Raw genomic sequence first — 57,671 nt, forward strand, 5'->3', positions numbered from 1 at the left:
TAGTTGCTTGATTCTTTTTCAAAACTATTCATCAACAGGATTTGACAAACAGCCCTTTTTTTGTATAAAATGCGTAATGCAAACTAAGATTATAAAGATGATCCCTGCACTTATCATTGGAATACGGTAATTTGGAAAAATTAGTAATACAATAATCATCGAAATAAAGAAAAGCAATACTGCTAGATCAGATAAAGGATAAAGTGGCATTTTAAATGAAGAGAGCTCCAGTTTAGGCGTTTTCTTTCTATATGTCATATGGGTAATAATCATTATCGACCAAATTACTAAGAACATACTTGTTGCTGTTGCAGAAATGAATGTGAAAGCGTCTTTTAAAAAGAAATTTAATAATGGAGCTAATGCAATTAAAATTGTTGAAAATATTAAAGCGTTTTTAGGTAATTGACGATGGTTTAATTTCCCTAAATGCTTACTTATCTTATTCTTACTCTTATAGTTTATTGAAAATAATAAGCGGCCAGCGCTATAGATAAAACTATTAGTTGATGAAATAGCAGCACTTATTACCACGAAATTAATAATGGAACCTGCATTTTTAATTCCGGTTGCACCTAATGCTTGAACAAATGGTGAACTGGATGTTGAAACTTTATCCCAAGGTATAGCCAATAAAATACTAAGAATTGCTAGAACATAGAATAAAATAATTCTAACTGGTAATTGATCGATTGCACGAGTAATAGTTTTTTTAGGTTCTTTAGCTTCAGCCGCAGTTAATCCAATCAATTCAACACCAATGAAACTAAAAATTACCATTTGAAATCCTAATAAGAAACCTTTTGGTCCCTTTGCAAACATACCTCCATCGACTACCATATTTTGCCAACTTACATGACCGTACTTGGTTGTTCCATTTGTAATCAAGAGATAGAACACAAGAATAACGAATGCAATGATAGTAACAATTTTTATAATTGCAAAACTAAATTCGAGATTTCCAAAAACACGGGCTGAGATAAGATTAATTGCTAGTAAAACCAATAAAGTAATTAATCCCGGAATCCAACTTTGTAGGTGTGGCCACCAATACTGAAAATAAATTCCTAAAGCAGTAATTTCTGCCATGGCCAATGTCAGCCAACTGAACCAATATAAATATCCAGTTGTAGTTCCAATACTTTTTCCAAGATACTCGCTAATAAAATCAATATAAGTATTTTTATTAATATCCGAGAGTATCAATTCTCCTAATGCTCTCATTAAAAGAAAGAGAAAAAAACCTACTAGACAGTAAATAAAAATTACAGCAGGACCTGCTAATTCAATACTGTTGCCGACACCTAGAAAAAGCCCAGTTCCAATTGTCCCTCCCAACGCAATTAGTTGAATATGGGCATTCGTTAAACTACGTTTCATAGTTTTAACCTCAGATGATTCTGAGCTATTTTTTGACATTAAAATATAAAACTCCTTTCATAGTTTATTAAAATTTTAACATAAAAATCTATGATAACTGCTAAATTGTATAGTTTTTAATATTTTTTATAGGATTTGAGTTAAGAAATTAGTTGTGAAATATTTTTCAATATTAGTAAAAATGAAATCGTTAACATTACTGAAAATAGTTATTTCTTACTTTTAATCATATTGTGAATTTGTAAAAAAGTGCACAAAGTCATTTACAAACGTTCAAGAGAGGCGCTATACTGTGATTGTTCATAAAAAATGCCTAGATTTCCGAGTAGGAGGCCCAATAGATGGTGCAAGATAAAAAGGCTGAAAAAGAAAATAAAGCAATCGATGTAAATAAAATGATTGATAGCTATGTTGAAAAGGCACATAATGCCTTGGATGAAATGGCTAATTTTAATCAAGAACAAGTTGATAAAATTTGTGAGGCTATTGCAAGTGCTGGTGAACAAAACAGTTATTTGTTAGCTAAGATGGCAGTTGAAGAAACTGGCCGTGGAGTAGTGGAAGATAAGACTATAAAAAATATGTTTGCTAGCGAAAATATTTGGAACAGTCTTCGTCATGAAAAAACGGTTGGCGTGATTGAAGAAGATAAAGAAAAGCAATTAATTAAAATTGCAGAACCAAAGGGTGTTATAGCTGGTGTAACACCTGTTACTAACCCAACTTCAACTGTAATTTTTAAGGCTATGCTTGCATTAAAGACTAGAAATGCTATTATTTTTGGTTTTCACCCACAAGCACAAAAGAGTTGTGTTAAAACTGGTGAAATTATTCGTGAAGCCGCAATTAAAGCCGGTGCTCCTAAGGATGCTATTCAATGGATTGAATATCCTAGCCTTGAAGCAACTAGTACGTTAATGAACCATCCAAACGTTCAAACTATTTTGGCTACTGGTGGTCCTGGAATGGTTAAGGCTGCTTATTCATCAGGAAAACCTGCTATTGGTGTGGGTCCTGGTAATGGTCCATCATATATTGAAAAGACTGCAAATATTCCGGAGTCTGTATATGATATTGTTTTATCTAAGACTTTTGATAATGGAATGATTTGTTCTTCTGAAAACTCTGTTGTAGTAGATGAAGATATTTACAATAAGGTAAAGGAAGAATTCAAGTCTTGGAATTGTTACTTCTTGAAGCCAGATGAAATTAAGAAGTTTGAAGAGAAATTCATTGATCCTAAGAGAGGAACAGTTGCTGGTCCTGTTGCAGGTCGTTCTGCTTATCAAATTGCAAAATTATGTGGTGTAGATGTACCAGAAGATACTAAAGTAATTATCGCTGAATATAAGGGAGTGGGTAAAAAGTATCCTTTATCTGCTGAAAAACTTTCTCCAGTATTTACTATGTATAAAGCTAAGGATCACGAAGATGCTTACAAGATTTGTACTGATCTTCTAAACTATGGCGGTCGTGGTCATACTGCTGGTGTTCATTCTCAAGATGAAAAAGTAATTGATGACTTTTCAATGAAGATGGATGCATGTCGTATTTTGGTAAATTCTCCGGCTTCAGTTGGTGGTGTTGGTGATCTTTACAATAATATGCTTCCTTCACTTACTTTAGGAACTGGATCTTATGGTGCAAACACATTCTCACATAATATTGGTGCTAGAGACTTGCTAAACATTAAGACAGTTGCAAAACGTCGTGACAATATGCAATGGATTAAGGTACCGAAGAAAACTTATTTCGAACATAATGCGGCAAATTATCTAAAGCATATGCCAGATGTTGAAAGATTTTTCATTGTTACTGATGAAGGCGTAGCAAGTAAATATATTAATAAAATTACTGATATCATTAGTCAACGTCGTGGTAAAAAGAGCTATGAAGTTTTTCAAGCAGTAACTAAAGATCCAGATACCGATATCATTGCTGATGGGGTCCATAGAATGAATATCTTTAAGCCTGATGTAGTTATTGCTGTTGGTGGTGGCTCAGTAATGGATGCTGCCAAGGCAATGCGTTTATTTTATGAAAATCCAGATATGAGTTTTGAAGATGCTTATTCAAAATTTCTAGATATTAGAAAAAGAACAGTAAGATTTCCAAAATATAATGCCATTCAATTAGTATGTATTCCAACTACTTCGGGTACTGGTTCAGAAGTATCTCCATTTTCAATTATTAAAGATACTAAAACGGGTATTAAACATACTCTTTGTGATTATTCTTTAAATCCAGATGTTGCAATTGTTGATGACCAATTTGTAGAAACTATGCCTAAAGAATTGATTGCTCGTTCAGGGTTTGAAGCATTAGCTCATGCAGTTGAAAGTTACGTTTCAACAATGGCCACTGACTTTACTCGTGGTTGGTCAATGGAAGCTATTAAATTGATTTTTGAAAACTTAGAGAAGTCATATAATGGTGATCAAAGTGCAAGAAGTAGAATGCACAATGCTGCTACCCTAGCTGGTATGGCATATGCAAATGCATTCTTAGGAGTAGGTCATGCAATTGCTCATACTGAATCATCTGAATTTGGTGTTCCAAGTGGCTTAAGTGATGCAATTGCAATGCCATATGTAATTAAATTTAATTCTAAGAAGCCTAGAAAACTTGCTATGCGTCCGCACTATTCAACTTTTAGAGCAGATAAAGATTATGCAGAAATTGCACGTAGTTTAGGTTTAAAGGGAGACACTACTCAAGAATTAGTTGATGCCTTAATTAAGAAGGTTGTTGAACTAGGGCATGGCGTAGGAATGAAGTTAAGTCTTAAAGCTAATGGAGTTAATGAAACAGATTTCAATAATAAGATTGAAAATATGGCTATTGAAGCTTATGGTGATCAAAATGTTGTAACTAATCCTTCTGCTTTATTAATTGGTGAAATTAAGGAATTAATGAAAGAAACTTATGCAGGAAAGGGAATTGAAGCTTAACTCTTTTTCTCATACCTCATTTGAAATATTAATATGAATTCGCACATAAAATGTGTCTGGGAAAAAACTAACTCCTAGACCATAAAAAAGAACGATGATTTCCATTTGGATTTCATCGTTCTTTTTCTATACTTTTAGTTTCTTCCTTGATATCATTAAATCACCACAAAATAAAAACAAAAAGGTGGAAACTAATATGTACAAAAGTTATAACACAGGTCAAACTGCTTTAACACTCAATTTGGATTTTGCTATTCTCAGCAATCACTTAGCTAATGCTATCAGCTGATTTGTGGATTCAATTCTAGAAGAGTATTTTCAGGCAGAAAGATTGAGCTGATGCTAGAGGAAAATCTGCCCATGATGCTTTTGACTGACCAGCAAAAGATTTCATATCATACTATCAATAACTTCAGATCCAGCAGCCATGCCAATGAATTGGTTAAAAAAACTTTATCTACTTTACCAATCTATTGGTGGATGAGGGGCTAATCAATGAAGAGACTATTTTTATTGATTACACTAAAATTGAAGCGGATGCCAATCGCTATACTTTTGTCTGGTGCAAGGCAGTTGAAAAGTTTCATGATAAGCTTAAGGGACAGGCAGTTGAGGCTTACGATGAGCTGATAGCTCAAGAAGTAGTCAAGGAAATGAACAAAGAAAAAGTTCAAACCAGCCAAGGACTAGTAGAGCTTGCTCAAGAAACTGAAGCTGAAATTGAAAAGCTGACTAAAGAAATTGAGTAAGAGCCTCAAGCCATTCCTGGAGGCTCGTCCAGAAAAGCAAGAAGACGCGGACTTAAAAAGCTGCTCCATAAACTAAGAAAAGACTATGTTCCTCGAATGAAGAAATATGAAAAAGCAGAAAAAACATTTGCTGGTCGCAACAGCTATTCTAAAACAGACCATGATGCGACTTTTATGCATATGTGCGACTTTTATGCATATGAAGGAAGACTACATGAAAAATGGTCAGCTTAAGCTTGGCTACAATATCCAAGTAGCTACTACAGATCAATATGTAGTCGATTACGCTTTGTCCCCTAATCCAACAGATTTCAAAACTTTAGAGCCGTTTTTAGATCAAATGACCATGTTGGATAAATTCCGATAAGATCGTATCCGATACTGGCTGCGGCAACGAATATAATTGCTCAATGCTGGAAGAAGAATATCTAGATAAGAAGTATTTTATTCTCTACACTATGTATAAAAAAGAACAAGGCAGAAAGTATAAAAATGATCCATCCAAGCTGAGCAATTGGTACTACAATGAAAAAGATGATTATTACATTGATCATCTTGGCGTTAGATTCAACTTAAAATATTATAGCCAGCGTCCAGTACGCTATAATCCTAATTGGCAATATTTAAAAGAAAAAAAGAAGTTCTTCAAAGCGACAAACGCAAACCTATCTACGGTATGAGGAAATATGACGTAGAGCCAGTTTTTGGGCATTTGCGTACTTGGTATGCGTAGAACACATCTAAGAGGCAAAAAGAAAGTTGAAACAGATGTCGGAATAGCCTTCATGATGAATATAAACAAATTTTGGAACAGAAGATAGAAGACCGTTTTTGTTTAGTGCTAAAAGAAAAAAGGACAATCAAAACTCAATTGAGAATTTTGATTGTCCTTTTATTATGATCTAGGAGTTAGTTTTTTCCCAGACACTTTTCTTAATGTGTATGTAAATTAAATTAGTTTAACTTACCGGCTTTCTTCAAGATGTCTTGAGCCTTTTCAAGATAGTGATGTTCAGCTCTAAAGGCATCAATGTCACCACCGTTGAAGTCGTTTAATTTAGCAAGCTTGTCATCTAATTCTTCAAAGTCCTTCTTTAAATCGTTGATAACAGGTTCTTCTTCTTGTTCATAGACGTAGTGATTTTCGGTTGAATCTTTAGGACCTTCACCCTTGAATTGTTCGATCTTGTCTTCGTCTTTGTCGACTTTTCTTGCGTGCTTAAGAATTGATTTAATATCCTTAATTGTTTCGTGTTGAGCGGTGCGATGTTTCTTATCATCAATACTATCTTCAATCTTTGTTAAGTGACCTTCTGCATCTGAAATCTTCTTAGCGATTCTATCTAATGCCTTGAGTTCTCTTTTTGCATAATCTGTCATAACAATATACCTCCTAAAATCTTTCTATTAACTTAATCATCCTTATTATAAAATCTAATAAGTGTAGTTTCAAGAATAAGGCGTTATTTTATGAAATAACCGTATAGGTTTGAAATATCTAATAATATTATAAAATTAAATACAATTATTTAATTAAATGAAATTAGCTGATAGTATATGCGTTATTTTTATTTCATGCTTTAACTGTATATTTCTACATAAATATACAGTAATTTTCATTTGATGTGCTGTATTTATAAGAAAGAAGCGTGGAATTAATGTTTAGAGAAAATGCAAAAAATATTCATGAAAAACTTTTAAAAGAAAATGATCCAGATGTATGGGAAAGAATTAGTCATTTTACTTTTGAAGAAGTACAAGATGATGTTGACTTACCAAATAAAACAAAGTTACTTTCTAATTTAGTATGTTTATTGGGGATGCAAGGAGTAGAGAAATTTGCTTAATGCTTCCAGTTGCCTTGGCTAATGTTGTCAGCCCTATAGAAGCAAAGGAAGTTGTTTATCAAGCAATAGATTATTTAGGGTTAGGACGGGGAATGCCATTTTTTAAAGTAATGAATAATATATTACTTGAACGTGGCGTAAAATTATCTTTGTCAAGGCAAGCCACTACTACAATGGATAATCGTCTTGAAAAAGACGAAGAAACTCAAATGAGACTGTTTGGTCCACAAATGAAAGATTTTGCTAAAAAAGGAATTATTAATAGATGGTTAGTAGATAGCTGTTTTGGAGATTATTACACTAGAAAAGGGTTAGATGATAAAGAGCGCGAAATGATAACTTTGTTATTTAGCTGCTCAAGGCGGATGTGGACCACAATTATTGGCACATGCAAAAGCTAATGCAATTAATGTTATTAACCAAGTAAAATAGATTATTTATAGTTAAATAACTGCACTGAAATTTTAGAGATTTCAGTGCTTTTTATTATGGCTTAATGGCTAGGACGAAGAAAATATAGTAGAATATATGTTCGAAAGGAGATAGCGCCATGAATACCGATGAACTATTGAGCTACGCGATAAGACATTTTGGAAGAAATAGTATTAGTAAAGTTAATAATAACGCTAACATAATTGCTTTTAGTTCACCGATTACTAAAAAATGGTTTGCTATTTTAAATTTAGATCCTAAAAGTAAAAAATTAAATCTTAATTGTGGTGAATTTTCGGAAACAATTAAAGATCTGCCTGGGTTTTCAACTGCTTCTTTAGTGAAAGATGATAATTGGGTTGAAGTTAGTTTGCTTTTAAGCGAGCAAAAAATAAAGCAAGCGTTGGAATATGCTTTTAAAGTTGTATTAATGACAAATAAAAAGAATAATCCAGAAAAATTAATTTATATTCCTGATGCCAATCAAAATGATGAAAAAAATGTATATCATGAACAAAAATTAAATTTTAAGAATTGGAAAAAATCGTCACGTTTTGTTGAAGAAAAAAATAAATTTACTGAAGATAAAATTGATTTAAATTTTGAAGAAACTCAATCTGTACCTAAAGAAATTAAAGAAATGATTAAGTCGTATCAGTATTCATTAAATGGAGCTATTAGAAGAGAACAAAATTTTTATTCTCAGGGGAAATTAATGGCTGATTATGAAGATGACTATGATCGAAAGCAATCATTCTTAAGATATTATCCAACGTATCATGACTTAACTGTGGGCCAGGCTCGGACATACTTTACTTGGCGAACGAAAATAAGACACAATATTTATGAAAAAAATTCAGATTCATATGCTTATATATATTTATATGAACTACTGAATGGAATTGGAGTTAAAAATTCGCAAGAAGGATTAGAGAGGCTAATTAGTTTTAATAAAAATTATGCTCAAAAATTTTCTTCAGAAATGGGGGCTTATATTGAAAGATGGATTCGTGATTATCTTATTTTTTATAATATTGATTCGAAAACTTATGACTCATTTATTAAGGAACGCGATAAAGATAAAAAATATGAACAATTACTATATCCGCAAAATTTTTCTGAACATGAAGTTGTTACTAGTTTAATAAGGCTATCGAACTATAAAATTACTAATTGTCCTTTATATAAAAAGGATGAAGAAAAATTTGAACATTTATTGGCTTTAATTTGGCAGCGAATTTTAGATTTGAGACAAGATGGATTTGATTTTTTTACTAATTACATTGCGTATAAAAATCAAATGACAGTTCAGCTTTTTGCTGCTGCTGTTTTTAATCATAATTTGATTTCAAAAACGAATAGTTATGAAGTTGATCAAATTAGAAAGTATTTTTATGATGAAGAAAAGAAAACTTGATATTGTGAATCTTATTGGGGATTAGCTGGTCAAAAAAGTATTGTAGGAAATTTATTGCATGAAGTTGATCGTGAAGTAAGACAAAGTTTTCATTTAAGAAGAAACTTAAAGCCTAGAAAAATTGAAAAACATTATCTTCAGGCGATTAAAGATGGAATAAAAGAATATCAAATAGAAGAACAGAAGCTAAATCATCCTGAACTAGAAATTAATTTATCTCAATTATCTATGATTAGAGAAGATGCTGCAGATACCCGAGATAGCTTGTTGACCGAAGAAGAGCTTAAAGCTGAACAAGAAGAGAAGACTCAGGTTGAAGAAAATTCTGTAGATAATGTTAAAAAAGATTATGGCTTAAGTAAGGAAGAAGTAACCACAGTAATAATGCTTTTAAATGGAGAAGATCCAAAGAAGTATCTTAAAGAAAATCACTTAATGGCAGCAATTGTAATCAATAATATAAATGAGAAAATGTTTGATGAAATTGGAGACAATGTAGTTGAGTTTATAGATGATGCACCTATACTTATTGAAGATTATCGGGAAGAGTTAGAAGATATGTTTTTGAAAGGAAATAGTTAATAAAATGGCTAATCAAAAGAGAAAAGTGCCTAAAAGAATAGCTCAGACTATTTTAAACTCTTTAAAAGGAGGAGTAGTTCCAAGAATCGGCCTGCCATATATTACAGTAGGACGAAAAGCAGAAATTGAAGCTTTATTACATGATGTGGAATTGATTGGAGAAGGAGGAGCTTCTTTTAGATTTATCGTAGGGCGGTACGGTTCTGGTAAAAGTTTTTTACTTCAAACAATTAGAAATTATGTAATGGATAAGAATTTTGTTGTAGTTGACGGAGATTTATCACCAGAAAGACGTTTGCAAGGTGGAAAAGGACAAGGATTGGCTACTTATCAAGAATTGATTCAAAATCTTTCTACTAAAACTCGACCAGAAGGAGGAGCCTTAACTTTAATTCTTGATCGTTGGATTAATTCAATTCAAATGCAAGTTGTAGCAGACACAGACTTAAATGAAGGTAGTCCGGCCTTTGAAGAGGCTGTTAATAAAAAGATTTATGTGGTAATTTCAAGTTTGTCCGAATTAGTACATGGTTTTGATTTTGCTAAATTACTCGAGATGTATTATCAAGCTTATGTTAATGCTGATGAAGAAACTAAGGCTAAAGTTGTTAAATGGTTTAGAGGTGAATATGCTAATAAAACTCAAGCTAAAAAAGAATTAGGAGTAGATATTGTAATCTCGGATGATGATTGGTATGAATATTTGAAACTTTTTGCGTCATTCTTTAGACAAGCAGGATATACAGGTCTGATGATTATGATCGATGAATTAGTAAATATTTATAAGATTCCCAACAGCATTAGTCGTCAGTATAATTATGAGAAAATATTAACCATGTATAATGATGCTCTTCAAGGAAAAGCAAAGTATCTTGGCGTTATTATGTGCGGTACGCCGCAAGCTGTTGAAGATAAAAGAAGGGGAGTATATTCCTATGAGGCTTTACGTTCTCGTTTAGCTAGTGGGAAATTTTCTGAAGCTGGAAATCGTGATATGTATGCCCCAGTTATTAAACTTGATCCACTTACTCCAGAAGAAATGCTTGTTTTAACTGAAAAACTCGCGGATATGCATGCTAATTTATACGGATATGAAAAAGTAATCACCGAAAATGATTTAGAAAAATTTATTAAGATTGAATATTCACGTGTAGGTGCATCTTCTAACATTACACCACGTGAAATTATTCGTGATTTTATTGAACTATTAGATATTGTTTGGCAAAATCCTCCGACTGATATTGAGCAACTACTTAATTCAGATAAATTTTCTTATACTGGGTCAAATGTAGTTTCAGATGATAAATCTGATAATTTCGCTGAGTTTAGAATTTAAGTGAAAAATGGATATTTTTACACGTTTTGCTCCTTTTATTCAAGATTATATTTATGAACATGATTGGCAAAAATTACGTTCAATTCAAGTTGGAGCAGCAGAAGCTATTTTTAATAGTCAGGATAATGTATTATTGGCAGCTTCAACAGCTTCGGGGAAAACGGAAGCTGCTTTCTTTCCTATTCTGACTGAACTTTATGAAGATCCTTCTAAATCGGTTGGAGTGTTGTATATTTCGCCATTAAAAGCGTTGATCAATGACCAATATGAGCGTTTGAGCGACCTTTGCCAAGAGGTTGACATTCCAGTTTGGCGCTGGCATGGTGAGGTAGCTCAGACTCAAAAACGAAAATTGCTTAAGCATCCTTCTGGAATCTTACAAATTACTCCAGAATCTTTAGAGTCATTAATGATTAATAAGCATATGGATATCCCGAATTTATTTCATGATCTAAGATATGTAGTCATTGATGAATTACATTCTTTCTTAAGATCAGATCGTGGGGGACAAACTTTTTGTCTGATTGAACGCTTGTCTAAAATGGCGGGAGTTGATCCGAGACGTATTGGACTTTCGGCCACAATTGGAGATACGAAAGCAGCCGCAGAATTTTTAGGTGCTGGTTCAAGGCGTAAGACAATTGTTCCTAAGTCAGAAGGTGGCGGTCAAGTTTGGCGTCTATCAATGGAGCATTTTTATGATAATGGACCACAAGCTGATAGTAGTGACTTTGATCCAGCGCAACCAGTTTTAGATGAAAAAAGTGATCAAGCCCCTGAGATGGCTGATCCGTCAATGGCTTATATTTTTGAACACACACGTGGAAAGAAATGCCTAGTTTTTACCAACAGTAGAGAAGAATGTGAAGCTGTTTGTCAAATTTTAAGACAATATTGTGAAATAAGACATGAACCGGATCGTTTCCTAATTCACCATGGTAATTTGTCCGCAGCTTATCGCCAAACAGCAGAAGCTGAGATGAAGGATGAGGATTCATTTATGACTACTTGTGCTACTGCAACACTTGAGTTAGGAATCGATATTGGAAAACTAGAGCGAGCATTTCAAATTGATGCACCCTTTACTGTCTCTGGCTTTTTGCAGAGAATGGGTAGAACTGGCCGACGTGGAAATCCATCTGAAATGTGGTTTGTAATGCGTGAATCACATCCTGAATCTCGTGCCATGCTTCCAGAAATTATCCCTTGGTCCTTACTTCAAGGTATTGCCTTGGTTCAGCTTTATTTGGAAGAAAAATGGGTAGAGCCACCAGTGCCGAATAGATTACCATATAGTTTGCTTTATCATCAGACAATGTCTACTTTAGCGTCAAATGGAGAAATGACACCAGCAGAGTTAGCTTCTAGAGTATTGCCCCTTCGTTATTTTCATAATGTTAGTCAAGATGACTATCGCATATTGCTCCGTCATCTAATAAAAGAAGATCATATTCAGCAAACAGAAAATGGTGGCTTAATTGTTGGTTTAGCTGGGGAAAAAGTAGTTAATAATTTCAAGTTTTATGCTGTTTTTCAGGAAAATGAAGAATATTCGGTTAAATCTGAGTCTGAAGAATTGGGTACTATTGTTAAACCACCGCCGGTAGGCGATAAAATTGCTATTGCTGGCCGTGTGTGGGTAGTAGAAGATGTTGATCGTAAAAGGCATCAAGTTTATTGCCATCCAGTTAAAGGGAGAATTCCTGCATATTTTGGTGATGTAGCAGGTGATATTCAACCTAAAATTTTACAGAGAATGAAAAAGATTTTAGGCGAAAAGATAAAATATCCGTATTTAATGGAGCATGCAGTAGCGCGTTTGAGAGAAGTACGAGATACCGCAAACACTTCCCGGATGCTAGAAAGTAATTTAATTAATTTAGGTGGAAAAATGTGGTGTCTTTTTCCTTGGACTGGAACCTATGCTTTCTTAGCATTAGAAAGATTAGTTAAGATTAAATGTGCTAAACGGGTAGGATTAAGAGGCTTTAATTCTAGTCGTCCATATTTTATGCAATTTGCAATGGATGTAAACAAGGATGAGTTTCTAGAAATTTTAAGAGAAGAAGCAAATAAAGACTTTGATCCTTTGGAGCTAGTTTATCCGAAAGAAGTTCCTGTTTTTGATAAGTATGATGAGTATTTACCAGATGAATTAGTAAGAAAGGAATTCGCACAAAGTATTTTAGATATTAAAGAAATGAAAAATTGTGTGAATAATTTAAGATAAAAAATAACCATTCAGTATCCGCTAACTGAATGGTTATTTACTTTATTATTTACTTATCTTCGTAACCTTTTGGGTGGGTCTTGTGCCAGTTCCAAGCAGTTGCGATAACGTCATCAACGTTTTCATGCTTTGGTTTCCAGCCTAAAATTTTACGAGCTTTGCTTGAGTCTGCAACTAAGGAATCAGGGTCTCCGCCTCTTCTTGGTCCAATAGTGTAAGGGATGTCAATACCAGTAACTTTCTTGGCAGCTTCAAGAATTTCTAAGTTAGAGTATCCTTGAGCAGTACCTAGGTTGAAGACATCAGACTTGTTGGTTTCCATTACATGCTTAAGAGCTAAGATGTGAGCGTCAATTAAATCTTCAACTTGAACATAGTCACGGACATTGGTACCGTCTTTAGTGTCGTAGTCGTCACCAAAGATAGTAAAGTTACCGTCACCAGAAATAGCACTCTTCAAGATGTTAGGAATTAGGTGAGTTTCAGGACCGTGATCTTCACCAATTGAACCGTCACTTGAAGCACCTGCTACGTTGAAGTAGCGAAGAGCGATTGACTTGATACCATCAGCTTTGTCGGCCCAGTGCATAATCTTTTCCATCATCATCTTAGTCTCACCGTATGGGTTGATTGGATCAAGTGGTGTATCTTCAGTAATTGGTAAAGTCTTTGGAATACCGTAAGTTGCAGCACTTGATGAGAAGACCAAATACTTAACTTTAGCGTCATCCATTGCTTGAAGTAATGAAATCATACCAGAAACATTGTTGTCATAGTACTTCAAAGGCTTTTTAACAGATTCAGGAACTAAAGAGTAAGCTGCAAAGTGCATTACAGCATCAATATTTTCATCACGTAAAATCTTGCTTACTAAGTTAGTATCTTCGATATCGCCTTGGTAAAATTTAGCCTTTTTATCAACAGCCTTTCTGTGGCCAGTGTAAAGAGAATCTAAAACGACAACATTGTTTCCTTCTTCAATTAACTTTCTAACAGCGTGAGAGCCGATATAGCCAGCTCCACCGATAACTAATACTCGCATTAACTAGTTACTCCTTTTTTATTAAATAATAACCGAATCAAATTAATTTTATCATAATAGATAGATTTAAAATTTCGATTTAAAAATTTTGAGCATAAATAGTGCAATTTAATAATATAGGTTTAAAATAATAAATAAGAAATTAAGCTTATAAAAAGTAAGAGGATAAAAAGATGCAAACAATAAAAAATATAATCATTGGATTCGGTAAGGGTGGAAAAACTTTAGCTAAATTTTTAGCACAAAAGGGTGAAGAGGTATTAGTCATTGAAAAATCTAATAAAATGTACGGTGGTACTTGCATTAATATTGCATGTCTTCCTTCAAAAAGATTGATTATTGAAGCAGCTAATGGTGTCAGCTATGTAGATGCAGTAAATGGTAAAAATGAAATGACAGCGCAATTGCGAGATAAGAATTATCACATGCTAGCAGATGAAAAGAGCGTAACAGTATTAGATGGAGAAGCGCATTTCATCGCAGATCATGAAGTTGAGGTGATTTTACCTAATGGTGAAAAGGCTAAATATAGGGGAGAGAGAATCTTCATTAATACTGGAGCCGTTCCAGTAATGTTACCTATTCCAGGTTTAAAAGAAAGTAAGTATGTTCTGAATTCTACTCAGGCAATGGATGAAAAAAAGATGCCAAAGAATTTAACAATTATTGGTGCTGGTTATATTGGCTTAGAGTTTGCTAGTATGTTCGCAAAATATGGTAGTAAAGTAACTGTACTTGACCATAGTAAAGAATTTTTAAGCCGTGAAGATGAGGATATTAGTCAATTAGTCAAAAAAGATCTAGAAGATGTCGGTGTACATTTTGAACTTGGCGTCGATATCGAAGAAATTTCTGATGGAGAAAATGAGGCAAAGGTTCGTTATCAGGTAGATGGTCAGGAAAAAGAGATTAGTACAGATCGAATCTTAGTGGCAACAGGAAGAAAACCAAATATTGAAAATTTAGGATTAGAAAATACTGCAATTGAAGTAACTGATCGTGGTGCGATTAAAGTAGATGATTTCTTAAGAACAACTGTAGATAATGTATGGGCAATTGGAGATGTTAAAGGTGGTCTTCAATTTACTTATATTTCACTAGACGATTTTAGAATCATTAAAGATCAATTATTTGGCACTGGCGCACGGATGATTAGTGATCGTAAAGTAGTACCTTATAGTGTATTTATTTCACCAGCTTTATCTCAAGTTGGCTTAAATGAAAAGCAAGCACAAAAACAGGACAAAAAATATAAATTGTTTAAATTACCAGTTGCTGCTATTCCTAAAGCTAAAGTGGCTAAAGATAGCAGAGGATTATTTAAAGCTCTAGTTGATCCTGAAACTGAAGAAATTTTAGGTGCAACCTTATATGGAATTGAGTCGTATGAATTAATTAATATGATTTCGTTGGCTATGAAAGCTCACTTATCTTATACGGTTTTAAGAGATCAGATTTATACTCATCCAACTATGTCAGAAGCCTTTAATGATTTATTTAAATAATTGGTATCATAAAGTTTTCATAACTTATTTTTATAATATAAAGTAATTTAAGAAATGAGGTAAATGAATGAAGTTTAATTCAATTGAAGACACTTATACATTGAATAACGGGGTGAAGATTCCGATTATTGGCTTTGGTACATGGCAAACTCCTGACGGGGATGTTGCAAAGCACGCAGTAGAATCTGCACTCAATGCAGGGTACCGCCATATTGACACTGCTGCAGCTTATGGCAATGAAGAAAGTGTCGGAGAAGGGATTAAGAGAAGTGGTGTAAATCGTCATGATTTATTTATTACTACTAAACTTTGGAATGCAGATCATGGTTATAAGCTGACTAAGGAAGCTATTGATAGAAGTCTGCAAAAACTAAAGGTAGATTATTTAGATTTATACTTAATTCATTGGCCTAATCCAGCTTCAATAAGAGATCACTGGGTAGAGGCTAATGCCGAAAGCTGGAGAGCAATGGAAGAAGCGGTGCAAGCCGGGAAAATTAGGGCAATTGGAGTCTCTAATTTTAGAAAACATCATTTAGATGAACTGCTTAAAACAGCAGAAATAAAGCCCACTGTTAACCAAATTATGCTTAATCCAAGTGATTTACAATCGGAGGTTGTTAAAACAAATAATGATTTAGGCTTGTTAAGTGAAGCTTATAGTCCTTTAGGTACAGGTGGCTTACTAGAAAATGAAGTTGTTAATGAAATAGCCAATGAAGTTGAAAAATCACCGGCTCAAGTTTTAATTCGTTGGTCTTTAAAACAAGGATTCTTACCGTTGCCTAAGGCAGTACACGATAAATATATTACAGCTAATATTGATGTATTTGATTTTGATTTAAATAATGAACAAATGGAAAAATTAGATGGTTTACATGGAGTTAGTGGCTTAGCTACTGATCCTGATAAAGCTAATTTTTAATGAAAAGTCGGAGTAGGATTACTTCGACCTTTTTGTTTGTAAAAAATCATAGATTCTTTACAGGAGAAGAAAATCTTTGTTATAATCTTAGTGTTAATGCTGAATTAGCTCAGTTGGTAGAGCGCTTCCCTCGTAAAGAAGAGGTCGCCAGTTCGATCCTGGCATTCAGCACTCAGGGTATTAACTAAAGAAGCTTTTCAAAGAGTTCAGTTGAGCTTAATTTGAAAGGCTTTTTTGTATATTTTATAAAAGATTTCGTACCTTTTTCGTAATAAAAAGTAGGACATAAATCTACTCCAGGCGAAAGAGGGATAAAATGAATAAACTATTTGAAAAGAAACTATGGCTTGGTTTTACGGAAGATAAAGTGTTCGGAGAAGTAATGTCAAATAAGGGATTTTGTAAACACGTTTTACAGGGAATTTTACCAGAACTGTCAATTGATGAAATTTATTTTCCGCATAAGCAAGAAGAAATTAACGATCCTGAATACTATAGTCAAAAAGATGTACGCTTAGACATTTTAGTTGAGGATTATAATCATAATCTTTATAACATTGAAGTTCAGACTACTAATACTGATGATATCGCTAGACGAATGCGGTATTATGCTGCAAAAGCAGATCAAAGATATACTTTGAAGAAGGGCAGTACATATCGAAACTTGAAGAATGTATATATAATTTTTCTTTGCACATTTACACGAACTGAAAAAAGACCAATTAGAAATAAATATTTAACTATAAATTCCAATGGAATTCCAAATGGTGACGAAACGAAAACTTTGCTTAATTTGGTGAAGTTGATGAAGAATTTACCTGTATCTGGCGATACATATTTTGATATAGCACAAAATAGAATTAAAGAAACTAATAGTGATGAGAATTGGAGGGATATGATTATGGATTATGAAACTAGATTGTTAGAGCGCGAGCAAGATTATGGGGATAGTTTCTCTAAAGAACAATTGAAGGAGTTTCTGAGAGAAAATTAATAATAGAAAAGAGAAAATAATGTCTTTAATCTATACTCGGTTTGCTGTTAATACAGATTTACCTAATATTATGCATATTATTAATGAAGCTAAATCTTTCTTAAAACAGAGTGGAAGTAGTCAGTGGCAAGGAGCATATCCTGCTGAAGAAACTATTGAAACTGACATAAAGAATAAATATGGACTAGTTTTAATAGTAGATAATCAAATTGCAGGATATGCAGCAAGCATAGTTGGTGAAGAACCAACATACAAAAAAATTGATGGCGCTTGGAAAAATAATATTGATCCCTATGCTACTTTTCATCGCTTAGCGATTAGTAGTAAATATCGAGGTGTGCACTTGGCTAGCTTTATGTTTTCAGATTTAATTTCAATTATGGCTAGCCAGAAAATCAGAAATTTTAGAATTGATACTTCACGAAAAAACGAAATTATGCAACATTTAGCTGTAAAACATAATTTTATTGAACGTGGCATTATTCAAGTTGATGAAGATCCAGAAGACCCAAGCCGGTTAGCTTATGAATTGAACATTTAATAAAGTTAGAAAAGAGGGCATCAATGTTTTTATTGCATTAATGCCCTTTGTTACTATAATTTTATATGTTTATTCAAAATAACAATTCCAATTATTAATAATAAAATTGAAACTGCATGAATTAAAATTTGCATTGGTTCTCCATGAGCAGTAATTAAATTTCTTAATAGAGCAGTAATACCTAAGCTCATTAAAAAATTTAGGCTTGTGTGTCCCATATGCTTTAAGGCAGCAACAATCATTACAGAGAATTCAAAGAATAGGAAAAAAGTAACAATTTCGTCTAGAATTTTGGTTGGTATGTTAGTTAAATTTTTTATGAACATCATTTGGCCAATCGTAAATAGTTGACTAAACATTAGAATAGTAATAAGTGTGCCTAGAATTCCTAGTGCAATGATGATAAAAAATCGAAGAAAGTTAGCATATTTACTAGCTGTTTTATTTAGTTTCTTCATTATATGTACCTTTCTAATTGTAGTTAAGAATATTTTTGCGCTTTTTAATAAGTTTTTCCAGAGGTCTTTTAAACCGTAGTTTGGCTAAAACCCTGATATCTTTAATATAGAGGAATTATCTAAATATTTATGAGGTAGTAAAGATGCTATTTACTTTTTCTGAGATTGTTGTGCTAGCGTATTTTTAGAGTATGTTTTTCATATGAAGCTTTGGGATTATTCGCACCTATGGGGAAATATTTAAGGAAGGGTTGCACCAATCATCTCTTTGTTTTGGAGAGTAGCAGTAGTATTTCTAGTAAAAATTATTCAGTCCTTTATCCAAAAAGTAGTTAATTGGGAAGAAGCAAAAACTCGTGGATACTTAGCCATAATTATCCTATTAGTAATGGGAACTGATTTGATTCTTACTACTATCAGTGTAGAAAGATTTCATATAGGTACTAAGCGATGGGATGAGAGACTAAATACACGAATCGGAATAGATGAAGGAAGATTCAATCAGCGTTTTGATAAATTAGTGGGATCCTTATCATGAAATTAAAAAAGATTTCTTACAAGTTTTCCACATCTTAAGTTTACAAATATAACTTATTTCAATAAAGTTAAGTACAGATGGATTAAGAAAAGAGTAAATAAGAGCTAGAATTTAGCTCTTATTTTTTATTTTTTACTACAGAAAAGTTACAACGTTACATTGTTGTAATCTAAGAGCCAAATATTACAGCAATGTTACAAGTTGAAATATATCTTTAATTTTATAGGAACTATTCTGCAATATTGGGCATGTATTATATAAGCTGTAAATCGAAATTGACGAAATAAATAATTCAAATCGAATTTTATCAAGGAGAGAATTTAATTTTGGATATGCTTAACAAAAATTTGAAATCTACTTTAACTAAAACTGCTGCAGCTGCTGCTCTTACTTTAGCAGGCGCTGCGATTGTAAATAATACTCAAAATACTGTAAAGGCTGCAGAAGTTACTGTTGGTCAACAAGAAAAAGTTGTTACAATTAACTACCTTCCACATCAAAGTATTGCAGTTTGGAATTCATACGGTCCTAACAAGCAAATGACTGGTCAATATTTACCACATGCAACTGCTTGGAAAGTTATTAAGGCTGCATATGATGATGCTGGTAACAAATGGTATGACCTTGGTGCAAACCAATGGGTAATGGCTAAGTATACTCGTCTAGGTAAAGATACTGTTGATCCTAACGTTGCTTCAGAATTGTTTACTTCACAAGTAAGCTCATACAATACTGTTGCACAAACTCAAACTACTCAAGGTTCATACTCAGCACCTAAGACTTCAGTAGGTTCATACTCTTCAGCAAAAAATACTCAACCTCAACAAGCACAAGCTCCAGTACAACGCCAAGCACAACCTGCACAATCAAGCTACACTTCAAACGTATCTGGTTCTGAAGCAGCAGCTAAGGCATGGATTGCAGGTCGTGAATCCGGTGGTTCATACTCAGCAAGAAATGGTCAATACATTGGTAAATACCAATTATCAGCATCATACCTTGGTGGAGACTACTCAGCAGCAAACCAAGAACGTGTAGCAGATAACTACGTAAAATCACGTTACGGTTCATGGAGTAATGCTCAAAGCTTCTGGCAAGCAAATGGCTGGTACTAAAATTAGCTAAATAATTAATAAAGAGACATCAATTGATGTCTCTTTTATTTTTGAAGAAATATTACAAGAAAGCGCCTTTAAATTACAAATATTACACAGTATGTAATATAAGGCTGTTTTATTTAATAATGTAGTAGCATTTATGTTATAGTTTTGAAATTTTAGGGCTGTATTATGTAACTTGTAAATTAAATGACTGACAAATATGAAAGGAAGAATTTTTCTTGAAATTTCAATCTATCTTAACTAAGTCACTTGCAGCTGCTGCCCTTACCGCAACTGGTTTGGTAGCCTTAAATTCACAAAATACTAATGACGCACAAGCTGCTACTATTGTTCAAAATGATACTAATGTTGTAACTATTAATAATGCAAATTCTACTGTTGCTGTTTGGGACGGTATTGAAAATGCCCACTTCACTGGTAAAGAATTAACCCATGGTACTACTTGGAAAGTAGTTAGAACTGCATATGATGCTATGGGTAACAAGTGGTACGATCTTGGTGCAAATCAATGGATCATGGCTAAGTACACTGTAGAAGGTGGAAATGCTGCTACTGCTAGTGTTGCTACTCAAGCACCAGCGCAAAGTGCTACTGCTGTACAACAAGCACAAACTACTCAAAGTGCACCAGTACAACAATCAGCAAAACACGTTACTCCAGCTGCTTCACAAAATGTTCAAGCACAAGCTTCAACTCAAACTAAGCAAGCTCCAGTAGCTCCAGTACAACACCAAGTACAAACTCAAACACCAGTACAACACCAAGTACAAACTCAAACTGTTGCACAAGCTCCTAAGACTAACTACAACTACAGTGCACAACGTACTTACTCAGCACCTGTACAACAAAGAACTTACAGCTACGCACCTGCACAAAAGCAAACTACTCAAGTAGCACAACCTGCACAATCAAACTACACTTCAAACGTATCTGGTTCTGAAGCTTCAGCTAAGGCATGGATTGCGGGTCGTGAATCAGGTGGTTCATACTCAGCAAGAAATGGTCAATACATTGGTAAATACCAATTATCAGCATCATACCTTGGTGGAGACTACTCAGCAGCAAACCAAGAACGTGTAGCAGATAACTACGTAAAATCACGTTACGGTTCATGGACTGGTGCTCAAAAGTTCTGGCAAGCAAATGGTTGGTACTAATATCAACTAATTAAATATATTTAAAGAATCGTCTTTTAGACGGTTCTTTTTTATTACAAAAATTTTCTGAATAAATTTATTGACAGTTATTTGTATTTATAATATGATATTAATCGTTGAGTGATTAAGTTCATTCAAATAGAGCCAACAAGTAAAAGGCTTGAAGGATGGGTTATAGCCAAGTGGTAAGGCAATGGTTTTTGGTACCATCATGCGCTGGTTCGAATCCAGCTAACCCAATTAATTTCGCCAGGTTTAACCTGGCTTTTTTTGTACCTAGAAATGAGGCTATCTTTCATGGAAACTAGACATGGACGCAATTCGTTTTTTGATGGTGGTTTATTATCTTTCATTGGCTGGCATCTTTTAGGAACAATGATCACTGTGTGTACCCTGGGTATTTGTTATCCTTGGGCGGTTTGTATGATTTATGGTTGGGAAATTAATCACACTGTAATTGAAGGGCATAGGATGAAGTTTGTTGGAAGTGCATTTGGTTTATTTGGTAATTGGATAAAGTGGCTGCTTTTGACGATAATTACACTGGGTATTTATGGTTTCTGGGTTGGTATAAAAATTAGAGACTGGAAAGCAAAAAATACAATTTTTATTAGTTAGAAAAAACTAGAGATCATCAATCGGATCTCTAGTTTTTTTGATATATGATTACTTTTCATCGAATGGATATTCATTTCCCATGATGTATAGACGCTGGTTAAAATATGGGCCACGTCTCTTGAAGTATCTAATTCACCATCGTCATGTACTTGATCAAAGTAGCGTTCCATATCGTGTACTTCGTCTTTTAATGCTTCAGAGCTTTTACCAGCGTTTAGTGTTTCATGTTTTTCTTCATGAGCACTGGCTGTATAAGTGATATGTGCTTCTGTTGCACGTGGGTAATTTGAAATTTCAACATAATCTTTGGTTCCAGAAATTACTCCTCGCTTCGGCAGTTTTGCGCGCATTTAAAGCTTTTTCGATGTAATCATAGTGAAAAGTGTGCGGGGTAGCAATATAAATAATATCAATATTAGGATCCTTGATCATTTCATTAGAATTTGTAAATAGGTGCTTAATATTTTTTTCAGTCCCAAATTTTTGTAGACTATCTTCATTTGGATTAGCTACTGCATTTACTTCATCTTTAACTTCTTGTAATACGTCAGCCATTTCATTTGCAATCCAACCTGTACCGATAATTCTCCAATTATATTTTTTCGTCATTATTATTACCCTTTCTTTATTTCAATTGCTTTATTATTATCTTCGGTAATGATACTCGTAGTGAGTTTTTCAAAATAAGAGCTATTTACAGCTCCATTTTGCTTTAAGAGAAAATTATTTATTTGTTTAATATTTGTCCAAGAATCATTTGGATAAGTATCAACTAAAAGATTGACTAAAGGAGACCGTGCAAATGATGCTACTGCCTTACCTAAACGAACTTCAGTCTTGTATTCTTGGGATACATTTTTATAGAGGTTTCTATGCAATTTGGAATAACTGCTATACACAAAGGAACGGCTGGATTAAGTACTTCCTTAAAATGTTCTTTTGGTAATAATAGAATATATTCTTTGCTATTTTCAGCAGCTATTTTTTCAAAAATATGAATTCCACCACCACTTTTTAAAGCATTGAAATTTTGATCAATGCTATGCAGCCATCAAAGGCTAGATAAAATTTTGGCATTGTATCATTTAAAGGTAAAACAGATAAACCTAACTTTTTACATTGCATTCTAGTAATTTCAGATGGTAAATAAAAATGCAGGTTAGGAATTTGAGCAGTACTCAAGTCCTTAGTAAGATTTAAAATGTTACTGCCACCACCAAGACTAATTGTCATATTTGGTTTTATTTTACTGAGTGCTTTTTTGCTAATTATCGGCATTAAAAGTCTTCGTTAATATATTTCATATTTTAAAATTTATGAAAACTATTTATATAATAGATGGTAATATCAAAAAAATTTAGTCAAACATTAAAACGTGAAAATTATTTTATAGTCATAATATAATTTTGATGAAATGGGGAAGAATATTGGAAAATATTATTGATAAAATTTATAGACAATTAAATAAGATGTTAGCTTCCGACCAGAAGATTGGGAAGACTATTATTGAAGACCCAGTAAAAGTCATGAATATTACAATTTCTCAATTAGCTAAAAGAGCAGAAGTAAGTGATGCTTCAATAACAAGATTTTGTAGAAATTTGTCTTTATCTGACTTTCATGAACTAAAAATTATGCTTGCGCAAAGTGTTGGTCGAAGAGAAAGTGAATCTTTAAAAAAATACCTAAGGATGATATGCAAGCTGCATTAGCGCAGATAGAGAAAAATAAAATAGATGAGCTTCATGCTACTTTAGGACAAATATCTACGGAAAAATTAGAAAAAATTCTTACAATTATTGAAAAAAGTAGAATTATTCAAATAAGCGCTGAAGGTGATACTTATCCTCTTGCAGCCGATGCAGTATATAAGTTTAACCAAATCGATTTATTGGCCTTTGCGTCTGGTGGAAATGTTGAAACTGTAGATGCTCAAACAATGAATTTGGAAATGAATAATTGTTTAATTGTAATTTCAAATTCAGGAGAATCAGCTCCTCTATTAAAAGAGGTTAAGTTAGCTAAGCAGAATAAAATTAAAGTTCTTACTATTACTAATAATCCAGACTCGCCTATTGCACTTGCAGGCGATTATCATTTGAAGACAGGAGTAAGACAAACTATTTTAGAGAATCAATATTATTTTTCAAGAGTGGCAGCATTTACGATTATCGAGGCTCTCTTTTTATTGCTCATTAAAAGAGATGAGAAGCGAATTGAAAAGATTAAACAACATGAAAAAATTGTTTCTAGTTAAAAAATATAAAAACAATTTAAAACTTATCTTAAGTGGATTATCCTTAAGGTGTAAGAAAATTTATAGAAAGTAGGAATTACAATGAGAAATGTAGCAGTAATTGGTATGGGACATGTTGGTGCAACAGTTGCATTTACTTTGTTTACTCATGGAATCGTCGATAATTTATATTTATTAGATAAGAATAAGGCCAAAGCAGAAGCTGAATACAACGATTTACGTGATACTTTAGCTAGAAATGACTATCATGTAAATGTTTTTCTTGGCGACTATAGCGATTTAAAAAATGTAGATGTTGTGGTAACTTCATTTGGCGATATTGCTGCAACAGTTAAGACCGGAGATAGATTTGGAGAATTTGAGATTAATGCCAAAAATGCTAAAGAAGTCGGAGAAAAAATTAAGGAATCTGGTTTCAATGGTATTTTGATTAATATTTCAAATCCATGTGATGCAATTTCAACTCTTCTACAAGAGACAACTGGTTTATCTAAAAAGCAAGTCTTTGGAACTGGAACGTTCTTAGATACAGCTAGAATGCAAAGAATTGTTGGTGAAGAGCTTGATGAAGATCCAAGAAACGTTGCCGGATTTGTTTTAGGTGAACATGGAGCATCCCAATTTACTGCTTGGTCAACAGTTTCTATCAATGGTAAATCTGCTAAGGAACTATTTACAAAAGAGCAAGAAGAAAAATTGAGTGCACAACCTAATAAGAATTCAATGAAGGTCGCTTTTGGTAAAGGATATACATCTTACGCAATTGCTACATGTGCAGTACGCTTAATTCAAGCGGTCTTTAGTGACGCACGTCTATTTGCACCAACTTCTGTTTATTTAGATGAAGTTGGCACATATATAGGTTATCCAGCAATTATTGGTAAAAATGGAGTAGAGAAGGTTATAGCTTTGGAATTGACTTCTGAAGAAGATGAAAAACTAAAAGAATCTGCTGAAATTATCAAAAAGCATATTGCTCAATTGAAGTAAATAAACATATAAAAAGAGTTGGAAAAAATCTAACTTTTTTTTATTTTTTACTTGCTTTTTGCTAGGTAGTCCGTTATTATAATTAAGTAACGTTTCGGAGGCCTAGCGAAGTGGCTAAACGCGGCGGTCTGTAAAACCGCTCTCTCTGAGTTCGGTGGTTCGAATCCACTGGCCTCCATTGCTGGATTTATTCCAGCTGGTTGCATTGAATAACAAGTAAAAGTTCAATCAAATGGGTTATAGCCAAGTGGTAAGGCAATGGTTTTTGGTACCATCATGCGCTGGTTCGAATCCAGCTAACCCAATAGTTCGAAAGAACACCCAACCCGAAAAAAGGTCATCATTGGATGACCTTTTTTGTTATATTATGTTTTTAAGTTAAGCTCTGTATTTTACCTTTCCAATTAAGGATGCCATCATTAATGCTAACTAAGTGTTTGTATCCTTTAGATTTTAAAATTTGGCATACATGGTTAGAAAGGTCCCCCGACCGACAAATAAAATAGTAGGTCTCATTTTTGGGGTCATTAAAGTATTTTAATTCTTCAAAAGGAAGATTGTGGCTATCAGGAATATGTCCTGATGCAAATTCAATTGGTGTTCGTAGATCATATAAATTAATAGTAGAATCTTTTTCTAAAATTTCTGCTAATTGATTTGTAGTAATGTTAATCATAGTTACCTCCATTGATGGTTATTATTTAAGCAAAATTAATTGAAAATAAAGAGAATAATTTGTGAACTTTTTATGCAGAAAGGATTAGCTAAAATGACACGTCTTGTTAAAGTTAGCGGTCGCGGAGACGGAATTGATTGGAAAAGTGCACTCAAAAATTTAGAGCCAGATGACGTATTGCTCCTAGCTCCCGGATTTTATGAGTTGGATCAAGGTTTAGAAGTAAATAATATTACAATCAAGGGAACAGGTAATACACCTGAAGAAACAGTAATTAATGGTTTTTTCGTTTTAGAGAGTAATTGCGACTTTTTTACCTTGGAAAATGTGAGTCTGCAAACAAAATCCGATCATAATACTATCTATGTTGAAGATGATGCTGACACGTATTTAACATTGCGTAACACAACTCTTTATGGTGATGAAAATGATATGGCCGCAATTGCGGTTAATGGAAAATGTACGCTTGAATTATTTTCAAGTAAAATTTTAAATTCAAGTATTTCCTTATTTGCACAAGCTGATTTTCGTTTAACGATGAGTGATTCTGTAGTTGATTATGATTCTAAAGATTATGCCGCTGTGGGGATTCAAGGAAAAGGAACTGCAATTATTTCTAATAGTATAATTCGTGGTAATTTAAGTACATATCCTAGTTCGAATGCAGAAGTGGATTTAAATAGTAGTTCTATTTCGTATGGTTTGATTCATGGCCAAACATGGGTCAATATGCTCAATTCAACTGTTGAGAAGAATGATGATTCTAGTTTTTATGTTTCTGATGATTCTTGGGTAAATATAGTCCAGTCTGAATTTAAGGGTGGTATTTTTCTTGATAAAAATACAAGAACTTTAATTCAAAATAGTAAAATTGATCGCTTAATTGCTTGTGACAGTGCTAAAGTAACGTTAAATAATTCAAGTATCGTTAGTCATGCAGATTTTCAGGATAATGCAAGTGGGGATGCAACAAGAGTTGCTTTTTCAGGGAGAGATGAATTTGAATACTTTTTGGCTTTAAATGGTCATGCTAGTTTAAGTGGGAGAGATTTAATTATTAATCCTAATGGTAGTACTTTAGCTGTTCAAGACGATGCTAAGATTAAATTAAACATTGTTTCAAGTAGTGATAAGGATCTCGAAGTAGAATGTAATAGTAGACCTAACGTAAATATTTTAGGAATGCGTTGGGAAGCAAAGAAGAACAATGACTAATGAGGCTGTTTAGGCTAAAATAAGCTTGAGAGGATAATGAAGCGAGGTTTTATCATGCAAGAACCAATGTATATTAAAATTCACAATCAAATAAAGCGTGATATTGAAAATAAAAAATATAAAGTTGGCGAGCGAATTCCTGCTGAACGGCAATTAGCCTTAAAATTTAACGTTTCTAGAATGACTTTGCGTCAGGCAATTAAAACATTGGAAGATGAAGGAATTTTAGAAAGACGCTTAGGTAGCGGGACATATGTTTCTAGTCAAAAAGTTCAAGAGAGAATGTCGGGAATTATGAGTTTTACCGATATTACGCGTGCTAATGGACAAGTTCCATCTAGTAAATTGATTTCATATCGAGTTACTAAACCTTCTTTATCAGAAAAAGAAAAGCTAAAATTAAAAGGTACTGACGATGTTTTAAGAATGGAACGTGTCCGTTCTGCGGATAATGTGCCAATCTGTTATGAAGTAGCTACAATTCCCTATAAGTTGGTCGATCGTTTTTCTAAAGAGGAAATTTCAAGCAGCTTATACCAAACCTTAGAAGAAAAGGGCGGTTATAAAATTGGTAGCGTAGTAGAAAATATTGGAGCTGCTGTTGCTAATGAAAATGAAGCTAGGTTATTATCTGTTAAAAAGGGTGAGCCATTAGTAACTAGACGGCAGGTAACAGAACTTAATGATCATTATCCTTTTGAGTATGTTCGTGCATCTTATGTTGCTGAAAGATTTGAATTTACTTTTGAAAAATAAAAATGCATAGTGCAGTTTAGCTTTTGATGTATTAAGCTGCATTATGCATTTTTTATTTTAAGTCTTCTTTGATTTGAGTTGTAGAAATTCCAGGTGTTCTTTCAAGATACTTAACATTGCAGTATGACTTTAGAAAATCAAATTTTCCTTCCCAATCATTTCCCATTACGAAAGTATCAATATCATATTTTTGAACATCATTGATTTTTTGATCCCAATTCTCTTCTGGAATAACTTGGTCAACATATCTTATTGCTTCAAGAATATATTTTCTTTCTGCATAGCTATTATAGGCTTGTTTATGCTTACTGAATTCATTAAATTTATCAGTTGATAAACCTACGATCAAATAGTCACCTAAAGCCCGAGCTCTTTTTAAGAGACGAATATGACCGTAATGCAATAGGTCAAATGTTCCATAGGTTATAATTTTTTTCATGGTAGATACTCCTTATATTAGTTTCTATTCTAGCAGAAGTAGAAAAAAGTGAAAATTTTCTACTATAAAAAGTTTAGAATGCTTTTTTGTTAGAATGGTAGATAGACAATTATTTCAGCTAGAAACGGTTAAAGACAAAATGAATAAAGTTAATATTTTAGGAATAGAATTTGATAATTATTCTCTGGAAGAATTTAAGGATAGATTAATTAATAGATTAAATAATAAGTTATCAACCATGGTTGTTACAGCCAACCCGGAAATTGTTATGGCTGCAAATAAAGATCCGAAATTTATGAAGATCATAAGGCAAGATGCTGATTTAGTTACGGCAGATGGGATTGGCATAGTCTTAGGTGGAAAAATGTTAAAAACGCCAATGAAAGAGCGAGTAACGGGTTATGATTTATTTACTTGGCTTCTTGAAGTAGCAAATTTAAGAAAATTACGTGTCTACTTAATTGGCGCAACGCCAGCAGTAATGAAAATTACTAAAGAAAAGGTAGCCGAGGTTTATCCAGGAGTAGAATTGGTTGGCGCTGAAGATGGCTATTTTAAAGATGATTTAACTACTGTTGCTAAGAGAATCGAAAAAGCAAAACCTGATATGATTTTTGCAGCAATTGGGTTTCCTAGACAAGAACAATTGATCTCTTTACTGCGTCAAAAACAAGTCCCAGCAATTATGATGGGAGTAGGTGGAAGCTTTGACGTCTTTTCAGGTGCAGTTAGACGAGCACCTGAAGTATTCCAAAAAACGCATCTTGAGTGGCTTTATCGCTTAATTACTAATCCCACTCGATTTAAGCGGATGTTAGCTTTACCAGAATTTGTTGTTGAAGTAGAAAAATCTAAGAAGCAAAAAAATAAAAAGTAATAGAAAGAATACAATTTAAATGAAAGTTTTACATATTAATGCTGGTCTAGAAAAAGGTGGGGGCTTGTCACATATTGTTAATCTTCTGACCGAGGCTAAAATTGAAAATGCAGATTTTGAATTATTGACATTAGCCGATGGTCCTGTTGCACAAACTGCTAAAAAAGCGGGCATTAAAACTACTATTTTAGGAGCACAAAGTCGTTATGATTTAAGTGTTTTAAAGCGCCTTACGAAATTTATTAATAGAGGAAACTTTGACATCGTTCACACTCATGGAGCACGCGCTAATTTATTTATTTCAATGATTAAAAAGCAAATTAGCGCGAAATGGATTATTACTGTTCATTCTGATCCTTTGAAAGATTTTGAAGGACGAGGGATGCTTGGAAACATTTTTACTAAATTTAATGTACTAGCTCTGAAAAAAGCTGATGGAATTTTTGCAATTACACAGAATTTTTCCGATCTTTTAGTGGAAAAAATAGGAATTCCTAAAACTAAAATTTGTGTAATTTATAATGGTATTTTCTTTCATAAAAATAGTGAACTACCTAAAAAATATGCTCATCCATATTTCAATATTATTAATGTCGGACGAACTGAAAAGGTTAAAGGTCAGGATTTGCTTCTAAAAGCAATCAAGAATCTTAATGATAAAAATGTTCATTTGCATATTGCTGGTGATGGTAGTGAATTTAATAATTTAAGAGCTCTTGCAAGAGATTTAGGGATTAGTTCACAGGTAACTTTTCATGGCTTTTTAACCCAAAAAGAAATTACTAAATTGTATCAGAAAATGGATTTAGCAGTTCTAACATCTTATTCAGAGAGTTTTCCACTTGTTTTGTTAGAAGCTAGCGATAACTTAGTGCCAATTTTATCCACAGACGTTGGTGATATCGAAAAAATGATTCCTGATGAAAAAAGTGGTTTTATTGCCCAAATAGGTAATCTAAATGATATTAGTAAAAAATTGAAATTAGCAGTTACAACTAATAAAGATGACCTTGAAGCAATGGCCGAACGTGAAAAAGAGTACTTGATGCATGCATTTTCTATGAAGAATCAATTAGTAGCAATTGAAAATTATTACAAACTTATTCTGGGTGAAAATAGTGGAAAATTATCATAAAAGTAATATCTTGGCAATTTTGGTTGGCTTTTTACCCTTAATTTACGAAATAAGTAGTAATATTTGGAATGGTGATAATGGCTTTTTTATTATTAGTGCAGCATACGGCTTAATTTTACTTTTGCTTGCTTTGTCTATTGATCTTGAAGATTTAGATCAATGGTTTACAGAAAAAGCGTTGAGCTATATGTCAGTTTTTTTAGCGTTAATATTGATTTTGAATAAGCTGGATATTTTACCCTTAGCCGAGATTGGAGCTTTATATCAATTAGCAATAATTGCTTATATGGGAATTTTGTATTTTTTGGATCGACATTTTAATACAAAAAATATAGTGTTACTCTTAATTAATTTAAATGTTTTAGCGAATTTGTCACTTAAGGGCGCTACTTTATTAATTTTAATTATTTCTGTTTTAGCTTTTGTGTTCTACTTAATTAGAGTAGCAATTACTTTTAGTGAACAATTACGACCCGTTTTATTATGCGTTTATTTGATTGTTCTACTTATTTCTTTAGTTTGGTATGTTCCGGAATTACCTGATTTTATTTTAAAAAATCTTTCCAGGAATATTGCAGCAGTTCTTTTATTGTTAGAAGTAATTGGTGCAATCCTTTATCTGAAAGTTAGAAGAAGATTATCGATAAACAGTCATTTGCTTGTAGGAATAATTATCTTTGGATTAGTTAATGAAATAAGTTTGATTGTTGCTGAATCAAATGTCATTAATACTAGCTATTTAGTTTTAATATTTATTTTGGCTTTATGTATCGTTAACGTTTTTGGAAATATTGAACTAGATAGAAAACAAAGAAAAATTTCAGTTTTAATTCCTGCTCATAATAGTGCCAATACTATTGTTGAGGCTTTAGAATCAATAAAAAATCAAACTTATCGCAAATGGGAGATTATTTTGATTAATGATGCTTCAACTGATGAAACGGAAGAAATTGTAAAACGTTATTTAGAAAATAATAAGCTGACGCTAGAATACGTTAGACAAAAAGAACATAATTATTTTAAAGCGATTAGACATGGTCTGAAGTACGCAAATGGGGAGATTATTTTCGTTTTAGATGCAGATAAAATTTTATTTAATCAGAACGTCTTCTACCGCGCTGTAAGCACTCTTTTTGGTGAAAAGTGCGATGGGATGTTTGTAGGCATTAGAGCCATGTATCAACGGCTAAAAGATGGAAAATTTCATTTAATTCGACCGTATTATCGAAATGAAGCCAGCTTAGTAAAAACTGCTCTTGGTTTTGGAACAAATATTTATGCTAATTATGCCTTTTGGCGTAGAGAAGTATTTGAAACTAGCGTGTATGAAAATTATTTAATTAATGGGATGCCAGCTTGGTATAATGCTAAACGTAATTTAGGATTAAGAGTAGTAAATGGAAATTTTGTTGGTTTAAGATATCGAATTTTTAAGAAAGAAAACTTAATCGGAGAAAGTTTTAGTGCAAATGATTCTAAGCGCTTATTAAAATTGTCAACAGAATTACGAACTTTGCACCATATTGTAAGTAGAATAAAAATTCCAGCCTATTCTACTCAGATAGCTGTGTATAGTGCAATTAATAAATTACATATTGCTTCTTTATGTCCGATAATTTTTAAGTGTGGTCAAACGTCCCTAAAAGAAGTAACACCATTAATTGCTGAAGATATTAAGAATTTAAAATTAGATAATTTATATTTAAAAACAATTATCGATTTTGGTAGTAATTTTTCCCCTCAAAAAAGTGAAAAAATTACTATTCCAAAAGGTACAAAAATATATTATGGAACAGAAATTGAAGAGTTTGATCGAAGGTTAGCTACAGGTACTTTGGATCAGTTCTACTATTATTTGATGAAAATAATTGGGTGTGGAACTACTATTTATAAAATAAGAAGGGCAGATAAGGAAAAGCTAGAGCGGATTTTAGAATTTTTCACAATTAAGGATTATGTAAAAATAATAAGTAAATAAAATATAAGTTTAGAAAAGAGGCATCAAATTTGATGTCTCTTTTTGATATCTCAGCTACTTTGATTATAATAAAATACAAGAAAAAAATTATTTATTTAGTGACGAGGAAGACAAAATGTTTTACCCACAAATTGATCAAGAAGATTCGTTAATTCTTCATACAGACTTGTATGAAATTAATATGATGTATACCTATTTTAAAAAGGGTGTAAGTGAAAGAAATTCAGTATTTGAAGTATTCTTCAGAAAAGAACCTTTTGGTAATGGTTATGCAGTTAATGCAGGCTTAAGTCACGTTATCCAATATTTGAATAACCTCCATTTCAAAGAAAGCGATTTGGAATACCTTAAAGAAACTTGTGGTTATGATGATGAATTTATTGATTATTTACATAATCTAAAATTAAAATTAACTATTCGTAGTGCTAGAGAGGGAGAACTAGTCTTTGCAAATGAGCCAATTATGCAGATTGAAGGACCTTTAGCTCAAGCACAATTAGTAGAAACTGCGATTTTAAATATTATTAACTTCCAGACCTTAATTGCAACTAAAGCAGCAAGAATTAAGGTGGCAGTAGGTAATGACGGTTTAATGGAATTTGGCTCACGTCGTGCTCAAGAAACTGATGCAGCTATTTGGGGAACTCGGGCAGCATACATTGGTGGTTTTGACGCTACTAGTAATGTTAGAGCAGGAAAGTTATTTAACATTCCTGTTGCAGGAACACATGCGCACTCTTTAGTTGAAGCATTTAATAATGAATATGACGCCTTTAAAGCATATGCGGAAACACATAAGGATTGTGTCTTTTTAGTTGATACTTATGACACTTTACGAAGCGGAGTTCCAACTGCAATTAAAGTTGCTAAAGAAATGGGTGACAAGATTAATTTCCAAGGGGTTCGAATTGATTCAGGAGATATGGCCTATATCTCTAAGAAAGTGCGTAAGCAATTAGATGATGCTGGTTTCCCTGATGCAAAAATTTATGCTTCAAATGATCTAGATGAAAAGACTATTCAGAACCTTAAGATGCAAGGTGCAAAAATTGATGTTTGGGGAATTGGTACTAAGTTAATTACAGCCTTTGATCAACCTGCCTTAGGTGGTGTATACAAGTTAGTAGCAATTGAAGATAAGGAGGGCAATATGCGCGATACTTTGAAAATTTCTTCGAATGCAGAAAAAGTATCTACTCCAGGTAAAAAGCAAGTTTGGAGAATTCAGGCTAACTCCGAAAAGAAAAATGAAGGTGACTGGGTTTCACGGTATGATGAAGACCCAAGAAAATTTGATGCACTCTTCATGTTCCACCCTCAATATACTTACATCAATAAGGTTGTTACTGACTATACAGCTCGTCCTTTGTTACATGAAATATTTCATGAAGGTAAGTTAGTTTATCAAGAACCAACTCTAAAGGAAACCAAAGAATTTACGGCTAATAACTTAGATGGATTATGGGATGAGTATAAGCGTAGCCTAAATCCACAAGATTACCCAGTTGATTTATCGCAAAAGTTATATGACAACAAGATGAACTTGATTAACGATATACGCAATCGAATTGTGAAAAGAGGATATTAGAATGCGCCCATTACAAGAAAAAATTATTGCTTATGAACATGTATTACCAAAAATTGATCCTAGAGAAGAAATTCGTAAATCAATTGATTTTCTAAAAGATTATTTAAAAGAAAATCCATTTTTAAAGAGCTATGTTTTAGGAATTTCTGGTGGTCAAGATTCAACCTTAACTGGGAAACTTTGCCAAATGGCAATTGAGGAAATGCGTGAAGAAACGGGTGATGATTCTTACCAATTTATCGCTGTTCGTCTCCCTTACGGTGTTCAAGCTGATGCAAGTGATGCGGCAGATGCAATTGCCTTTCAAAAGCCTGATCAAGATTTAATTGTAAATATTAAAGAACCTGTTGATGCCATGGTTAAAGTTGTTGAAGCAACTGGTCAAAAAATTACTGACTTCAATAAGGGTAATATTAAGGCACGTCAAAGAATGGTCGTTCAATATGCAATTGCTGGTGCAAATAATGGAGCAGTTGTAGGAACTGATCATGCAGCTGAAAACTTTTCTGGATTTTATACTAAGTATGGTGATGGTGCAGCAGACCTCACACCTCTTTTCCGCTTAGATAAACGTCAAGGAAAAGCAATGCTTAAAGAATTAGGTTGCCCAAAGCATTTATATGAAAAAGCACCAACTGCTGATTTGGAAGAAGAAAAGCCTGATTTACCAGATGAAGTAGCTTTAGGAGTTACTTATCAAGAAGTTGATGACTACTTAGAAGGTAAAGATGTAAGCGATAAGGCAGCTGAACAAATAGAAAAATTGTGGAAAAAGAGTGAGCATAAGCGTCACTTGCCAGTAACTATCTTTGATGATTTTTATAAGAAAAATTAATTAGTTTTTTCTTGGAGGAAATATGACCGTTTTTGTAGTTGGGCCAGATGATGCGGGCTTCTTTAAAAGAGAACGAACGACTTGGGAATTTGAAGATGCTTTAAATGCCGCTGAAGCTGGAGATAGAATAGAAATTCAGCGAAACTATAATTTTCCTGTACAAGAAAAAAATTATACTATTGAAAAGAATTTAACTATATATAGTGCCTCAAGCTTAACGCATTTAAATGGTGAAATTTTTATAAAAAATGGTGCTCATGTTAAATTAGAAAATTTTTCTATTATTAGCTGTCAAGATAAAAGTAATTGTCTTCAAGTACGTGAAGGCAGTAGTTTAGAAGCAACTAATCTTTCACTTACTAATATGGCAGATTCTGGTGAAAATTATCCCATAATTTATCTCGATGCAAGTTCTTATGCACAATTTGATAACTTAAGAGTTTCAGAAAATAAGATTGGTGATGGAAATCACCGAATTTATGTAGAAAATTCGACTTTAACTGTTACGAACAGTGAGTTGAATTGTAAATTATATGGTTCAAATTCTGAAATAAATTTTGAAAATACGTCTATTGATTATTCTTTTTCTAATACAATAAGTGTGTATGATCAAAGTAAGATTGCTTTTTCGCATGTCACTGTTACTGGTGGGAATGCAGAGAAAGACTATCCTGCTTTCTTTATTAAAAATTCAACAGCTGTTCTGACTTATTGCGTAATTGATCAAAATGATTACAGCGCTGCTTTATGTGAAAAAGAAAAATCAAACGTTACTTGTATTGGTTCAATTATAAGTTCTGTATCGCTTACCAGTAGTAAATTGATTCTAAAGGAAGATTGTCGAATTTTAGAATCAATTGTTTTGAGAAGTTCCAGTATCTTAAATGCAGATGATATTTTACTTGATGGTAAAGATAATGGAAAGATAAATCTTTTTGCGACTGATCATAGTACAATTTCTGCTTCATGGATTGGCTTCGCTTTTGAAAGTTCACCTAATATTAAATTAGAAGATAATGTGCAATTTAATGTAAATGAGTTGTGTATTTTAAAGTTTGATTCTGAAAATGACACTTTCGTTTTGAATGATAAAAATGAGTATCCTATTTTGCAGGAATGTTCAAAAGATAAAATTAAACGTTTTAGTAATCCTAAAAAAGAAGAAACGAATCAGCCAGCTGAGCCTAAAAATAAACCTAGACTATCTGGCATGCAGCAGTTGGATGAAATGATTGGGTTAGAAACGGTAAAACAACAGGTAAAAGAATTTATTGCCGTTGCGGTTTTGAATAAAAAGAGACAAGAAAAAGGTTTGAGTTCTACCTCCCAAACTTTACATTCTCTATTTTTAGGCAATCCTGGTACAGGAAAAACTACTGTTGCTCGCATTGTTGGACATATTTTGTATGAAAAGGGCGTAATTGCTGAAGATAAACTAATTGAAACTTCAAGAGCTGATTTAGTAGCAGGTTATGTTGGTCAAACAGCTGAAAAGACTAGAAAAGTTCTTGAATCAGCTTTAGGTGGAATTTTATTTGTGGATGAAGCTTATACATTGGCTAGCGGTGGACAAAATGATTTTGGTAAAGAAGCAATTGATGAAATTTTGAAATTTATGGAAGACCATCGCTCTAATATCATGATCATTTTTGCTGGATATACAGATAATATGGAAAAGTTTTTAGAAACTAATCCTGGTTTAAGAAGTAGAATTCCAAATAAATTTGATTTTGAAGATTATTCTGTTGAGGAAATGGTTCAAATTGGATTATTATCCTTAAGAAAACAACAATATAAAGTTGATCCAACAGATTATGCCGACCTGTTAAAGAATAATTTAAGTAAAGACAATGATAAGAGTAATGGTCGTTGGGTCAGAAATCTGAATGGTGAAATAATCAAGAAGCAAGCAGTTCGTGTAACTGCAAGTGAGAATTATTCTGATGCGGATTTAGTTAATATTACTAAATCTGATTTAGATGCTGTGAGACTTTAATGTGAAATTGAATAACTGAACTAAACTTGTATCGGACTTAATAGTTTAATATAATAAAAATGCATAAGGGAGTAACGGCAAGTTATTTGTGACAAGTTCAACAGCCGAGGTCATTGATCTCTAGACTTGTCTTAATTAGTGAGACTTATGACCGCGGATTTGGTCATAAGTCTTTTTTATTTATTGGAGGAAATTACTTTGAATACGAAGTATTATGCTCAAAATGTTTCTCAAATTGAGAGAGAACTTAAGACATCATTAGATAAGGGATTATCTAATGAAGAAGCTAAACAACGTTTAGCAAAAGATGGTCCTAACTCTTTGGCTTCAAAGAAAAACCGCAGCATGTTTATGCGTTTTATTGATCAGTTCAAAGATTTTATGATTATTGTTTTAATTGTAGCTGCTATTTTATCTGGTGTAGTTGCTAATGAATGGACTGATGCTGCAATTATTATGATTGTTGTTTTGTTGAATGCAATTTTAGGTGTAATTCAAGAAGCAAAATCTGAAGCTGCTATTGATGCATTGAAGGAAATGTCTACGCCAAATGCTCATGTTAGACGTAATGGAGCGATTTTAGAGATACCAAGTACAGAAATTGTTCCTGGGGATGTTGTTTTATTAGAAGCTGGAGATGTGGTTCCAGCCGATATGCGTTTAGCTAAAACTGCTAGTTTAAAAGTTGAAGAATCAGCCCTAACAGGTGAATCAGTTCCGGTTGAAAAAGATAATGAGGTTCTAAAAGCAGATGATGTTGCCTTAGGTGACCGTGTAAATATGGCTTATGCTAATACGAACGTTACTTATGGACGCGGAGAAGGTATTGTTGTTGGCACTGGTATGAATACTGAAGTAGGTAAGATTGCTACAATGCTTAACAATGCTGATGAAACAGCTACACCTTTAAAGGCTAACTTAAATCAACTTGGTAAGACTTTAACGATTATGATTTTGGCAATTTGTGTAATTGTCTTTGTCGTAGGAATGTTCACTAAGCAAGGTAGTGAACCAACTAACAAGTTAATTATTGACATGTTTTTAGTTGCTGTTTCATTAGCTGTGGCTGCAATTCCAGAAGGACTACCAGCAATTGTTACTATTATTTTGGCCTTAGGTACTCAAGCAATGGCTAAGCATAAAGCTATTGTAAGAAAATTGCCAGCTGTTGAAACTTTAGGTGCAACCGATATTATTTGTTCAGATAAAACAGGTACTTTAACTCAGAATCAAATGACTGTTGAAAAAGTTTATTATGATAATGAACTTCACAATGATGAGGAAACAATTAAAGCAGATAATCCAGCTATGATGGCCATGATTTTGGCTAACGATACTAAGATTGAAGATGGCGGAAGACTATTAGGAGATCCAACTGAAACAGCTTTAATTCAATATGCTTTTGATCAAAACATTAAAGTTGAAGATTTACTCAAGAAAGATGGCCGTGTTCAAGAAGTTCCTTTTGATTCAGAAAGAAAGTTAATGTCGACAGTTAACCATTATGGCGATAAATTCTTTGTTGCTGTAAAGGGTGCGCCTGATGAACTGTTAAAACGCGTAACTAAGATTGAAATTAATGGACAAGTAGCACCAATTTCAGCTAGTGAAAAAGAAACTATCTTAGCTTCAAACAAGAATATGGCTGAACAAGCTTTACGTGTTTTGGGACTTGCTTACAAAATTGTTGATAAACCTTATGATGATCCAACAACTAATAATGTTGAACAGGACTTGATTTTTGCTGGATTAGTTGGAATGATTGATCCAGAAAGACCAGAAGCTAAAGCTGCTGTTGCAGAAGCTAAGAGTGCTGGTATTAGAACAGTTATGATTACTGGTGACCACCAAATTACAGCTGCTGCGATTGCTTCTCGTTTGGGCATTTTAGAAGAAAGTCAAGACAAGGATAAAGCCGTAATTACAGGCGCTGAACTTGATAAGTTATCAGATGACTACTTTAACAAGCATGTTCAAGATTATAGTGTTTATGCTCGTGTATCTCCTGAAAATAAGGTTAGAATTGTTAAAGCATGGCAAGCTAATAACAAGATTGTCGCCATGACTGGGGACGGTGTTAATGATGCTCCTAGTTTAAAACAAGCTGATATTGGTATTGGTATGGGAATTACTGGTACTGAAGTATCAAAGGGTGCAGCCGATATGGTTTTAGCTGATGATAACTTTGCGACGATCGTTGAAGCAATCAAGCAAGGACGTAAGGTATTTGCTAATATTCAAAAGGCAATTCTTTATTTGATGAGTTGTAACGTTGGCGAAGTTTTAACAGTATTTATGATGACCATGCTTGGTTGGGATATCTTAATGCCAGTGCAATTGTTGTGGATTAACTTGGTTACTGATACTTTGCCAGCAATTGCTTTGGGTGTTGAACCAGTAGAGGCAGGAATTATGAAGAAGAAGCCACGTGGTAGAAAGTCAAACTTCTTCAGTGGGGGCGTTGCAAGCTCGATTATTTACCAAGGTATTTTAGAAGGTATTTTAGTTTTAGGTGCATATCAATTTGGCTTGCATGTCGGTCCTCATATTGGAAATGCAGCTATGCAGCATGCTGACGCCTTAACGATGGCCTTTCTTACTTTGGGATTAATCCAATTGTTCCATGCCTTTAACTCTAAATTTATTCATAAATCTATCTTTAGAGCACAGACATTTGAAAATAAATGGTTTAACGGAGCAATTCTTATTTCTGCTTTGATTATGGCTGCTGTAGAGATTCCATTTTTGACTAAGATTTTTGATGTGACCGAATTAGATGGAATACAATGGTTAGTTGTAATTATTGCAGGACTTTTGATGATTATCATTGTTGAAATTGTTAAATTCTTTGAAAGAAGAGCTGCTAGAAAATAATAAATATTATCTTCTAGAGGTAGAATAAAAATGCATGTAAAAAGGCAGCTAGTTTAAATTTTCTAGCTGTCTTTTTTACAAATTAAAATATACGTTCTAATTGCTTGTCGTGAAGGGCATAATGATGATTAAACATTTCCATAATTTTTGGTGGAATATGATGATCTATTTCAACCACAGTTAATGGCGAATTCAAGAACGTTTCATGTATCTGATTTGCGGTAGTAGGATCAAGTGAAGCTGTCCCCTCGTCAACAATTAAGAAATCTTTTTCATAGAGAAAAGCGCGTGCTAATTCTATTCGTTTCTTTTCACCACCAGATAAGTTCTTCCCATTTTCTTCTATCATCGCATTTAATCCATACCGCTTAACATATGGCAATAATCCGGCCTTTTTGATAGCCTCTGCAATTTTGGAATCACTAAACTTTTTACCTAAAGTTAGGTTGAAAAGCAAAGTATCATTAAATATTTGAGAAGTCTGTTGTACCTCACTAAATGTAAAACTTTTATTAGATAATCCATTGATAAGAATATTTCCGTTAGTAGGTTTTAGTTGACCAGTTAAAAGATTAAGGAGAGTAGACTTTCCCTGACCAGATTTACCGGTAAGTAATAGCTTATCGCCTTTTTTAATTTCTAAATTGACTTTGTCTAAAACTAATTCTTCTGCCTTATATCCAAAACTAATATTATTAAGTATTAGTGTATCTAGGTTAGAATTAGAAACATCTGTATTAAATTTTTCTGGTTTAAAGGAGTTCAGCTTATCTATCATGGGTTTTGCCGAAGACATTTGATTGCGGCAGCTATTAATACTGTAAAAACTGTTAATAATCCAAGTACTGGAATATTGAACTGCCACAAATGAGGCTAGAGTGAGCATCCCTTTGATGACCATAATTATTCCTATTCCAATAGGTAAAAAGCTAAAAGAATAAACGAATATATTAACCCAAAAATTACTTTTGGCAATTGTATTATCACGTAATCTTTTATTTTCAGTAGATTGAGTAATAACTTTTTGCCCTTTTTTAATAAAGGTATCCAATGCATTGTAATTTAAAACAGTCTTAATATTCTTTAGAAAATCGGACATAAATGTTATGTAAGTTCCTGTAGAATTACTCCAATTATTTGATTGTTGAGCTGTTTTCTTGCTAAAAAATTTAGGAATAATGCTTGAAAAAATAGCGAATGAAATAAAAACTAAAGTTAATAAAAAACTATTGCCAACTGCAACTATTGAAGTACCGACAATTGTTACAATCATTGAAATTAATTGAAAAAGTTGCTTAAAATAATTCTCTTCTATTAAGTTAAGATCATTTGATAGAAAAGAAATTTGTTTTGATACCTTATTTTCGCTGATTTCAATAAAGTTACTTTTCATTAGATATTCACGCACATTTTGACTAAAACAAGCAATATTTCTATTGAGCATCCTTGTATTTAAATATTTGATGACAACCAAAAAAACTTGAGCAGCAGTAATAATTGTTATCATCTTGATAGTATTAGGAATGTTTTTTTCGGTAATTAGAGCGAAAATCTCTGAATATGACCAAGTTCCGAAGGGTAACTCTAAGCCACTTAAGCATGCAAGCAAGATACTTAAGATAAAATATTTTTTGTTGATAAATTTCTTCATTGTTGATCCTCTTTTCATTTAAGATGAGATAAATGATAAAAGATGTACGTGATGAAGAGGCTTTTTTTGCATAATTGATTAGCAAGTTGCATATATGCAGTTTATTGAGGCAAGATATCTATTGTTTTACTTAGATTACTTTTCTTTAAAATAGTAATAATGGTCTTTAATTGTTCTTTTTGATTTGTAAAGTAACAATGATAGTAATAACCAAGGATTTTATCGATACCTAATTCAGGATATTCTACTAATTGAGTTAAGAGTTGAATAGCTTTATTAGCTGAGCCAATATCTTGATTTTGGGATGCTGAATATAAGTAATTAATACAAAAAGATGCGACGCTTTCTTGAATTTGTAGAGTTTGTTTGCCAAGATTATTTTGATATTTATGATAAATTTGATTTAAGAAAAAAGGTAAGTCGAGAGGATTAAGAACTTCAATAAAAGTAGACAATATCGAAATTTTATTAGAATCCTTGAGCCAATGATTACCTGAAAATATTTTTTGTATAATTTTGTCTTTATTTTTAGGAAATTTATGACGACCTGATTGTAGAGTATTAAGAATAAGTTGAGCTTGTAGTTTGAGCAGATCATCATTAGATGTATTAATTTGAGTATAGATTTCTTTTGCTTTATTGAGATCTCGATCATAGTAAGCAAATAATAATTGATTGCTAAGTTTTTCATCTGAGACGTTTATATTGCTTTGATCAAGGGATGAGAAAAAGTCTGAATAAGGTATTTTGTTTTGATTCAAAAGTTCTAGAAGATCGTTTGCCGAAATTTCATGTAGATTACGTTCTATTTTTGAGTAATGTGCTGGAGACAGGATATTTTGAGTGAATTCTTTCTGAGTTAGTCCTGCACTAGTACGATATTGTTTTAATGCTTCGCCAATGTTCATTTGGTAATCTCCAATCTATAAAGCTCTATCTAGTTATGAATTATATGAAATTTTAAATGGAAAATATATAAATAAAAATAGAATAAAAGAATGTAAGAAAATAAAGTTTTATCAAATAATCAAAAAAAGCTTGAGTTTACTCAAGCTTTTTTTATACCCTTAGTAATGAGTATATAATTGACAAATGTTAAATATTTGTCAACAAATCCATTTATTAAGGAACATCTAAATGAAAAGTTTATTTTTTCGCTTGTACTTATGGGGAATGAGTTTCCTTGCAAGTCTTCGACCAATTAAAGAAAAGAATATTGTAGTTTTAAATGGCTCAGGTAGATCGGGTTCAAACGGCTATTTATTTTATAAATATATTAAGGCAAAACATCCTGACTATAACATTACTTTAGTTGAGCCTTGGCCATCTTCTCACTTATCTTGGGAAACTTGGAAAAAAATTGGTACTGCTAAATATGTGATCACCACTCATCAACCTTTTAAAGCGCGACGAGGTCAAGTTAATATCCAATTCTGGCATGGCGTACCTTTGAAGCGAATGGGCTTTATGGCGCATAATACACGCTATCGTGATAATAAGCGTAACCAAAAGCTATGGCATAAAAATGCGGACCTGGTAACTTCAAGCTCCGATCTCTATGAAAGTTTAATGAGTGCTTGTATGGCAATTGAAGGTAAAAAATATCAAAAACTAGGTTTCCCTAGAATTGATTACATTGATCAACCAGCAATTTCTAAGGAAAAATTACTAGCAGATTTATTTAAAACTAAGGATGATCAGGCACAAATAGGAATCTATATGCCAACTTTTCGCTATGAGTTAGAAGATAAGTTCGTTATGGAAGAAATAAAACAAGGTAATTATTTTGCTTTTCAAGATTTTGATCCTTATAAATTAAATGATGCTTTAAAAGCAAATCATCAGTATTTAATCGTGAAACTTCATCCTTATGAAATGCGGATGTTTAAAGATTTAAATAGTTACTTCTCAAATATTGCGTTCTTAAATAATAGTTATTTATTTGAAAATGATCTTGATTTATATGAACTGCTCGGAAATACAGATTTCTTAATTACAGATTTCTCATCAATTTATTTTGATTACCTGCACTTGGATAAGCCAATTATTTTTATTACTAATTATTTAAAACAGTACGAGAAAGTACGGGGCTTATTGTTAAGTCCATACGAAGATGTTACGCCGGGACCTTGTGTTAACTCACAAAAAGAACTTCTGCAAGTTTTGAGACATCCTGATGATCATCAATACAAAAATCAGCGTTTTGATTGGCGTGAGTTGATTGATGAAGTTGACTATCTTGATTCTTGCGAACCTATCTTTAATTACATGACAAAGAAGCTTTAGAGGAAAAAGTAGTGAAGCGAACTTTTCTTAATATTTTATATAATGCGGTCTACCAGATTTTTCTAGTTTTAGTACCGTTAATTACCGTTCCATATTTGTCTCGAGTTTTAGGACCTAAGACTTATGGTATTTATGGCAGTGTTAATAATACTGTACAGTTTTTAATGGTATTTTGTACTTTGTCAGTTTCTTATATTGGAATACGAACTGTTTCTCGAACTAGGACTTATGGAACACCGCAAGAATTGACTGATGCTTTTTGGGGCCTATGGTATTTTCAGGCAATTGCCGGATTAGTTACGATTTTAATTACGTTGTTAATTACTAACATTTTTCATATTCAATATTGGAACTATTTGATCTTAATGGTGCCATATTTAATCTCGGCACAAGTTGATATTTCATGGTTTTTTCAAGGATTAGCAGATTTTGGACGAGTGGTTTTAAAAAATACTGCTGTTAAATTAGCAAGTGTAGTTTTGATCTTGCTATTAATTAAATCACCAGCTGACCTTTGGAAGTACTTTTTAATTATGTCAGTTTCAACTATGCTAGGGTCATTTGTTTTTTGGCTTGATATACATCGCTATGTTGGTAAACCGGTTAATCATTTTTATAAATATAAAACTACGATTGTTTCTATCATTACCTTGATGATTCCACAGATTGCTACACAAATTTATACCTCACTTGATAAGCCGATTTTGGGCTTCTTTAGCAATTCAACGCAGGTTGCCTTTTATGATAATTCGCAAAGGATTTCTAATATGATCTTGGGAGTAATTACTAGTATTTCTTTAGTTATCATGCCAAAAATGGCTAGTGAAGAAAAAGAAACGCAAAAAGTTGTTTTAAAAAAGTCTCTTGAGGCAACGACAATGCTTGGTACTTTATTTGCGGTAATTATTATGGCTAACACTAAGCAGTTTGTACCATTTTTCTTTGGTAAAAAGTTTATTCCGATGACTCCTTTAATGTTTTTCTTTACCTTAACGATTATTATGATTCCTATGGGAGGAGTATTTGCTAACCAATTTGCGCTAGCTAATCGGAGAGACAAGGAATATGCAATTCCAGTAGTTATTGGTGCAATTATTGAAGTTATTTTAGCAGCGCTGCTCGACCGACCATATGGAGCTAGCGGGGCAACTGTGGCAATTTTGATTACAGAGTTTGTAGTCTTAATTTTACGACTTTGGATTGTGAGAGATGATTATAATTTTAAAGAAGCTTTTTATGATGTACCTAAGTATTTCTTAATTGGGATAATCACTTTAATTGCTGGTATGTTCATGCCTAACTTGATTAATTCAAGCTTTTTAAATATGGCAGTCAAGTCGATTTTAATGTTGATTATTTATGCAGTAATTATGTTTATAATGAAGTTGGACTTTAATCAAGATATTGCAGATTTTATTGCACGCTTTCTTAGAAAGGTAAAAAGATGATCCCTAAAAAAATTCACTACGTTTGGGTAGGGCATAATCCGAAGTCGCCATTAATTGAGGAATGTCTTGCAACTTGGAAAAAGAAATTGCCTGACTATGAAATTATTGAGTGGAATGAAGATAACTTCGATATGCATGAGAATTGTTATCTTGAAGAAGCGTACCAGGCTAAAAAATGGGCTTTTGTGTCTGATTATATCCGGGCTCGTGCGATTTATGAGCAAGGCGGAATTTACTTAGATACAGACGTTAGAGTTCTTAAAAAATTAGATCCACTTTTAAGTAATCAAGCTTTTATCGGCTTTGAAAACAACGACTACTTATCAGCTGCTATTTTTGGTGCAGAAGTACATCATCCCTTTATCAAAGACATTCTCGATTACTACCAGGATAGAGAGTTTACTTTTGATAAAAATAATCAAATGGCTGGTGTAAACAGCTTGTCAGTGACTGATATTTTAAAAGGGAGATACGGCCTAAAAACAGGTAATTATGAACAAAGATTAAAGGCTGGCATTCATGTCTATCCAGATCGTGTTTTGTGTAATCCTAGTAAAGACTCATATTCAATTCACTTGTTCACGGGTACTTGGATAGATGGACAAGAGACAGTAAAGCAAAAAATTGTAATGGCTTTAAAGAGAAGAATCTCTTCTCCAAAACAGGCTAGTTTATATCAAAAATTAATTCGAAAATGAATCAAGAAGAGTTACAAAAATTAGTAGAAGAAATTTCGTTGAAATATTTTCATGTGCCGTTTAAGTATGAGGTCAAAATTAATAATCGTATGACAACTACTGGAGGAAGATACTTTCTTAATGATCATCATATTGATATCAATGGTCATTTTTTAGAAGAAAGATATCGCTCAGATCTTATTGGAATTATTAAACATGAATTAACGCATTATCATTTACATTTAGCAGGTAGAGGCTACCAGCATCGAAATCGTGATTTTAAAAATCTTCTAGCTCATGTTGGTGGCAGTCGATATGCACCAGATCTTGGCTTAAGGCGTAGACAGAAGAAAAAATATATTTACGAATGCGAAAATTGCCACCTTCAATATCCGCGTGTTAGAAGAGTCAATACGCGGAAATATCGATGTGGTAAATGTGGCGGAAGACTAGTCTTAGTAAAGAAAAATAAATAAAAACCAAAAATCCATTTGCTAAAAGAAAAATTATCTGGTATATTAGTTAAGTACCGCGGGCGTGGCGGAATGGCAGACGCGCAAGACTAAGGATCTTGTGATCGCTTTTAGATCGTGGAAGTTCGAGTCTTCTCGCCCGCACTACTAAGAAAAGGAAGTCGCAAATGCGGCTTCCTTTTTTGCTAAAGTTAAAAATTAATAAAGCAGGAAAGACTATGATTAATAAAAAAACTTTTAGAATTGCCATTAGTGCTATTTTTATTGCAATTATTTTAGTTCAAACATTTGTCCCTTATATTGGCTATATTCGCATTTTACCGGGCTTACCTTCAATTACGACGATACCTTTAACAGTTGCTTTAGCAGGTTGTTTAATGGGAGCAGGCTTTGGTGCATCAATTGGTTTATTTTGGGGTTTATTAAGTTTATTTGTTGCTTATACGCAACCTGGCGATATTGTCAGCATGCTTTTGTTCCGAAATATTTTTATTGCATTAGTTCCACGTACAGCTGCCGGTTTTATTGCCGGTATGATTGGTCAAGCCGCAAAAGATGAATCAAGGCTTCAAAAGACAGTTGTTTATACAATTGCCGGCTTATGTACTTCGCTTGCTAATACCTTACTGGTAATTGGCATCACTAGCTTGTGGTTCATGAATAATCCAGCTACTTTACTGCAAAGTTTAGGTCAAACTCAAAATTCTGCTCCTTTAATTGCAATTTTATTAAGTGTTTTAGGCGTTAATGGTGTTGTAGAAGCAATCTTTACTGCTGTTCTTACTCCAGCAATTGCAATGCCTTTAAAGCAAGTAATGAAAAGGAAGATGAGTTAAGATGCCACGTAGACGCCGTCAAAAAAATATTCAATACGTAATTGTAAGAGCATTTTCTATTTGCTTTACTTTGGTAATAATTTTATCGGGATTTTTGTATTGGCGTCATCAGGTCGTGACTAATGAAAGATTACGACAAGAGCAGTTAGAAAAAGAACGCTCTCTTCAAAATAAGGAAAACTTTATCAAGGTAGTAGCTCCAATTGCTCAAAGAGCCGATAAACCTTATGGACTTTTTCCTAGTGTCACGATTGCCCAAGCGTGTTTAGAGAGTAACTTTGGTCAAAGCGAACTCTCTAAAAAATACAATAATTTGTTTGGTGTAAAGGGAACGGATCCTAATACAAGTAAAGAGTTGACTACTTCTGAATTTGTGAATGACCACTGGGAGACGGTAACGGGACGCTTTCGTGTATATGAATCTTACGACGAATCTATCCAAGCTCATACACGTTTATTTGTAAATGGAACAAGCTGGAATAGAAATCAATATCAACATGTTTTAGTGGCTAAAGATTATGCTAGCCAGGCGCAAGCTCTAGAGACAGATGGCTATGCAACAGATCCAGGTTATGCTAAAAAGCTTCTTGATTTAATTAAAGAGTTTAATTTAACACAATATGATTAATTCCAAAACAACGATAGTTAAGTTAAAAGCTATCGTTGTTTTTTGTTATAATAGACAAGTCTATTTTAGTGTTTGAGTAATTAAGAAAAGGAAGAAGCAATGAGCGAAGAAACAATTCTTGCAGGATTAAATCCTCAGCAGAAAAAGGCTGTGCAGTGTACTGAAGGTCCACTTTTAGTAGTTGCTGGAGCTGGTAGTGGAAAGACATCAGTTTTAACACGTCGAATTGCCTATTTAATTGAAGAAAAAGGCGTTGCACCATGGAATGTTTTAGCCATTACTTTTACTAATAAGGCAGCTAGCGAAATGAAGGAGCGTGTTCAAAAGCTCTTAGGACCAGCTGCTGATAGTGTTTGGATGTCTACCTTTCATGCTTTGTGCGTTCGCATTTTACGCCGAGATGCAGAAAAAATTGGCTATTCAAACAATTTTTCAATTGCAGATTCTGCAGAGCAGTTGACTTTAATTAAGCGAATTGAAAAAGATCTTAATATTGATCCTAAATTGTATGATCCAAAAGCAATTTTAGGTGCTATTTCTAATGGGAAAAATGATTTGCTTACTCCTAAAAATTTTAAAGAACAAGCAGCCAGTCCTTTTGAAAAAGTAACTGCTCAAATTTATGCAGAATATCAACACCGTTTAAAGCGTGATCAAATTATGGATTTTGATGATTTGATTATGCAAACTTTAATTTTATTCAAAAAAGATAAAGAAACGCTTCATTATTATCAAAATAAGTTCCGCTATATTCTAGTAGATGAGTATCAGGATACAAATGAAGCTCAATATCAGCTTTGTGTTGCTTTAGCTGCTCAATATAAAAATATTTGTGTTGTTGGGGATGCTGATCAATCTATTTATGGTTGGCGCGGAGCCAACATGGAAAATATCCTTAACTTTGAACATGATTATCAAGATGATGAAGTTAATACAATTAAACTAGAACAAAACTACCGTTCCACTGGCCATATCTTAGATGCAGCCAACTCAGTAATTAAAAATAATCTGAAACGTAAACCTAAGAAACTTTGGACTGATAAAGGCGCTGGCGATAAAATCAATTATTACCGTGCTCAAAGTGGAAATGATGAAGCACTGTTTATCATTTCAAAGATTAAAGAAGAAATAAAAGAACATCAAAGAGACTACAAGGATTTTGCTGTTCTTTATCGTACCAATGCTCAATCACGTAACGTCGAAGAAGCTCTAGTTAAAGCTAATATTCCGTATCGGATTGTTGGAGGACATAAGTTCTACGACCGAAAAGAAATTAAAGATATTTTGGCTTATTTAAAAGTTGTCGCAAATCCTGCTGATTCAATGAGTTTCAACCGAATTATTAATGTACCAAAACGTGGTTTGGGTCCAACTACGATGGCTAAGTTTAACGGTTTTGCTAATGATAATGACTTTACAGTAGAAGAGACTTTTAAGAATTTGAGCTTAGCACCAATTACGGGTCGCCCAGCTAGAACGCTAGCTACTTTTGGAACGGCCTTAAAAGATGCAATCGAATATAGTAAGACGCATGGTGTAACAGGTTTAACGGAAAAAATATTAGCTGATTTCGGCTACAAAGAAGCTTTAGAAAATGAACACACAATTGAAGCAGATACTAGATTAGAAAACTTAAATGAATTTCTGACTGTTACTAAGCGTTTTGATGATAATTATGAGCCCGAAGATGAAGATTCAACTGCTTTAGGTGATTTTCTTTCAGAAATCTCACTTTTAAGTGATCAAGATGACTTGGAAAACCAAGATAATCAAGTTGCCTTAATGACACTCCATGCAGCTAAAGGACTAGAATTCCCAGTTGTTTTCTTGGTAGGAATGGAAGAAGGCTTATTCCCACTTTCAAGAGCAGCAAGCGATCCAAGCGAGCTTGAAGAAGAGAGACGTTTAGCATATGTAGGAATTACGCGTGCCGAAAAGAAACTTTACATCACTAATGCTTTTTCTAGAATGATGTATGGCCGTCCGCAACGTAATCAACCATCACGCTTTATTGATGAGATTGAAGATAAGGATTTAGAATTTGTTAACCCAATGCCATCTAATTCTGTCATGTCTGTTCCTTTTGCTAAAAGTAGCGAGAGAGCAAATTCTCAAGTTTATCGAACAAAAGTAAAAATTGAAACTGCTAAAAAGGCAAGCGGTGCTGTCGGTGCTGATAAAAAGTCTTGGAATGTTGGAGATCAAGTATCTCATAAGGCTTGGGGTAAAGGTGTTGTAGTAAAAGTTAATGGTACTGGTGAAGACATGGAATTAGATATTGCCTTTGCTAGCCAAGGTGTAAAACGCCTTTTAGCTGCCTTTGCGCCAATTAAAAAGATATAATTGAAGTAAAAGCAGTTTGATTCAGAGAAGGACTAAATGATGACAGTTTTAACTCATACTCAGGCTTCTCAGAAAGTCGATGAATTAAGAAAAAAGCTCAATAAATGGGCTGATGATTATTACGCAAAAGATGCTCCAGTTGTTGAAGATGCAGTTTATGATAAAACTTATCAAGAACTAGTAGAATTAGAACAGCAATTTCCTGATTTGGTAACAGCTGATTCAATTACTCAGCGAGTAGGTGGCGAGATAAAAAGCGATCTTTCTAAAGTTGAACATCCCGTTCCGATGCTTTCAATGGGAGATGTTTTCTCCAAAGAGGAACTTAAAGAATTTGATGATCGGATCACTAAGTTAGTTGGACATCCTGTAGCTTACAACGTTGAATTGAAAATTGACGGCTTATCTTTGTCGCTAGAGTATACTGATGGTAAATTAACTCGTGCTTCTACGAGAGGAAATGGGCGCGTTGGTGAAGACGTTACTGCAAATGCTAAATTTATCAAAGATATTCCACAAACCTTGCCTGAACCTTTAACAACTGAGGTTCGTGGTGAATGTTATATGGAAAAAGAGACATTTGCTAAGTTAAATGCTGAAAGAGATGAAAAGGGTGAGCAAGTTTTTGCTAATCCTCGAAATGCTGCTGCAGGTTCTTTAAGACAATTAGATGCTCGAATCACTAAAAAAAGAAATTTAAGTACTTTTATTTATACGTGGGTTAATCCACCAAGAAATATTACAAGCCAACATCAAGCGATTGATGAAATGAATCGATTAGGATTTCATACTAATCAGTCTGGACAACGCTTTGAATCAATGGATGAAGTATTTAAATTTATTGATGAATATACCGCTAAACGTAATGATTTAAGTTATGGGATTGACGGAATTGTTTTAAAGGTTGATGACTTAAGTTTACAAAATGACTTAGGAAATACTGTGAAAGTACCACGCTGGGAAATTGCATATAAGTTTCCACCTGAAGAGCAAGAAACAGTAGTGCGAGAAATTGAATGGACAGTTGGAAGAACTGGAGTTGTAACGCCAACTGCAGTGATGGATCCGGTTCAACTTGCAGGAACTATTGTGTCACGAGCTTCTTTACATAATCCAGACTACCTGAGAGAAAAGGGAGTAAGAATTGGCGATACCGTTAAGTTACATAAAGCTGGAGATATCATTCCAGAAATTTCTAGTGTCGTTTTAAGTAAAAGACCTAAAGATAGTAAGCCTTATGAAATTCCAAATGTTTGTCCTTCTTGTGGTGAAACTTTAGTTCATTTACAAGATGAAGTAGCTCTTCGTTGTATTAATCCAATGTGTCCTGCTCAAGTTGAGGAAGGAATTATTCATTTTGCTTCACGTGGAGCGATGAATATCATGGGCTTGGGACCTAGAATTGTAAAACAGTTAATCGATAAAGGATTTGTGAATGATGTAGCTGATCTATATCACTTAACTAGTGAACAATTAGGTCAATTAGATCATTTTAAGGATAAATCAATTACGAACTTATTATCTTCTATTGAAAATAGTAAACGAAATTCTGCTGAATTATTACTGTATGGCTTAGGAATTGATCATGTCGGTGCTAAAGCTGCTAGATTAATTTTGGAAAAATATAAAAATTTGGAAAAGGTTAGTCAATTAACAGTGCCAGAATTGACAAGTATAGATACAATAGGAGAGACGATTGCGGAATCGTTAACAGCATATTTTAATCAGCCTAGTGCACAAAAACTCTTACAAGAGTTACGTGATAGTGGATTAAATATGGAATATTTGGGAACAGTTGAAGAAGAAGCACCAGATAATTTCTTTAAAGAAAAGACTGTTGTTTTAACTGGAAAATTATCTGACTTTACAAGAAGTGAATTTACCAAAAAGCTTCAAGATCTTGGAGCAAAGGTTACGGGCTCGATATCTAAGAAAACTGATTATCTAATCTATGGTGCAGATGCTGGTTCTAAAAAAGATAAAGCTGAGAAACTTCAAGTTCCGATGTTAACTGAAAAAGAAGCAATTGCAAAAATTGAGAAATAAGAAGGATAAATAAATTGAAAAGATTTTTGCAAATAGCATTGCTAGTAGCAACTGGTTTAAGTTTAAGTGCATGTGGCAATTTAAAAAATTCTGATCTTGCCAATAACCCTACAACTTCAACTACAAAGAAAAAGAGCTATCAAACAACTAGTACAAGTAAAAATGGTTATAATGTTCTTTTAAAAGATGGTGAATATGTAACTAGTCCAATTGAAGGAATTACGGAAAATACTGGTGATAACAATGTAGATAGTCGTGCTTTAGAATCTGGATTAATTGACTTATCTCATAATACTTTTTCAAGTAGTAAGTATGTTTTTCAAGAAGGGCAAAAAATTTCTGTTACTGATGCCACTGATTGGCTAGGAAGAAAGTCTAAAAGCAATCCAGAAGGCCTAAATGCAGAAAAAAGTACCAAAAAGAATTCGTATAATCCAATTATTTTAGATCAAATTTTAGAACAAGATTTTTTGACTAAATCTAATTCTAGTTACAAAATGGATGGTATGAGTGTTGGGCTAGCTCTTAATTCAGTGGATTACTATCAAAAAACTAAAGACGGTGCCCAATATCATAAAGATATTTCTCGTGCAGAACAAGAAACTTTTGGTAAAGAAGCAGCTAATAAGTTAGTTTCTTACTTACGTAAAAAGAAGGGATTAAAAAATATCCCAATTTTGGTTGGACTTTTTAGTAAAACCAGTAAAGATTCTCTTGTAGGTGGAAATTACTTTGCATATGGAATTGCTAATGCAAATAGTAGTAAAATAAGTGATTGGAAAACAGTCAATAATCGTAGTCAAGTGCTACCGACTGTTGGAAGTGAAAAAGCAATCAATTCTACTGATGCAGCTTCATTTAGTGATTTTAAAGCAGCTATTCAAGGTTACTTTCCTAATATTAGTGGGGTAACAGCGACTGTTCATTATCAAAATAAAACTTTGACACAAATGAACATTACTGTAACTACCCAATTCTTTGGTTATGCGCAGATTGAGAGTTTTTCAAGACTTGTATTGTCAGCTGCTAAGAAGTATTTACCTAAGGATGCACCAATAGAAATTAAGATTAATTCTGTTAATGACACGCAGGCATTAATCGCTAAGAATTCCGCAGACGATAGTTATTATGTCCACGTCTTTGGCGGTGAATAGGAGGCAAATGGTGAAAATTACAAAAGATGAAATCAATCACGTTGCAACACTATCTCGACTTGAGTTTGGTGAAGACGAAATTGATAAGTTTACTGAACAAATGGGTGACATTATCAATATGGCACATCAATTAGCTGAAGTTGATACTGAAGGAGTTCCCGAAACTGTTCAAGTTGTTGATCGAGAAACTGACTTTAGAGAAGACAAACCTGAACATTGGGAAAGTCGTGCAGAATTAATGAAGAATGTTCCTGAAAAAGCTGATGGCTTCATTAAGGTGCCAGTAATTATTGATAAGGATGATAATGAATAATGAATTACTTAAATGAAAACATTGACTCATTAAATAAAAAATTACAAGATGGCGAAATAACAGCTGAAGACCTAGCTAAGGAAACAGTTAAGAACATTAAAGAAACTGACAAGAAGATTAATGCTTGGATTACTGTGGACGAAGATGCAAAGCCAGCAGAAGATTTGGATTTTGCAAAAAATAAATTAGCTGGTATTCCAATTGCAATTAAGGATAATATTATTACCAATGGTATGAAGACGACTGCTGCTAGTCATATTCTTTACAACTACATACCAGTTTATGACGCTACAGTAATTAGCAAGTTGAAAAAGGCGCAAGCTACCTTTGTTGGTAAGACTAACATGGATGAATTTGCAATGGGTTCATCAACTGAACATTCTTACTATGGTGCAACTCATAATCCATGGAACTTAGATAAAGTTCCTGGTGGTTCGTCTGGTGGTTCTGCTGCAGCAGTTGCTAGTGGTGAAGTAGTTGCAGCTCTTGGATCAGATACAGGTGGTTCTATTCGTCAACCAGCAGCTTTTAATGGTATTTTTGGTATTAAACCAACTTACGGTAGAGTTTCACGTTGGGGTCTTATTGCCTTTGGATCTTCATTAGACCAAATCGGTGTAATGAGTAAGCGTGTTAAGGATTCAGCTGAAGTATTAAACGTAATTGCTGGTCCTGATGAACATGATGCTACTGTTTCGGAAAAAGAAGTACCTGACTTTACTAGCTTTTTAGGTCAAGATGTTAAAGGTTTACGCGTAGCTGTTCCTAAGGAATACATGGACGCTGTTGATGGCGAAATGCACGATGTTATTCAAAAGCAAATTGATGTCTTAAAGGATGCAGGTGCAATCATCAACGAAGTTTCATTACCACATACTAAGTATGTTGTTCCAACCTACTACATCGTTGCTTCTAGTGAAGCTTCCTCAAATCTTCAAAGATATGATGGTATTCGTTACGGCTATCGTGCAAAAGATACTAAGAACTTATTAGATGTTTATGTAAAATCAAGAAGTGAAGGTTTCGGTGAAGAAGTTAAGCGTCGTATTATGCTTGGTTCATTTGCTTTGTCAGCTGGTGCATATGACGAATTCTTTAAGAAGGCTGCTCAAGTTAGAACCTTAATTTGCCGCGACTTTGAAAAGATTTTTGAAGAAAATGACGTTATTGTTGGACCAACTACTACTGAACCTGCATTTGGTATTGGGGAAGAAGTTTCTGACCCAATTAAGATGTACAACAACGATCTCTTAACTATTTCAGCTAACTTGGCTGGTATTCCAGCAGCTAGTGTTCCAGCAGGTTTAGTTGATGGAATGCCTGCTGGTCTTCAAATTATGGCTAAGCGTTTTGATGAAGGTAATGTATTTAAGGTTGCTGACTTCATTGAACGTAATAACAAATTCTACGAAAAAACACCTACAGGAATGGAGGATTAATTAATGAATTTTAAATCGACTATTGGTCTAGAAGTCCACTTCGAATTAAAAACAAAGAGTAAGATTTTTTCTCCATCACCAGTTACTTATGGTGCTGAAGCAAACACTGAAACAAATGTTATCGACTGGGCTATGCCTGGTGTCTTACCTCGTTTAAATAAAGATGTTTACCGTCTTGGTATTATGGTTGCTTTAGCAACTCATTCACATATCTTGCCTGTAACTCACTTTGACCGTAAGAACTACTTCTACCCAGATAACCCTAAGGCTTACCAGATTACGCAATTCTTCCAACCACTTGCTCGAGATGGTTACATCGAAGTTGAAGTTCGCGGAAAGAAGAAGCGCATTGGTATTCACGAAATGCACATCGAAGAAGATGCTGGTAAGAACACTCACGGAGCTAACGGTTATTCATACGTTGACTTAAACCGTCAGGGGGTTCCTCTTCTTGAAGTTGTTTCTGAACCTGATATGGAAGATCCAGAAGAAGCTTACGCATACTTGACTAAATTACGTCAAATTGTTCAATTTACTGGTGCATCTGACGTTAAGATGGAAGAAGGTTCAATGCGTGTTGATACCAACATTTCTATCCGTCCTGCTGGTCAAGAAAAGCTCGGTACTAAGGTTGAAATGAAGAACTTGAACTCATTTGACCACGTTCGTCGCTCTCTTGCTTATGAAGAAAAGCGTCAACAACAAGTACTTCTTTCTGGTGGCAGAGTTCAACTTTCTACTCGTCGTTTTGATGAAGCTACTGGTAAGACCGTCCTAGAACGTGTTAAGGAAGGTGACGCAGACTACCGCTACTTCCCAGAACCAGATATTGCTCCTTACCACATTAAGCAAAGTTGGATTGATGAAATTGCAGAAAGCTTACCTGAATCACCATTTGAACGTCGCAAGCGCTACGTTGAAGAATATGGTATTAAGGAATACGATGCAGATGTTATTTTGCAAACTAAGGAATCAAGTGATTTCTACGATGCTGCAGTTGAAGCAGGTGCTGATCCGACCTTAGCTGCTAACTGGTTAAACACTCAAGTTAATGGTTACTTGAATGAAAATCAAGTTGGTATTGTAGATATTAAATTGACTCCGGAACACCTAGCTGAGATGATCAAGATGATTAAAGATGGTACTATTTCATCTAAGATTGCTAAGAAGGTCTTTAAGGAATCAATTGAAAACGGAACTGATCCTAAGAAGTACGTTGAAGACAAGGGCATGGTTCAATTATCTGATGTTTCTGTTCTTGGGCCGATGGTTACTAAGATTGTTGACGATAATCCACAATCTGTTGAAGACTTTAAGAATGGTAAGGATCGTGCAATTGGATTCTTAGTTGGTCAAATCATGAAACAAACTCGTGGTAAGGCTAACCCTAAGGTTGTTAACCAATTGCTTAATAAGGAACTTCAAAGTCGTTAATCATTTTAGGGAGGCGAAAGGCGATGACGAAAAAGGCAAGATTAATTTATAATCCTGTTTCAGGTCATGAGCAAATGCTTCAAAATGTGGCAGATATTTTAAATGTGTTAGAACAGGCTGGTTTTGAAGCCAGTGCTTTTAGAACTACGCCAGAACCTTTGTCTGCTCAAAATGAAGCAAAAAGATGTGCCCTAGCTGGCTTTGATTTACTGGTTGGTGCTGGTGGAGATGGAACAATTAACGAAGTAGTTAATGGGGTTGCTTCATTAGAAAAAAGACCAAAGCTTGCAGTTATTCCAGCTGGTACAACGAATGATTTTGCTCGAGCATTGAAGATTCCAAGAGATAATTTAGTCGATGCCGCTAAAGTAATTCTGACTGGTAAAACGCAAAAGATGGATATTGGGCGTGCTGGTAAGCAATACTTTATGAATATTGCTGCTAGTGGTTCATTAACTGAATTGACCTATGGCGTTCCTTCAGAAGTAAAGTCAGTATTAGGCTATAGTGCATATCTACTTAAAGGCGCAGAAATGTTGCCCAAAATAAGTAGCAACAAGATGCGGTTGACTTATGATGATGGTGTCTATGAGGGAGACTTATCAATGTTTCTTTTGGGGATGACTAATTCAATCGGTGGTTTTGAACGTATCATGCCTGATGCGCAATTATCTGATGGTTTGTTCCAGTTAATCGTGGTTAAAACCGCAAATCCAGTAGATGTTTTACGGTTGATGGCAATGGCCCTAAATGGAAATCATGTTAATGATCCGCAAATTATCTACACTAAGACTAAAAATTTGAAAGTAGAATTATTAGGTGAAAGTAAAGATAAGGATCCGATTCCTGTGAATCTAGATGGTGAGATTGGTGGTCATTTACCAATTGATTTTGAAAATCTAAAACAGCATATTGAATTTTATATTGGTTAATATAAAATAGAGACTAATAATTTGTTAGTCTCTATTTTTATTGGAGAAGAAATGAAAAAATTCATCCATAATTTAAGTACAGATGTTAATGGAGTTGCTGAATGGGCAATCATTTTTTACACTGTTTTTCCCTTAGTAGGCTTTATTGCTAGTCTTGTGTATTTAATAAGAAAAGAAAAAATTAAAGCTAATGCGGTGTTCTTTTATGCATTAATGGGGTTATTGATAAATGTGATTTTCTATATGATTTTTGGAAGATAGGGGTAATTTATGGCAGTAAAACTAATTGCGGTAGATTTAGATGGAACTTTACTAACTAGTGGAAATACGATTTCACCTGAAACTCTGAGAACTTTACAAGTGGCACATGGGATGGGAATTAAAGTGGTGCTTGCTTCTGGTCGTCCTCTCTCTGGAGTAATGCCTTTTGAAACTCAATTAGGACTTGAGGGGCCAGAAGAATATGCAGTTGTCTTTAACGGCGCAGTTGTACAGGACTTGTCCGGAAAAGTTCTGATGAGTCAAGAGATGAACTATCGTGATTTTGAAGTAATGCTTCGCTTGCAGAGACT

The 57,671-nt window shown here is 33.6% G+C and carries 48 protein-coding genes, 5 tRNA genes and 5 pseudogenes (1 of these 58 running past the window's edge); 46 read left to right on the top strand and 12 right to left on the bottom strand.

Translation table 11 applies throughout. The features are described 5' to 3' along the window. Nucleotides 1-24: 24 nt before the first annotated feature. On the bottom strand, nucleotides 25-1,419 hold the full coding sequence (locus tag FD18_RS03995) for an amino acid permease (protein WP_057718748.1): 1,395 nt from the start codon (nucleotides 1,417-1,419) through the stop codon (nucleotides 25-27). A 302-nt stretch (nucleotides 1,420-1,721) separates the two neighbouring features. Between FD18_RS03995 and adhE the strand changes: the two genes are divergently transcribed. Then, nucleotides 1,722-4,331, top strand: coding sequence for a bifunctional acetaldehyde-CoA/alcohol dehydrogenase (adhE, locus tag FD18_RS04000; protein ID WP_057718749.1), 2,610 nt, complete (start codon nucleotides 1,722-1,724; stop codon nucleotides 4,329-4,331). A gap of 196 nt (nucleotides 4,332-4,527) precedes the next feature. After that, nucleotides 4,528-6,033 (top strand): annotated as a pseudogene (locus tag FD18_RS04005) (transposase). Nucleotide 6,034: 1 nt separating this feature from the next. On the opposite strand, the gene FD18_RS04010 reads toward FD18_RS04005, so the two are convergent. Next, the gene (locus FD18_RS04010; protein ID WP_057718750.1) at nucleotides 6,035-6,460 is read right to left on the bottom strand and encodes a hypothetical protein; all 426 of its coding nucleotides are present in this window, start codon (nucleotides 6,458-6,460) and stop codon (nucleotides 6,035-6,037) included. A gap of 278 nt (nucleotides 6,461-6,738) precedes the next feature. Here FD18_RS04010 and FD18_RS04015 point away from each other — a divergent pair. The 5 genes and pseudogenes from FD18_RS04015 (at nucleotide 6,739) to FD18_RS04030 (ending at nucleotide 12,924) form a co-directional block, all read left to right on the top strand. Continuing rightward, a pseudogene (locus FD18_RS04015) lies at nucleotides 6,739-7,359 on the top strand (carboxymuconolactone decarboxylase family protein). Nucleotides 7,360-7,477: 118 nt separating this feature from the next. Further along, complete coding sequence (locus FD18_RS04020; protein WP_235499871.1) at nucleotides 7,478-8,776, top strand: TerB N-terminal domain-containing protein; 1,299 nt, start codon at nucleotides 7,478-7,480, stop codon at nucleotides 8,774-8,776. A gap of 54 nt (nucleotides 8,777-8,830) precedes the next feature. Beyond that, a complete protein-coding gene (locus FD18_RS10075; RefSeq protein WP_235499872.1) occupies nucleotides 8,831-9,358 on the top strand; it encodes a tellurite resistance TerB C-terminal domain-containing protein in 528 nt (175 codons plus the stop codon). A gap of 4 nt (nucleotides 9,359-9,362) precedes the next feature. Beyond that, the gene (locus FD18_RS04025) at nucleotides 9,363-10,694 is read left to right on the top strand and encodes an ATP-binding protein (RefSeq protein WP_057718751.1); all 1,332 of its coding nucleotides are present in this window, start codon (nucleotides 9,363-9,365) and stop codon (nucleotides 10,692-10,694) included. 7 nt (nucleotides 10,695-10,701) lie between these two features. After that, on the top strand, nucleotides 10,702-12,924 hold the full coding sequence (locus tag FD18_RS04030; protein ID WP_057718752.1) for a DEAD/DEAH box helicase: 2,223 nt from the start codon (nucleotides 10,702-10,704) through the stop codon (nucleotides 12,922-12,924). A gap of 49 nt (nucleotides 12,925-12,973) precedes the next feature. Here the strand turns inward: FD18_RS04030 and galE are convergent, their stop codons facing one another. Further along, nucleotides 12,974-13,966 (bottom strand): UDP-glucose 4-epimerase GalE, encoded by a 993-nt coding sequence (gene galE, locus FD18_RS04035; protein WP_057718753.1) that lies wholly within the window; start codon nucleotides 13,964-13,966, stop codon nucleotides 12,974-12,976. Nucleotides 13,967-14,139: 173 nt separating this feature from the next. On the opposite strand from galE, the gene FD18_RS04040 reads away from it, so the two are divergent. The 5 genes from FD18_RS04040 to FD18_RS04060 all read left to right on the top strand — a co-directional run bounded on the left by FD18_RS04040 (nucleotide 14,140) and on the right by FD18_RS04060 (nucleotide 17,931). Further along, a complete protein-coding gene (locus tag FD18_RS04040; protein WP_057718754.1) occupies nucleotides 14,140-15,471 on the top strand; it encodes an FAD-containing oxidoreductase in 1,332 nt (443 codons plus the stop codon). A gap of 67 nt (nucleotides 15,472-15,538) precedes the next feature. Then, the gene (locus FD18_RS04045; RefSeq protein ID WP_057718755.1) at nucleotides 15,539-16,396 is read left to right on the top strand and encodes an aldo/keto reductase; all 858 of its coding nucleotides are present in this window, start codon (nucleotides 15,539-15,541) and stop codon (nucleotides 16,394-16,396) included. A 98-nt stretch (nucleotides 16,397-16,494) separates the two neighbouring features. Next, nucleotides 16,495-16,567 (top strand) — tRNA-Thr (locus tag FD18_RS04050). Between the two features lie 145 nt (nucleotides 16,568-16,712). Continuing rightward, nucleotides 16,713-17,390, top strand: coding sequence for an Rpn family recombination-promoting nuclease/putative transposase (locus tag FD18_RS04055; RefSeq protein ID WP_083486754.1), 678 nt, complete (start codon nucleotides 16,713-16,715; stop codon nucleotides 17,388-17,390). A 19-nt stretch (nucleotides 17,391-17,409) separates the two neighbouring features. Then, the gene (locus FD18_RS04060) at nucleotides 17,410-17,931 is read left to right on the top strand and encodes a GNAT family N-acetyltransferase (protein ID WP_057718756.1); all 522 of its coding nucleotides are present in this window, start codon (nucleotides 17,410-17,412) and stop codon (nucleotides 17,929-17,931) included. Between the two features lie 53 nt (nucleotides 17,932-17,984). Here FD18_RS04060 and psiE read toward each other — a convergent pair whose 3' ends face one another. Next, nucleotides 17,985-18,389, bottom strand: coding sequence for a phosphate-starvation-inducible protein PsiE (psiE, locus tag FD18_RS04065; protein ID WP_057718757.1), 405 nt, complete (start codon nucleotides 18,387-18,389; stop codon nucleotides 17,985-17,987). 172 nt (nucleotides 18,390-18,561) lie between these two features. Here psiE and FD18_RS04070 point away from each other — a divergent pair. The 5 genes and pseudogenes from FD18_RS04070 to FD18_RS04090 form a co-directional block, all read left to right on the top strand. Continuing rightward, nucleotides 18,562-19,035: pseudogene (locus tag FD18_RS04070) on the top strand (putative ABC transporter permease); the annotation flags it as partial. A 224-nt stretch (nucleotides 19,036-19,259) separates the two neighbouring features. Beyond that, nucleotides 19,260-20,042, top strand: coding sequence for an aggregation-promoting factor (apf, locus tag FD18_RS04075; protein WP_057718784.1), 783 nt, complete (start codon nucleotides 19,260-19,262; stop codon nucleotides 20,040-20,042). A gap of 224 nt (nucleotides 20,043-20,266) precedes the next feature. Next, the gene (gene apf / locus FD18_RS04080) at nucleotides 20,267-21,205 is read left to right on the top strand and encodes an aggregation-promoting factor (protein ID WP_057718758.1); all 939 of its coding nucleotides are present in this window, start codon (nucleotides 20,267-20,269) and stop codon (nucleotides 21,203-21,205) included. 168 nt (nucleotides 21,206-21,373) lie between these two features. Then, a tRNA-Gln gene (locus FD18_RS04085) sits at nucleotides 21,374-21,445 on the top strand. Nucleotides 21,446-21,502: 57 nt separating this feature from the next. Continuing rightward, nucleotides 21,503-21,823 (top strand): DUF898 family protein, encoded by a 321-nt coding sequence (locus tag FD18_RS04090; protein WP_057718759.1) that lies wholly within the window; start codon nucleotides 21,503-21,505, stop codon nucleotides 21,821-21,823. A 48-nt stretch (nucleotides 21,824-21,871) separates the two neighbouring features. On the opposite strand, the pseudogene FD18_RS09315 reads toward FD18_RS04090, so the two are convergent. From FD18_RS09315 to FD18_RS10090, 4 genes and pseudogenes are all read right to left on the bottom strand, one after another. Then, nucleotides 21,872-22,432 (bottom strand): annotated as a pseudogene (locus tag FD18_RS09315) (Gfo/Idh/MocA family protein). A 5-nt stretch (nucleotides 22,433-22,437) separates the two neighbouring features. Beyond that, on the bottom strand, nucleotides 22,438-22,701 hold the full coding sequence (locus tag FD18_RS10080) for a hypothetical protein (protein WP_235499873.1): 264 nt from the start codon (nucleotides 22,699-22,701) through the stop codon (nucleotides 22,438-22,440). Next, nucleotides 22,644-22,871, bottom strand: a complete 228-nt coding sequence (locus FD18_RS10085) for a ribose-5-phosphate isomerase A (protein ID WP_315968340.1) — start codon at nucleotides 22,869-22,871, stop codon at nucleotides 22,644-22,646. Before FD18_RS10085 ends, FD18_RS10080 begins: the two co-directional genes overlap by 58 nt. Next, nucleotides 22,838-23,101: a hypothetical protein gene (locus FD18_RS10090; RefSeq protein ID WP_235499874.1), complete on the bottom strand. Its 264-nt coding sequence runs from the start codon at nucleotides 23,099-23,101 to the stop codon at nucleotides 22,838-22,840. Before FD18_RS10090 ends, FD18_RS10085 begins: the two co-directional genes overlap by 34 nt. A 149-nt stretch (nucleotides 23,102-23,250) precedes the next feature. Between FD18_RS10090 and FD18_RS04110 the strand changes: the two are divergent. The 4 genes and pseudogenes from FD18_RS04110 to FD18_RS04125 all read left to right on the top strand — a co-directional run bounded on the left by FD18_RS04110 (nucleotide 23,251) and on the right by FD18_RS04125 (nucleotide 25,375). Next, nucleotides 23,251-24,080: pseudogene (locus FD18_RS04110) on the top strand (MurR/RpiR family transcriptional regulator). Between the two features lie 81 nt (nucleotides 24,081-24,161). Further along, the gene (locus FD18_RS04115) at nucleotides 24,162-25,070 is read left to right on the top strand and encodes an L-lactate dehydrogenase (RefSeq protein ID WP_057718761.1); all 909 of its coding nucleotides are present in this window, start codon (nucleotides 24,162-24,164) and stop codon (nucleotides 25,068-25,070) included. Nucleotides 25,071-25,166: 96 nt separating this feature from the next. Beyond that, nucleotides 25,167-25,248 (top strand) — tRNA-Tyr (locus FD18_RS04120). 55 nt (nucleotides 25,249-25,303) lie between these two features. Next, nucleotides 25,304-25,375, top strand: a tRNA-Gln gene (locus tag FD18_RS04125). Nucleotides 25,376-25,443: 68 nt separating this feature from the next. On the opposite strand, the gene FD18_RS04130 is transcribed toward FD18_RS04125, so the two are convergent. Beyond that, on the bottom strand, nucleotides 25,444-25,746 hold the full coding sequence (locus tag FD18_RS04130; RefSeq protein WP_057718762.1) for a rhodanese-like domain-containing protein: 303 nt from the start codon (nucleotides 25,744-25,746) through the stop codon (nucleotides 25,444-25,446). 93 nt (nucleotides 25,747-25,839) lie between these two features. Here FD18_RS04130 and FD18_RS04135 point away from each other — a divergent pair, with 93 nt between their 5' ends. Continuing rightward, nucleotides 25,840-26,961 carry a hypothetical protein gene (locus FD18_RS04135; protein ID WP_057718785.1) on the top strand — a complete coding sequence of 374 codons (1,122 nt, stop codon included), beginning with the start codon at nucleotides 25,840-25,842 and terminating at the stop codon, nucleotides 26,959-26,961. Between the two features lie 54 nt (nucleotides 26,962-27,015). Then, nucleotides 27,016-27,717 carry a GntR family transcriptional regulator gene (locus FD18_RS04140; protein WP_057718786.1) on the top strand — a complete coding sequence of 234 codons (702 nt, stop codon included), beginning with the start codon at nucleotides 27,016-27,018 and terminating at the stop codon, nucleotides 27,715-27,717. A gap of 52 nt (nucleotides 27,718-27,769) precedes the next feature. Here the strand turns inward: FD18_RS04140 and tagD are convergent, their stop codons facing one another. Further along, nucleotides 27,770-28,156 carry a glycerol-3-phosphate cytidylyltransferase gene (tagD, locus tag FD18_RS04145; RefSeq protein ID WP_057718763.1) on the bottom strand — a complete coding sequence of 129 codons (387 nt, stop codon included), beginning with the start codon at nucleotides 28,154-28,156 and terminating at the stop codon, nucleotides 27,770-27,772. A 139-nt stretch (nucleotides 28,157-28,295) separates the two neighbouring features. Here tagD and FD18_RS04150 point away from each other — a divergent pair, with 139 nt between their 5' ends. The 7 genes from FD18_RS04150 to FD18_RS04180 all read left to right on the top strand — a co-directional run bounded on the left by FD18_RS04150 (nucleotide 28,296) and on the right by FD18_RS04180 (nucleotide 39,439). Then, on the top strand, nucleotides 28,296-29,033 hold the full coding sequence (locus FD18_RS04150) for a WecB/TagA/CpsF family glycosyltransferase (RefSeq protein WP_057718787.1): 738 nt from the start codon (nucleotides 28,296-28,298) through the stop codon (nucleotides 29,031-29,033). A gap of 19 nt (nucleotides 29,034-29,052) precedes the next feature. After that, complete coding sequence (locus tag FD18_RS04155; RefSeq protein ID WP_057718764.1) at nucleotides 29,053-30,168, top strand: glycosyltransferase; 1,116 nt, start codon at nucleotides 29,053-29,055, stop codon at nucleotides 30,166-30,168. After that, the gene (locus FD18_RS04160) at nucleotides 30,152-32,146 is read left to right on the top strand and encodes a glycosyltransferase family 2 protein (RefSeq protein ID WP_057718765.1); all 1,995 of its coding nucleotides are present in this window, start codon (nucleotides 30,152-30,154) and stop codon (nucleotides 32,144-32,146) included. Before FD18_RS04155 ends, FD18_RS04160 begins: the two co-directional genes overlap by 17 nt. Nucleotides 32,147-32,261: 115 nt before the next feature. Then, nucleotides 32,262-33,734, top strand: a complete 1,473-nt coding sequence (locus FD18_RS04165; protein ID WP_057718766.1) for a nicotinate phosphoribosyltransferase — start codon at nucleotides 32,262-32,264, stop codon at nucleotides 33,732-33,734. A 1-nt stretch (nucleotide 33,735) separates the two neighbouring features. Beyond that, nucleotides 33,736-34,569 (top strand): ammonia-dependent NAD(+) synthetase, encoded by an 834-nt coding sequence (nadE, locus tag FD18_RS04170; RefSeq protein WP_057718767.1) that lies wholly within the window; start codon nucleotides 33,736-33,738, stop codon nucleotides 34,567-34,569. Between the two features lie 22 nt (nucleotides 34,570-34,591). Further along, nucleotides 34,592-36,565 (top strand): AAA family ATPase, encoded by a 1,974-nt coding sequence (locus tag FD18_RS04175; RefSeq protein WP_057718768.1) that lies wholly within the window; start codon nucleotides 34,592-34,594, stop codon nucleotides 36,563-36,565. Between the two features lie 198 nt (nucleotides 36,566-36,763). Then, the gene (locus FD18_RS04180; protein ID WP_157053603.1) at nucleotides 36,764-39,439 is read left to right on the top strand and encodes a calcium-translocating P-type ATPase, PMCA-type; all 2,676 of its coding nucleotides are present in this window, start codon (nucleotides 36,764-36,766) and stop codon (nucleotides 39,437-39,439) included. 82 nt (nucleotides 39,440-39,521) lie between these two features. On the opposite strand, the gene FD18_RS04185 is transcribed toward FD18_RS04180, so the two are convergent. Beyond that, a complete protein-coding gene (locus FD18_RS04185; RefSeq protein ID WP_057718770.1) occupies nucleotides 39,522-41,090 on the bottom strand; it encodes an ATP-binding cassette domain-containing protein in 1,569 nt (522 codons plus the stop codon). A 101-nt stretch (nucleotides 41,091-41,191) separates the two neighbouring features. After that, the gene (locus FD18_RS04190; protein ID WP_057718771.1) at nucleotides 41,192-41,998 is read right to left on the bottom strand and encodes a helix-turn-helix domain-containing protein; all 807 of its coding nucleotides are present in this window, start codon (nucleotides 41,996-41,998) and stop codon (nucleotides 41,192-41,194) included. A 229-nt stretch (nucleotides 41,999-42,227) separates the two neighbouring features. Here FD18_RS04190 and FD18_RS04195 point away from each other — a divergent pair, with 229 nt between their 5' ends. The 16 genes from FD18_RS04195 to FD18_RS04270 all read left to right on the top strand — a co-directional run. Then, nucleotides 42,228-43,376, top strand: coding sequence for a CDP-glycerol glycerophosphotransferase family protein (locus tag FD18_RS04195; RefSeq protein ID WP_057718772.1), 1,149 nt, complete (start codon nucleotides 42,228-42,230; stop codon nucleotides 43,374-43,376). Nucleotides 43,377-43,387: 11 nt separating this feature from the next. Next, complete coding sequence (locus FD18_RS04200; protein WP_057718773.1) at nucleotides 43,388-44,824, top strand: oligosaccharide flippase family protein; 1,437 nt, start codon at nucleotides 43,388-43,390, stop codon at nucleotides 44,822-44,824. Continuing rightward, nucleotides 44,821-45,522, top strand: coding sequence for a glycosyltransferase family 32 protein (locus FD18_RS04205; protein ID WP_057718774.1), 702 nt, complete (start codon nucleotides 44,821-44,823; stop codon nucleotides 45,520-45,522). Before FD18_RS04200 ends, FD18_RS04205 begins: the two co-directional genes overlap by 4 nt. Next, nucleotides 45,519-45,977: a SprT family protein gene (locus FD18_RS04210; RefSeq protein WP_057718775.1), complete on the top strand. Its 459-nt coding sequence runs from the start codon at nucleotides 45,519-45,521 to the stop codon at nucleotides 45,975-45,977. The genes FD18_RS04205 and FD18_RS04210 overlap by 4 nt, the downstream gene beginning before the upstream one ends. 55 nt (nucleotides 45,978-46,032) lie before the next feature. Continuing rightward, nucleotides 46,033-46,118 (top strand) — tRNA-Leu (locus FD18_RS04215). Nucleotides 46,119-46,192: 74 nt separating this feature from the next. Continuing rightward, a complete protein-coding gene (locus tag FD18_RS04220; protein ID WP_057718788.1) occupies nucleotides 46,193-46,810 on the top strand; it encodes an ECF transporter S component in 618 nt (205 codons plus the stop codon). Between the two features lies 1 nt (nucleotide 46,811). Next, on the top strand, nucleotides 46,812-47,438 hold the full coding sequence (locus FD18_RS04225) for a glycoside hydrolase family 73 protein (RefSeq protein ID WP_057718776.1): 627 nt from the start codon (nucleotides 46,812-46,814) through the stop codon (nucleotides 47,436-47,438). A gap of 99 nt (nucleotides 47,439-47,537) precedes the next feature. Next, nucleotides 47,538-49,781 carry a DNA helicase PcrA gene (gene pcrA / locus FD18_RS04230; protein ID WP_057718777.1) on the top strand — a complete coding sequence of 748 codons (2,244 nt, stop codon included), beginning with the start codon at nucleotides 47,538-47,540 and terminating at the stop codon, nucleotides 49,779-49,781. Between the two features lie 39 nt (nucleotides 49,782-49,820). After that, complete coding sequence (gene ligA / locus FD18_RS04235; protein WP_057718778.1) at nucleotides 49,821-51,827, top strand: NAD-dependent DNA ligase LigA; 2,007 nt, start codon at nucleotides 49,821-49,823, stop codon at nucleotides 51,825-51,827. A 14-nt stretch (nucleotides 51,828-51,841) separates the two neighbouring features. Beyond that, entirely contained in the window at nucleotides 51,842-52,981 is a 1,140-nt protein-coding gene (locus FD18_RS04240) for a CamS family sex pheromone protein (protein WP_057718779.1), read from the top strand. 10 nt (nucleotides 52,982-52,991) lie between these two features. Then, nucleotides 52,992-53,294 (top strand): Asp-tRNA(Asn)/Glu-tRNA(Gln) amidotransferase subunit GatC, encoded by a 303-nt coding sequence (gatC, locus tag FD18_RS04245; protein WP_003646851.1) that lies wholly within the window; start codon nucleotides 52,992-52,994, stop codon nucleotides 53,292-53,294. Further along, nucleotides 53,294-54,733 carry an Asp-tRNA(Asn)/Glu-tRNA(Gln) amidotransferase subunit GatA gene (gene gatA, locus FD18_RS04250; protein ID WP_057718780.1) on the top strand — a complete coding sequence of 480 codons (1,440 nt, stop codon included), beginning with the start codon at nucleotides 53,294-53,296 and terminating at the stop codon, nucleotides 54,731-54,733. Before gatC ends, gatA begins: the two co-directional genes overlap by 1 nt. A 3-nt stretch (nucleotides 54,734-54,736) precedes the next feature. After that, complete coding sequence (gene gatB, locus FD18_RS04255) at nucleotides 54,737-56,167, top strand: Asp-tRNA(Asn)/Glu-tRNA(Gln) amidotransferase subunit GatB (RefSeq protein ID WP_057718781.1); 1,431 nt, start codon at nucleotides 54,737-54,739, stop codon at nucleotides 56,165-56,167. 23 nt (nucleotides 56,168-56,190) lie between these two features. Then, nucleotides 56,191-57,099 (top strand): diacylglycerol kinase, encoded by a 909-nt coding sequence (locus tag FD18_RS04260; protein ID WP_057718782.1) that lies wholly within the window; start codon nucleotides 56,191-56,193, stop codon nucleotides 57,097-57,099. Between the two features lie 51 nt (nucleotides 57,100-57,150). Beyond that, nucleotides 57,151-57,360, top strand: a complete 210-nt coding sequence (locus tag FD18_RS04265; RefSeq protein WP_057718789.1) for a hypothetical protein — start codon at nucleotides 57,151-57,153, stop codon at nucleotides 57,358-57,360. A 9-nt stretch (nucleotides 57,361-57,369) separates the two neighbouring features. Next, nucleotides 57,370-57,671 carry the start of a Cof-type HAD-IIB family hydrolase gene (locus FD18_RS04270; RefSeq protein WP_057718783.1) on the top strand. It continues 514 nt past the right edge of the window, so only the first 302 of its 816 coding nucleotides appear in the window; its start codon is at nucleotides 57,370-57,372; its stop codon lies beyond the right edge, outside the window.

This window comes from Lactobacillus taiwanensis DSM 21401, assembly GCF_001436695.1.
GTDB lineage: Bacteria > Bacillota > Bacilli > Lactobacillales > Lactobacillaceae > Lactobacillus > Lactobacillus taiwanensis.

Excerpts from the sequence above, each read along its gene's own strand:
- FD18_RS03995 (WP_057718748.1), bottom strand. The coding sequence starts at position 1,419 with ATGTCAAAAAATAGCTCAGAATCATCTGAGGTTAAAACTATGAAACGT.
- adhE (WP_057718749.1), top strand. The coding sequence starts at position 1,722 with ATGGTGCAAGATAAAAAGGCTGAAAAAGAAAATAAAGCAATCGATGTA.
- FD18_RS04010 (WP_057718750.1), bottom strand. The coding sequence starts at position 6,460 with ATGACAGATTATGCAAAAAGAGAACTCAAGGCATTAGATAGAATCGCT.
- FD18_RS04020 (WP_235499871.1), top strand. The coding sequence starts at position 7,478 with ATGAATACCGATGAACTATTGAGCTACGCGATAAGACATTTTGGAAGA.
- FD18_RS04025 (WP_057718751.1), top strand. The coding sequence starts at position 9,363 with ATGGCTAATCAAAAGAGAAAAGTGCCTAAAAGAATAGCTCAGACTATT.
- FD18_RS04030 (WP_057718752.1), top strand. The coding sequence starts at position 10,702 with ATGGATATTTTTACACGTTTTGCTCCTTTTATTCAAGATTATATTTAT.
- galE (WP_057718753.1), bottom strand. The coding sequence starts at position 13,966 with ATGCGAGTATTAGTTATCGGTGGAGCTGGCTATATCGGCTCTCACGCT.
- FD18_RS04040 (WP_057718754.1), top strand. The coding sequence starts at position 14,140 with ATGCAAACAATAAAAAATATAATCATTGGATTCGGTAAGGGTGGAAAA.
- FD18_RS04045 (WP_057718755.1), top strand. The coding sequence starts at position 15,539 with ATGAAGTTTAATTCAATTGAAGACACTTATACATTGAATAACGGGGTG.
- FD18_RS04055 (WP_083486754.1), top strand. The coding sequence starts at position 16,713 with ATGAATAAACTATTTGAAAAGAAACTATGGCTTGGTTTTACGGAAGAT.
- FD18_RS04060 (WP_057718756.1), top strand. The coding sequence starts at position 17,410 with ATGTCTTTAATCTATACTCGGTTTGCTGTTAATACAGATTTACCTAAT.
- psiE (WP_057718757.1), bottom strand. The coding sequence starts at position 18,389 with ATGAAGAAACTAAATAAAACAGCTAGTAAATATGCTAACTTTCTTCGA.
- apf (WP_057718784.1), top strand. The coding sequence starts at position 19,260 with ATGCTTAACAAAAATTTGAAATCTACTTTAACTAAAACTGCTGCAGCT.
- FD18_RS04090 (WP_057718759.1), top strand. The coding sequence starts at position 21,503 with ATGGAAACTAGACATGGACGCAATTCGTTTTTTGATGGTGGTTTATTA.
- FD18_RS10090 (WP_235499874.1), bottom strand. The coding sequence starts at position 23,101 with ATGCCGATAATTAGCAAAAAAGCACTCAGTAAAATAAAACCAAATATG.
- FD18_RS04115 (WP_057718761.1), top strand. The coding sequence starts at position 24,162 with ATGAGAAATGTAGCAGTAATTGGTATGGGACATGTTGGTGCAACAGTT.
- FD18_RS04130 (WP_057718762.1), bottom strand. The coding sequence starts at position 25,746 with ATGATTAACATTACTACAAATCAATTAGCAGAAATTTTAGAAAAAGAT.
- FD18_RS04135 (WP_057718785.1), top strand. The coding sequence starts at position 25,840 with ATGACACGTCTTGTTAAAGTTAGCGGTCGCGGAGACGGAATTGATTGG.
- FD18_RS04140 (WP_057718786.1), top strand. The coding sequence starts at position 27,016 with ATGCAAGAACCAATGTATATTAAAATTCACAATCAAATAAAGCGTGAT.
- tagD (WP_057718763.1), bottom strand. The coding sequence starts at position 28,156 with ATGAAAAAAATTATAACCTATGGAACATTTGACCTATTGCATTACGGT.
- FD18_RS04150 (WP_057718787.1), top strand. The coding sequence starts at position 28,296 with ATGAATAAAGTTAATATTTTAGGAATAGAATTTGATAATTATTCTCTG.
- FD18_RS04155 (WP_057718764.1), top strand. The coding sequence starts at position 29,053 with ATGAAAGTTTTACATATTAATGCTGGTCTAGAAAAAGGTGGGGGCTTG.
- FD18_RS04165 (WP_057718766.1), top strand. The coding sequence starts at position 32,262 with ATGTTTTACCCACAAATTGATCAAGAAGATTCGTTAATTCTTCATACA.
- nadE (WP_057718767.1), top strand. The coding sequence starts at position 33,736 with ATGCGCCCATTACAAGAAAAAATTATTGCTTATGAACATGTATTACCA.
- FD18_RS04175 (WP_057718768.1), top strand. The coding sequence starts at position 34,592 with ATGACCGTTTTTGTAGTTGGGCCAGATGATGCGGGCTTCTTTAAAAGA.
- FD18_RS04185 (WP_057718770.1), bottom strand. The coding sequence starts at position 41,090 with ATGAAGAAATTTATCAACAAAAAATATTTTATCTTAAGTATCTTGCTT.
- FD18_RS04190 (WP_057718771.1), bottom strand. The coding sequence starts at position 41,998 with ATGAACATTGGCGAAGCATTAAAACAATATCGTACTAGTGCAGGACTA.
- FD18_RS04195 (WP_057718772.1), top strand. The coding sequence starts at position 42,228 with ATGAAAAGTTTATTTTTTCGCTTGTACTTATGGGGAATGAGTTTCCTT.
- FD18_RS04205 (WP_057718774.1), top strand. The coding sequence starts at position 44,821 with ATGATCCCTAAAAAAATTCACTACGTTTGGGTAGGGCATAATCCGAAG.
- FD18_RS04210 (WP_057718775.1), top strand. The coding sequence starts at position 45,519 with ATGAATCAAGAAGAGTTACAAAAATTAGTAGAAGAAATTTCGTTGAAA.
- FD18_RS04220 (WP_057718788.1), top strand. The coding sequence starts at position 46,193 with ATGATTAATAAAAAAACTTTTAGAATTGCCATTAGTGCTATTTTTATT.
- FD18_RS04225 (WP_057718776.1), top strand. The coding sequence starts at position 46,812 with ATGCCACGTAGACGCCGTCAAAAAAATATTCAATACGTAATTGTAAGA.
- pcrA (WP_057718777.1), top strand. The coding sequence starts at position 47,538 with ATGAGCGAAGAAACAATTCTTGCAGGATTAAATCCTCAGCAGAAAAAG.
- ligA (WP_057718778.1), top strand. The coding sequence starts at position 49,821 with ATGACAGTTTTAACTCATACTCAGGCTTCTCAGAAAGTCGATGAATTA.
- gatA (WP_057718780.1), top strand. The coding sequence starts at position 53,294 with ATGAATTACTTAAATGAAAACATTGACTCATTAAATAAAAAATTACAA.
- gatB (WP_057718781.1), top strand. The coding sequence starts at position 54,737 with ATGAATTTTAAATCGACTATTGGTCTAGAAGTCCACTTCGAATTAAAA.
- FD18_RS04260 (WP_057718782.1), top strand. The coding sequence starts at position 56,191 with ATGACGAAAAAGGCAAGATTAATTTATAATCCTGTTTCAGGTCATGAG.
- FD18_RS04265 (WP_057718789.1), top strand. The coding sequence starts at position 57,151 with ATGAAAAAATTCATCCATAATTTAAGTACAGATGTTAATGGAGTTGCT.